The organism is Psychrilyobacter piezotolerans, assembly GCF_003391055.1.
Taxonomy (GTDB): domain Bacteria; phylum Fusobacteriota; class Fusobacteriia; order Fusobacteriales; family Fusobacteriaceae; genus Psychrilyobacter; species Psychrilyobacter piezotolerans.
Genome location: NZ_QUAJ01000016.1, coordinates 1 through 57,671, shown reverse-complemented (window position 1 = coordinate 57,671; position 57,671 = coordinate 1). Strand labels below are relative to the sequence as shown.

Below are 57,671 nucleotides of genomic sequence, written 5' to 3'. Positions count from 1 at the left end.
GAAGACATATTCATTTATCTTATGAAGATATAGAGAACTTATTTGGAAAAGGATATGACTTAAAGCAAAAAAAAGAATTATCTCAGCCAGGTCAATTTGCTTGTGAAGAAAGAGTTAGAATAATTGGTCCAAAAGGTGTGATAGAAAACGTAATAATTTTAGGACCCGCTAGAGCAAAGAGTCAAGTTGAAATTTCTTTGACTGATTGTCGTAAATTGGGGATAAAACCATTTATAAAAAATTCTGGAGATATCCTAGGTACAGCTGGAATAATTGTGACAAATAAAGATAAAACAATAATATTAAACCAAGGAGCCATAATAGCTAAAAATCATATTCATATGAATTCAGAAGAAGCAAGAAGATTAGATGTCAGAGATAAGCAGAAAGTAAAAGTGAAAATTCATTCAGAAAGACCTATCATTTTTGAAGAAGTATTGATAAGGGTAAATGATTCATTTAGATTAAGTATGCATATTGATTATGATGAAGCTAATGCTTGTAGTCTTAACAAAAATTCCTATGGAAAAATAGTATGAATGAAGAAAATATAATAGAGTTAATAAAAAAAGAGGTAATGAGATATATTAAATTTGATAATATCTTAAATAAAAATATAGAAATTATAGGTGAAGATTTACTTCTAAAAGATGAGTTAAGCAAAAAATTTGAAATATCTGATAAAGGCGAATGTTTGGTTGTTACAACAATTGGGATAAAAGAGATGGTCGCTCTTTCTCAGGGGACTTATGATAATGATTATTGTGAAAAGATTTTAAAAGAATTATTAAATGGCAAGAAAATTTTTTTAATAGAAGAAGGAATAGCTTGGAGAAAATATAAAAAAATTCCATTATCTTTAAAAGTGATATATGAAGAGTATGAAAAAAAAATTGAAAAATATGGAATACAAATATCTAAAAGATTGGAAATTCAAGAGAAATTAATAAAAAAAAGTAAATATATTTCAGAAGGAATTTTAGATTTGAAAAAAATAAAAAATGAATTTAACTCTAGTAAGGTAATAGAAATGTCCAAGGATGTAAAGATAACAGAGCTGGCTAAAGAATTTGCAAGAGAAAATGAAATCAAATTATTAAAAAGGTGATGAGATGAAAATAGGTAAAGTAATTGGTAATGTTTGGGCCACTAGAAAATCAAATAATTTAAATGGATATAAGTTTTTAGTGATAGAATTAGAAGATAGTGAAAAAATTGTTGCTTGTGACAATATAGGAGCAGGTGAAGGTGATAGAGTTTTAGTGACTCTAGGAAGTGGAGCAAGAAAAGGAACTTATGATGAAAATGTGCCTATAGATTCATTGGTTATAGGCATTATTGATGAAATAGAAGAAAAAGGAGGAGAAGATGAATAAGAAAATATTGATTACTTTAAGGAATATCGATGAATATATTTGTGGTAGTGACTTTTATGTATCTAAAAATATGATACTATCACCTATAGTAAAGGATTGTTTGAAAGAAAGAGATATAAAATTATCTTACAGCGAAGCCAAAGAAAATAAAGAAATATCTTTAGAGAATAGAATTAAAATAATCTTAGAAAAAGAATTTAACGTGGTAGAAAAAGAAAAAGTAAATAAAATTATAAAAATTATTGAGGAGATGGTAAAAAATGGGAATTAATGACATTATTATTTATATAATGGTTTTTTTTATGGCAGTAGGTGCTATTGATAAATGTATGGGAAATAGATATGGATATGGAGAAAAATTTGAAGAAGGGTTTATGGCTATGGGAGCACTTGCGCTGGCAATGGTAGGAGTTATATCTTTAGCTCCAGTATTAGCTAATGTATTAAGACCAATAGTTTCACCGCTGTATAAAATGTTAGGAGCAGATCCTGCGATGTTTGCAACAACATTACTTGCTAATGATATGGGTGGGTATCCTTTAGCTATGCAATTAGCAGAAACTCCAGAAGCAGGAGTATTTGCAGGGCTTATTTTAGGAGCTATGATGGGACCAACAATAGTATTTACAATACCGGTAGCTTTAGGAATTATAAAAGTTGAGGATAGAGAATTTCTTGCAAAAGGTGTACTAGCAGGGGTTGTAACTATACCATTAGGTTGTTTAGTAGGTGGTTTAGCAGGTGGATTTAATTTAGAATTAATTTTGGTTAACTTAGTTCCTATAATTTTATTTGCTGCAATAATAGCTTTAGGGTTATGGAAAATTCCGGCTAAAATGATAAAAGGATTTACGATTTTTGGTCAAGGAGTAGTAATAGTTATTACATTAGCTCTAGCAGCAATAGTGATAGAAACTTTAACAGGAATAGTAGTTATACCAGGAATGGCCCCGATATCTGAAGGTATTGAAATTATAGGAGCGGTTTCAATCACATTAGCAGGAGCATTTCCATTAGTTCATTTCATTACTAAGGTATTTAATAAACCTTTATTAAAATTTGGAAAACTTTTAGGAATGAATGAAACTTCTGCAACAGGAATGGTAGCTAGTTTAGCGAACAGTATTCCCATGTTTGGATTAATGAAAGACATGGATGAAAAAGGGAAAGTATTAAATGTAGCTTTTGCGGTAAGTGCTGCTTTTGTATTCGGAGATCATTTAGGATTTACTGCCGGTGTTGATAAAAGCATGATATTCCCGATGGTAATAGGAAAATTAGTAGGAGGAATTAGTGCTATGACATTAGCATCATTTATGTATAGTTCATCTAAAAATAAAAAACCAGTTGGAGAAGAGGTATAATGAATATAAATCAAAAAAAATTAGAAATATTAATAAAAAAAGTTATAGAAGCAGAATTAGGTGGTAAAAAGGATTCAAAAATTAAATACTTTGATCCAAGTGGAGTAGGAGTAATAAAAGCAAATAAAATAGAACGAGAAAGATTTGATACTGGAAATCCTAGTGATCAAGTCTATGTTACAGATTTATTTTCATTAACTGAAAGTCCAAGAATAGGGGCAGGAATGATGGAAATGGAAAAATCTACTTTTGACTGGACATTAAACTATGATGAAATAGATTATATAATTGAAGGAACATTAAAAGTTATTATTGATGGAAGAGAAGTAATTGGAGAAAAGGGAGACGTAATGTTAATACCTAAAGGTTCCAAAATTAAATTTAGTGCACCGGATTACGCTAAATTTGTTTATGTTGTTTATCCAGCTAATTGGCAAGAACAAAACTAGGAGGATGAAATGAAAGACTTTAAATTAAAGCCTGAAATTAAATATGGAAGCCAATCTTTAGGATGGATTAAAAATTTGAAATCAAAAAAAATTCTTATAGTGACAGATAAAACTATGGTTAAATTAGGCTTAGTTGATAAAGTAATATCTAATTTGAATGGATCAGAAATAAAAGTGTTTGATAAAGTTCAACCTAATCCAACTATAGAAGTTATAGAGGATGGAATAAAAGAATATTTTATGTTTAGTCCGGAAGTAATAATAGCATTAGGCGGAGGTTCTCCTATCGATGCTTGTAAAGGGATAATTTATTTTAGTTATAAAATTCAAAAAGAACATAATGGATGTATAAAAAGAATTCCATTCATAGCAATTCCTACAACAAGTGGAACAGGTTCAGAGGTAACCTCCTATAGCGTTATTACAAATAAAAATAGTAAAATAGCTTTATCAGATGATGAAATGTTGCCAACTATAGCGATTTTAGACCCAGAGTTTATGAAAACTCTACCAAAAGTTGTAATTGCTGATACTGGAATGGATGTATTAACTCATGCAATTGAAGCATATGTATCTACTTCTAGGAATTCGTTTACGAATGCTTTATCTTTAGAAGCAATTAAAATAGTTTATAAAAATCTGTTAAAGCATTATGAAAATGCTGAGTTAATAAAACCTAGAGAAGAGATACAGCATGCTTCATGTATGGCAGGTCTTGCCTTTAATAACTCTTCTTTAGGTATAAATCATAGTATAGCTCATACTTTGGGTTCTAATTTGCATTTATCTCATGGGAGATCAAATGCAATAATAATGCCTTATATAATAGAAAATAATAAAAATGCTTATGAACATTATTTTGAAATTTCTAAAATGCTCGGCTTGCCTTCAGAAAATATAGTGGAAGGTAAAAATTCCTTGATAGCATTAATTACTATTTTAAAAGAAAAAATGGAAATTCCAAATTCTTTAAAGGATTTAGGTATAGAGTTTGAGGAATATAAAAAATTAATGCCACAATTTTTAAATGATATTGAAAAAGACATTTGTACCACTGGAAATCCTAATCAATTTACAAGTGAAGAATATATTGAATTATTGACTAAATTATATTACGGATTAATGTAGATGGTATAACAACTTTTGTGTTTTCATATAAATTTTGAGGCTGTTGCAAGTTTTGTTTAAACTCTAAAAATTAATATAAAACTTTTATAAAGTGAGAAGTAATAATTCTTTAATTATTGCTTCTCATTTTTAATATATTAGTGGTGCTATACTCCTCTAAAAAAAAGAAGTCAAAGAAGTATATAAAAAAGGAGTCAGGCAATTGCCTAACTCCTTTCTCTATTATTAACTCCCACAACTTTCTAGAAAAGTTATAAGAAAATTATTTTTGGTGGAAGTGACGGGAATTGAACCCGTGTCCAAGAACACCAGTATTATAGGTTTCTACAAGCTTATTTCGTGAATTAGTCTCGTATAAACTCGTCTCACAAACAGAACCAGTTTATACCAGTCAATTAAAGATGTCCCGCAGGTTTAATGACGAAACCATTGGTAAGCCTGATGTTAATTATATTCTACCGACCTGCACAGGCCTTAGGAAGGTAGAACACGCTGCGCTATTAGGCAGCTATTGCGTAATTTTCGTTTCCATTTAAAAAATGGTTTGACCTCTCACAGCGGTCAACCTGACCTGCTTCCTATAACCTAATGCCCCTGTCGAAACCAGTGCACTCCCGTAATGTTGAATTTTTATATTAAAGTCATATATCTTATCTATATGTATCTTTAAGAGCTCTGTCAATCTGTCTTTTTGCATCTTTTTTTGCCAGGGTATCCCTTTTATCATAGTTTGTTTTACCCTTACCCAAAGCTATTTCTATCTTGATCCTTCCAGCCTTTTGGTATACCGAGATAGGTACTATAGCGTATCCTTTTTGAGATACTTTTTCATGAAGTTTTGCAATCTCTTTTTTGTGAATAAGAAGTTTTCTTACCCTTTTTTCATCGGGATTATATACACTCCCAAAGGTCCAGGGAACAACACTCATACCCATAATAAAGATCTCTCCATTTATTATCCTGACAAAGGCTTCCTTGATACTTACCTGACCAGCCTTTATAGATTTTACCTCACTACCAATTAACTCTATTCCTGCTTCAAGTCTATCTTCTATAAAATACTCATGAAACGCTTTTTTGTTTTTAGCCAATGCCATAATATCACCTCATTCTACTACAATATTATACTATAGATACATATATTTTACAACTTCTACTGGAAAATCTTACCGCATAACTGATAACTGAAATTTAGAGTACACTGAAATTTTCGGAGATAAAACCCCTTTATCTCAATAATATCCTACTTTTTTTAATTTTCAAGGCGATCTAGCTTTTACAGTGATTATCCTGCCGAGAGCGACCTACAAATTAAGGTACTCAGTGTAACGAGGACTGGAACACGAAAGCTCGTAGCGGTGTTATCTCGACTTAGAAGCCAACTGGTTCTAGCTTCGGTTTCTCTGATTTGAGAGAAACCATAAGAAGGAGGAGTTTAACCTTCTTTCACTTTTTGGTTACTTTTTTTGCTCGCATTTTTATTTTTTCTAATGTTATTAGAGAAAATAAAATAATCGCGATATCTAAAGTAACTCGTATCAAAGGCGGAAACTTTGGAACTTAATTGATATACAATTATTAAATATATTTTTAACTTTTAAGTAAATATTGAAAAATAAGGTTCTAAGGGTGCCACCCTTAAGTGGCTCTGTTTCTTTTTATCTGAAAAATAAATAGAGGAAAGAAAAGCAGACTTTTTCCAAATGATGTTATAGGAGTAAGTCAGGGGTAATTTCCGTCTTTTTACTGTGACAGTCCTCGCTTCACTGTGGAACTTATTCTGTTTGACGACTAAGTAAGATATTTACTGCGAAGCTAGGTAACATCTAGAAAAAGAAGTGAAATTCAAGAATTAAAAAGCTATCTTTGGACTTTGAATTTCGAAGTTTATAGTCGTTAAGCTTCAGCCGTAGTGTTTCTACAATGACGATCGTGTATTACTCAACGCCAATTATTCTTGCTTCGGTTTCTCTGATTTGAGAGAAACCATAAGAAGGAGGAGTTTAACCTTCTTGAAGTTTATAGTCGTTCTGAATATCTTAACACAGAGATACACCGAGGTCGAGATTAGAGTTCCACAGAGAAAATAGAAGGGAAAATGAGGTCAAAAAAAAAGCAGTACATGCTGCTTTTTAGAAGTTAAATTTATAACCAACTGAAAGGGTGATTCTGTCATAGTCAACTCTTTCTCTGGAACCGCTGACTTTACACTTATTAATTGCATACATTAATTCTATAGTGTAATTTTTGTATTCTATCCCGGCACCTACCCCCCAGTATAAACCACTGTTCACCTTTATGGAAGTTTTTTCTATCCTGTCGTTGAGTGTGTTTTTTGATTTTAAATCTGAAGCATCAAAATTGAATGAGTATCCTAAATTGGCCTTTAAATATGGTTTTACTTGTGAATTCGAAATAAAGTTGTATCTACCGGTTACATATACCGGTATAGAACGATATCGTACACCTGAGGTATCCACCTTACTTTTATAATTAAAATGTTTTCTGCCAGCATGAACCTGATAAGCCAGACCTAAACCTACATCTATATGTTCATTTAAAATTTTATATCCTTCTACCGCTACCTCTCCACCAAACCCTTTTGTTTTACTGTTTAAGAGAGTGTTTCCATTATCATCATAAGTTCTTTCGTATCCAGATATTATATCTACACCAATTTTTGGATTTATATAAAAATCAGATTCAGCAAACGTTACAGTTGATAAGACTACTAATACTAATAAGAATAATTTTTTCATGATTAAATCCCCCATAAATTAAAATTCCCACACATAAGTAACTTATTTGTTATCTTTGTACTTAAATTATAATACCATGTAATCTGAATTTGGTCAAATTTTTGTGTGATTTGTGATTGTGGTTTCATTTTAGTGAAAATAGGTTATTTGTAATTTAAATTTTTTAATGTTAACATATTCAATATAAGACATATGAAGGAAGAGGGTTTAGAATGGATATTTTATTGGGAACTAAACAGGTATTATCCCAGAAAAACATAAAAAAATTAAAAATTTTAGAGATGAATACAGATGAACTGAACAGTTTTTTATGGGAATTTAAGAGTGAAAATTTTATACCTACAACAGAATTAACGAATGAGATATATGAAAAAAAAGAAGATTCTTTAGAAGAATTTTTATGGGACCAGCTTAGATTCTTAAAAATAGGCAGGTTAGAAAAAGAGATCTGCAGGTATTTTGCAGAAAGTTTAGATGACAAAGGATATTTAAATATTTCATTGAATGCAGCGGCAAGAAAATTTAAAACCACAATTTTTAAGGTTAAAGAAGCAAAGGAAACATTAGAAACCTTGGAGCCGGCAGGAATAGGAGCCGGTAATTTAAAAGAAGCTATTATTATTCAGAGCAGAAACCATGAGGAGTTGAAAAAGATATCTCCCAAGATATGGGACGACATTTTAAATATGAGGCTGGATCGGGCAGCTATAAAATTAGGTATTTCAGTGACTGCCTTAAAGGATCTTATAGCTCCTGTAAGAAATTTTATATCCTATCCCAGGAGGGATTTTGCAAGCAAAAAAGCCAGAATTCAAAGTTCAGATATAATGATTTCCAATGAACTGATTTTAACTTTAGACAAAAGGTATGAATATCAGTTTGATGGAGGGGAACTCTCTCAATTTTTATCTAGAAAAAAATTAAAGGAGATAGATTCAATCAATCTGGCACTGGAAGCCAGAAGAAAAACTCTGCTCAATATAGCTCATTTTATCCTGGAAAAGCAAAGGAAATTTTTTTGTGGGGGATATATGGTTCCTTTAAAGTTGTCGGATGTTGCAGGGGAACTGGAGTTACATATATCTACAATAAGCAGAGCCTGTAAGGATAAAATATTGGAATATAACTGCAAACAGTATAAGTTAAATGATTTTTTTGTGGGAGAGGCAGGAAAGGGCTGTTCATCCCAGAGGTTATCTGTTGAAATTCAAAAACTGGTAGATGCAGAGGATAAATTTAATCCATATTCAGATGAGGAGATAAGAAAAAGGCTGGAAGAAAAAGATACAGTGGTTGCCAGGAGAACTGTGACCAAATACAGGGAAAGGCTGGGCATATTGAAAGGGAGGCTGAGAAAGAACTATGAATGATAAAAATGAACTGAAATATTCAGTATTTAAAAATTTAGTAGATAATCTCTATGATGAGGTGATCGTATGGGATGATGACTATAAGATAGTCTATGTGAATAAGGCCAGTTATAGACACTATGGTTTGTCTCCAGAGGAACTTATAGGAAAAACATTCTATGAATTGACAAAAAAAGAGTATTGGTATCCCTCTGTTCTTCCAGATGTATATAAAAATCCAAGAATTGTAAGTATAATTCAAAAAACCCATTTGGGAGCTAAAATAAAAACTACGGCGGTGCCTATTTTTTCAGCTAAGGGAAAATTAGAATATGTGGCTATGAATGTAAAGGATGTAGTTTCAGAGGTCCCTTCTACAGTGAAAGATACTGTAGAATTAAAAAACAAGGATTTTATTACCATGAGTAAAGAGATGACCGTTCTCTTAAGTTTGACTGAAAAGATAGCAAAGATAGATTCAACGGTTTTGATCCAGGGAGAGTCAGGGACAGGAAAAACATTTTTAGCAAAATATCTGCATAAAAAAAGCAAGAGGAGTAAAAAACCGTTTATATCTATAAACTGTGCCTCTATCAATGGGAATTTATTGGAGTCGGAATTATTTGGATATGTAAAGGGAGCATTTACAGGGGCTGTGGGGAGTGGAAAGAAGGGATTTATCCAGATAGCTGACGGGGGGATCTTGTTCTTAGATGAAATAGGTGAGATGCCCCTTGAATTACAGGCAAAATTTCTCCATGTGATTCAAGACAGGGAATTTATCCCGGTAGGAGGAACGAAACCCATTAAGATAGATATTAAAATAGTGGCTGCAACCAATAGAAATCTAAAAGAGATGGTAAATATTGGGAAATTCAGGAGGGATCTATACTATAGGCTGAATATTTTTGAACTTCTGATTCCTCCCTTAAGAAAAAGAGAAAGAGATATAACACCGCTGGCTAATTATTTTTTGAATAAAAATAATGAAAAATATGGAAGAAATTGTTATTTAGATGAAAAAACATTAAAAATAATGCTGGGGTATTCCTGGCCTGGAAATATAAGGGAATTATCTCATATAATTGAAAGATTGGTAGTGACATCTGAAAAGACTAAGATAATGCCTAATATTTTACCTGGTGAATTTTTCACCCTTCAGGATGAAGAGGAAAATATTTTTGAAAACACAGACATAAATTTAGATGAAATTATGAGTGAATACGAGGAGAAGATAATAAAAAAATATTATGAATTATATCCCAGTTCAAGAAAACTGTCAAAGGAGTTAAAAATAAGTCAAAGTAAGGCCAGTCGATTGATAAAAAAATATATCGAACCAAAAAAGACTCGCGAGTCATAAAAGACTCTTCGGTTAATACTTCATATGTTCTATATACAATCTAAAAAAACCAAAAGAAAACGAGTCGTAAAAGACTCGTTTTTTTATTTATTTTGGGATGGTTTTTAATTTCAACTTATCTTAGATAAAAAATCATTGATATCTATGGTTTGGCACGATTTTTGCTAAATACATGAGTAATAAAACATTAGGAGGTTAAAATGAAAATAACAGATATTGAGGTAATTATACTACGGGTTCCAGAAATAGGAAAAACATGTACTTGGGGAGATGATGCAGTTATTGTAAAAGTACATACAGACTGTGGCATTGTAGGAATAGGTGAAAGTGACTCGTCACCACTGGTTATAAAATCAATAATAGAGACTCCCAACTCCAATCTATATTGCTATGGATTAAAGGAATTATTAATAGGTGAAAATCCACTGGAAATTGAAAAACTATGGGATAAGATGTACTGGGCATCTAATTATATGGGGAGAAGGGGAGCAGGGATTCATGCAATCAGTGCGATTGATATAGCACTTTGGGATATCGCCGGGAAACATTACGGTGTACCAGTTCATACACTTTTAGGCGGGAAACATAGAGAGAAAATAATGGCTTATGGAACTTTTATTCCATATAATGATTTAGAAAAAAATAAAGAAGAGGCAAGGCGTCTTGTAGACAAGGGTTTTAAAAGTATTAAGTTTGGAGGAGGAGTTTTTGGAGAAGATCCGGATACAGATTATAACATCGTCAAATCTGTAAGAGATGAAATTGGAGAGGAGGTAGAACTTCAAATAGATCTAGCAACTAAGTGGAGAACTTCGGGACACGCTATCTATATGGCAAACAGATTAAAGGAATTCAACTTAAATTGGATAGAGGAACCGATCTTAGCTGACGATTCAAATGGGTATGCCAAATTTTCTAGCTGTGTAGAAGCTAAATTAGCAGGAGGAGAAGCTCTAACTACCGTGCATGAATTTAAGGAATTTTTAGAGAAATATGATGCTGATATAATTCAGCCGGATATTACCAGATGTGGGGGAATCACGGAAATAAAAAAAATATATGATATGTCTCAAATGCACGGGGTAAGACTGATTCCTCATGGATTTAGTACCGGGATTTTACTTGCGGCTTCTGTACAGTTTTTAGCCTCCAGAGAGTATGGAACATTGATGGAATTTTCTGAAAGTCAGAGTCCTTTGGTAACCGAATTAGTTAAAGGGGCTCCAACGTTTAAAAATGGATATGTCAAAGTAAGTGACAAACCGGGACTTGGAATTGAGTTGGATGAAGAAATAGTGGAAAAATATAGAGTTGATATAGCAGATATATTTAAAAATTAGGAGGGAATCATGAGTAAAAAAACAGGTGTAAATGTTGGAAAATTAAAAATAGAAAAAAATATAGAGGGAGCTAGAATTGATAAAGTGCTGATTTCTATTAGTATCTTTTTCGTTATTCTACTGGTTGGGTTATTGTATACAAACCCTGAAGCTTCTCAGGAAATTGCAAATATTATATTCGGTAAAATGACAAATTGGTTTGGGTCATTTACATTAATCTTTACTTTTTCAGGTTTTGTAATATTAGTGGGAGTAGCATTGTCAAAATACGGAAACATTAAATTAGGTGATCATGCACCTGAACATTCGACCTTTAAATGGGTTGCAATGATGATTAGCTGCGGACTGGGATCAGCTACTATTTATTGGGCATTTATAGAATGGGCTTATTATATAGGAACCCCTGGATTAGGAATAGAAGCAAACTCAATAAGAGCATTTGAAATGGCACTGCCTTACAATATGTTCCACTGGGGATTTAGTGCGTGGACGTTATATGCTTTAGTCGGATTACCAATGTGTTATCATTTTTATGTTAGAAAAAATGAAGGTCTCAGCCTTAGTTCTATAATCAGCAAAATCACTGGAATCAAAAAAGATGGTATTATTGCTACGATCATTAATGTTATGTTTATTTTCATCTGTTTTGGTGGATTAAGCATTACTTTAGGAGTATCAGTACCTCTAGTTTCACAAGTATTATGTGCTGTAGTTGGGATCACACCTACTTTCTCGATGAATGTTGCATTAATTTTATTAATTTCAATAGTTTATTCCCTTAGTTCATATATTGGTATCGAAAAAGGAATGGCCAGAATATCAGATTGGAATGGTAAATTAGCGATTTTCTTTCTGTTAGCAATTATAGTTTTAGGTCCTAGTTTATTTATCATAAATAATACTACTAATTCACTTGGGTTAATGTTACAAAATTTCGTTGGTATGAGTCTATTTACAGATTCAATAGGTCAAACTGGATTTCCTCAGTCATGGACAATATTTTACTGGTTATACTGGATAACTTATGCTCCATTTACAGGAATATTTATCGCAAAAGTTTCAAAAGGAAGAACTATCAGGTCGGTAATTATAAATACTTTAGTCAGTGGAAGTATTGGATGTTTTGCTTTTTTCGGAGTAATTGGAAGTTTATCTATAGACAGGCAAATGAAGGGCTTAGTTGACATGACTGGTTTATTAGGTGCAGGTAAAGATACATTTGCCATAATCGAAGTCATGAAAACTTTACCTTTAGGTAGTATATTCATGATGATGTTCTCAATTATAGCCGTATTATTTTTGGCAACAACTCTAGACGGAGCAGCATTTACAATGGCATCTACAGCTACACCGGGATTAAAATCAAATGAAAATCCACATCCAATTCATAGATTATTCTGGTGTGTATTATTAGCTTTAGTTCCTTTAGTAATGATCTTTATAGGAGCAAATTTAAATACAATCAAAACAGCAGCAATTATTACAGGAGTACCGATAATATTCCTTATGATAATAATGGTTTATGGATGGATTAAATGGATGGTAAAAGACTATCAGGTTCACACAGAAAAAGAAAATAATTATATTTTAATTGATAATGAAAAGGAAGGAAATCATGAATAGATTTAGTAAAAAGGATGAAAAAGACAATGTTGCAACAGCATTAGTTGATTTAGGGAAAAATAAAGCAGCCCATATATATCTATCTAATGGAGAACGTTTGACAAATGTACAGTCCAACGAAATGATACCCCATGGAAATAAAATTGCTCTAAATGATATTAATAATGGAGACAAAATTTATAAATATGGTGAAGTTATAGGGATATGTACAGAGGATATAAAAAAAGGAGACTTAGTACATGTACATAATGTAAAAAGTTTAACAGTAGATATTCCAAAAGAATTTAAAAAAGAAATAATGAGACAAATTAAAATTATGCAAGAAGAAGGTGAAGCAAATGAACTTTAAGGGATACAGAAGAGAGGATGGATCAATAGGGATTAGAAACAAAACTCTGATTATAGCAGTGGATGAATGTTGTGATGGAATTGCCAGAAATATTTCGGAAAAAGTAAAAGACTCAGTAGTTTTGACTAATTCATACACATGTATGCTTGGTGGAAATGAAGAAACTTTTAACCAAATGATAGCAGTTGGAAAAAATCCTAATGTTGGAGGAGTTTTAGTTATTGCAATGGGGTGTGGTAGTATTTTACCTGAGCAAATTGCTGAACCAATTGCAAAAATAGGCAAGCCTGTAGATATACTTACATGTCAAAAAAACGGTGGAACACGTAGAACAATCGAGACAGGAATCCAAAAATTAAAAACAATATCAGAAGAGATCAATAAAACTCCAAGAGAAGATGTTTCTATCGCTGAATTAATAGTAGGTGTGAAGTGTGGTGGATCGGATACAAGCTCTGGAATGGCATCTAATCCTAGTGCAGGAAATGCTATTGATAAATTAATTGATGCAGGTGGTATAGGAATTGGTGGAGAGTTATTTGAACTTCAAGGATGCCAGGAAAACCTAAGAAAACGTGCTGTTTCTGAAGAAGTGTTTAATAAAATTGATTCTTTAATTGAAGCTGAAAAGTCAAGATGGAGTGTAGAAGGAACAAATGTTGAGACAATGAGTATTGGTAACAGTGTAGGCGGGCTTACTACTATTGAGGAAAAATCACTTGGTGCACTTTATAAAATGGGTACGAAACCAATAAAAGATATTTTAGAGATCAATAAAGATTTTATTGATAAACCAAAGGAAAGTGGTTTTTACCTGTCGGAAACAACAATGTTGTGTGGTGGAGCCGGTGTGAACTTTGCATCTTTAGGAGCTCAAATGGTTTTATGGACAAGTGGAGCAGCAGGATTTAACAATCCAATTATTCCCGTAATTCGTATAAGTGGAAATGAAGATCTATTCAATGATGATATGGATATTGATGCTAGAGGTATAATGGATGGATCAGATACTGTTGATAATGTTGGTAATAATATAATTAAAAAAATTGTTGAAATTGCAAATGGTGAAAAAACACAGTTAGAAGATATTGGAAGTGCAACTCTGACGTTGTATCAAAAAGATCAAAGGTTGGAACAGCTATTGGGTAGTTGCAAAAACAAATAAAAATGAGAAAATAAAATCTCCTCCTAAATTTAGGAGGAGATTATTATTATTGTAAGAAGGACCTACAAATATTTTTTTAAAAATTCTCCTACCCCGGATTCATCACTGGATGCAGCCACATGGTCAGCAACTTGTTTTAACTCGTCAAATGCATCACTCATTGCTACTCCTATTCCGGCTATTTCCAGCATCTCCTTGTCATTCAATCCGTCTCCAAAGGCTATTACCTGGGACAGGGGAATATTCTCCTCCTCCATGATATTTTTCATAGCTGTGCCTTTGTTGACATTTCCATCTAAAATTTCCAGGAAAAATGGTCTTGAAAAGGTAGTGTAGACACTGTCACCTAATTTTTCTTTTATATCTTTTTCTATCTCCAATAGATTCTCGTGCTCTCCCACATAGAGAACCTTTGTGGAAAACATCTCATCCAATCGGTCAAAATCCTTTTTTACCGGTTCCAGTCCTGAAATTTCTTTATACAGTTCAGTTTCTTCATTGGTAATATTTTCAGAATACCAGATCTCATGCTGGTATAGGTTTAGGTGGGTTTTATACTCCCTTGCAATCTCTATCAATGTCTTGAGGGGCCTTTCTTTTACCGGGTATTCCTTTTCACTACCATGGGGATATATGATTTTTGCCCCGTTATAGCAGATAGCAGGAGTTGTTAAGTTAAGTTCCTCATGATATGATCTCATAGACTCATAACTTCTGCCGGTGGCTAAAAATATCTTTATTCCCTTATCCTCTAATTTTTTTAGGACTTCTTTATTTGTCTCGCTGATCTTATGGTCGTTACCTAATAATGTCCCGTCCAGATCCAGCATAATCGCTTTTATCATTTTTCCTCCTATCTGTTAATATACTGCATCAGCAATGTATCTATATCTATTGTATTTTCCCCGTAATTGATGATATCCATATAAAAATCAACGATGGTATAGGTGTTTGATTTTCCCCGGATGAAGTGCATAAATCTTTCGGTTTTAAAAAACTTTAATCCCTCTTTATTATGGGTTAATTTTTCCAGATCCACAGCAAATTTACCTTTGACCCAGTCATCGGAAGGATATTGTTCCACAAAATTCCAGATTTGTTTTTTTATATGGAGGATAGTTTTATAGTTTGTGGTTCCCTCGTAAAGATCCATCAATTCAACAAAAGTTTCTACATCCTGCCCCTTTATGAGGAGGAGTTCTTTGACCCCTTTTAGGATATCCCCCTTAAAAGTTTTTTCCTTTTTCAATGTTTTGGAAAGCCAGTCCTGGATGGTGGAACTTTCCGATCCAATATCCAGGTAGAGGTCGTCCAATTCTTCCAGGCTTATATTTTTTCCATTCTTTAAAAATTTAATTTTTCTATGACTGAATTTAAAGTACTGTATAATAAATTCATCTTTATCTATTTTTTTATGGGAAAGGTAGTTAAATGTAGGCATTAAAATTTCCAGGATATAGTCTAAAATTCCTTCCCTTATGGAGATATTTGAATGAATTTTTTTATAATAATTCATATAGTCCGTTAATTCCCTGTATAATTTCAGCTGGTTTGTCTGAATCAATCTGGAACTTTCAAATGATCTGGATTTTTCTTTAAAAATATCTATAGTTGTTCGGACTTTTGTATAATACCATGATCTGATATCTTCCCTGATGACCCTGGAAAAATAGAGTTCATCTGTAAAATCACCCCTGATCAATCCCCGGAGATCTGAAAGTTTATCTTTTTGGACCTTATCCATGGATCTTTCCTTATCTAATTTGTAGAGCCTTCTAATGAGGGAATCTATATAATGATTGATCTTTATCTGGGTCTGGATGGTATATTTCTTCTGAAGGTAGATCATATTGAGATAATCAACCAGGGCATAGGAATAATCATATTTTTTAGTGGTGTTGATCAGATACCCTCTGTGTTCTAAAAACTTTATATAGAGGTCTCCCTCTAGTTTTTCATATGTAGCCATCCCATTAAATTTTAAAATTTTTATAATAGGATGGTATATATATTGATGCCAATATTTGGATTTATCAATAAGGCTCCTGCCACCTTCTAAACCTTCAATATCATCCAGGAGTTTCTTGTAGTCTCCGCTTTCTGTCAGATCAAGGTTCAGCTGGGTTTGTTTGGTAAATTTAAACTTTTCCCTGTAGTTCATCTCCTCCTGACTGTCTTCCCCTGAAAAAAATTCGGTTACTACAGCCTCTATAGATGAAAAATTAAGAAAATGAGCCACAGAAACCCTGTGGTTGCCGTCATAGACATAGTATTCATCCCTTATTTTATAGAGATCAACCGGGGGAAGTTTGAAATCTCCCAGCATCTCAATATAGATGTTGCACCATCTTATCTTGACGATACTGTTTTTAGGAATAAATCCCTTCTTAAAATCTTCGGTTTTCTGAACACTGCCGACAATTTTAGAGAGGGGAACACTTTGAAGTCCCAGGCAGGAGTTGTTATAGGCAGATAGTTCTTTCTGTATATCTGAAAATTTCTTCAATTCCTCTCTGTGACCCAGAGGAATCCCCAAGATCTTACCCTTTCCTACAAATTTATCATAAGCATTTTTAGCTTCCTCCTGGATATATGAATTAATCATAAAGACCTCCTAATTTTTCATATATTCTATAACTTTATACCCGTAGGCATTGACGATCCTGGTATTTCCTACGATGGTTTCCTGGGTATCCATATGGGAAACCAGATGAATATGCCCATGGATCCATAATTTAGGTTTAAAATATTTTAAAATTTTATGAAATACCTCAAATCCCTGGTGGGTAAAATCTTCCCGGTCATTGATCCTTCGAGGGGGAGTATGGGTTACCATGATGTCCAGGTTTCCCCAGAAAAGGTATCCTAAATTTAAGATTATCCTCTGGGTCATCTCAAACTCCGAGTATTGATTTTCCTGGTAGGAGTATTTTTTACTCCCTCCCAGGCCGAATATTTTCAGCCCCTTATATTTTATAATTTTTCCATCTATATTTTTACAAAATGAGATATCGTGCCCCTTCTTATAGACATGATTTCCATTGACATAGATGACATCCTTATTGAGAGTTGTAAAAAGATAATCCAAATAATCATTTCCCAGATCTCCTGCTGAAATTATAAAATCAATATCGGAAAACATATTTTTTAACTTATCCATGGGATATCGTCCCAAAATTTCTGTATCACTGACGATGAGTATCCTGTATTTTTTCCCCATTCCTCCCCCTCTTTTTGGTCACGAATTACATGAATTATCACGAAATAAAAAATAAAAAATCCTGACGCAGACTAAGATCCGATTGTTCTTTTGACACAGAATTAAGACCGTTTTTTACCGCGAATTACGCTAATTCAAAATCCTTGACGTAAATTATTTCTGCCACCAATCTAATCTATAAACTGCTTACTTCAATTATATAAGAGTCTTACTTTTTTGTCACTATTAGTGAATATTGGTGTTAATTCGTGGCTAATTTATAGGTATTAGCAAAAAAGGAGGAAAAATCCCCCTAGTTTTTATAATTCGTCTAAGTTATATCCCATTTCCTTTAAGAATGGCTTTTTCTTTCTCCAGTTATCCTTAACTTTAACCCATAGGTTTAAGTATATTTTTTTCTCCAACAAAGTTTCGATATCTTTTCTGGCATCGGTACCAACAGCTTTTAAAAGAGCTCCCTTTTTACCGATAACTATCCCTTTTTGAGAATCTCTTTCCACATAGATATTGATATCATATTTATCCTTACCGTTTTCCCTTCTTTCTACATTGATGATCTCAACAGCGATAGAATGAGGGATTTCATCTCTGGTTCTAGTTAATATTTTTTCCCTAACAATCTCTATGATCATCCTATACATAGGCATATCGGTATACATATCTTCAGGATAGTACATGATGCCTTCCTCTAAAAATGGATCGATAGCTTCCAATAACTTAGGAATACCGATGGCATATTCAGCTGACATAGTTACGATCTTGTGGAAATTCCCTAATTTTGCTTTGATTTCCCCGATTTTTTCCTCGATCTCCTCGTCTTTCATAAGGTCAATCTTATTGATAATAGCAATTCTAGGAGTATTAGGAGCTTTCATAATCTTATCGAAGACAAATTGATCTCCTGTACTGATCTCCTGAGTCCCGTCCAGTACCATAATAACTGCTTCCACTTCTTTTAGTGCACTGATGGCTGTATTGGTCATATGTTCACCTAAAAGATGTTTAGGTTTATGGATTCCCGGAGTATCAATGAATACATATTGTGTATCCTGGATAGTCAATATTCCCTTGATTGAATCTCTGGTTGTCCCGGCTTTGTTAGAAACTATGGCTACCTTTTCATTTACTATCTTATTCATCAATGTAGATTTTCCTACATTTGGCCTTCCTACTACTGCTATAAATCCTGCTTTCATTAAATCTCCTTTTTTCTTATATTATTAATAGAGGTAGGGGGTAATTCATGAATTACCCCTACTCATCTCCGATTCCTATCTCCATATATTTTTCCTTGATTTTTCCTGTATTTCTGCTGCTGTAAAGACTGGTATTTTGAATGGTTGAATACCCCATCCTTTCCTTTACCACATGGGCACCCTCTGTGTCTAAAATATTTTTTAGGACGGAATTTCTGATCATATGGGTATATATTTCCCTGTCTAAGCCGGCTCTTTTTCCATATTGTATCAGCCTGGCTCTATAATTTTGTCTGGAAACACTGGAAAATATCTTGGTGTTTTTATTTCGGAGTTCATCTCTTTTCTCTTCTATAAATATCTGTAATCGTTCACTTAAAGAGTCGTCCAAAGGGATCTTGTTTATTTTGGTCCCCTTAATCTGAGTGATAGCTTTATAATCTTCTGAGATCAGATCTTCACACCTGAGATCTAAAACCTCTGAGATTAAAATACCGGTATCATAGAGGATATCTAAGATGATCTTATCCCTATATTCTTTTGGGGAGTCATCCATAACCTCCCTCAGTTTATCTATCTCCTTTAAACTCAATATTTCTAAAGTTCTTTTTTCAGGAGGTAGATTTTTTATCTTTTCCATGGGCAGACTATCAATTATACCATTTTTGTAAAAATATTTTAAATATCCCCGGATAGATATTATTTTTCTGTTGATACTGTTGTTGGAATAGACTTTTTTCAGATCTCTTATGAAGTTTAAGATGTCCTCCTTTATTATTTCATTTAGAGGTTTATACCTGATAAAGATAAAGAAATCATCGATATCTTTTTTGTAGGCTTCGCAGCTGTTGTAACTAAAGCTGCTGTCTTTCATGTGTTTTTCGAATTCTTTGTACCCTGGAACTTTCTCAAGCATCTAATCCTCCAATCGCATTCTGCGAAACTAATAACCAAACCTTTTTTGTCACCAATTAACACCGATTTTCTCTGATTATCTCTACGCAGAAAACTGTAGTCGTCAATAGTCGTTTTTCTAGTCTGTTAAAGTCAGCGTCAAAAGCTTTATTTAATTATCAATTGCCTTTTAATAGATCTTTTGCATGATTTTTCACACTGATACTGACCTGATCTCCTGCTAACATTCGTGCTATCTCATCTATTCTCTCTTCTGGATTTAGGTTTTTTACTGTGGCTATGGTTTTTCCCTGAATATTTTTTTTCTCAATATAAAATTGCTGGCTTGCCTTGGCTGCGATGGCAGGGGAATGGGTTATACATATGATCTGGGCATTCTCCCCGATGTCATATAGTTTATCGGCTATCTTTCTCACGGTTTCTCCCCCTACCCCGGTATCGATCTCGTCAAATACCAGTATAGGGACATTATCCACAGCTGAAAATATCACTTTTAGAGCCAGCATGATCCTGCTCATCTCTCCGCCGGAAACCACCTTAGCCAGAGGCTTCATCTCCTGGCCCAGGTTGGGAGCTATCATAAATTCTACTATATCCATCCCTGATCTGGAGATCTTTTCATCCACTTTAAAATCCACTTTAAACCTGGCATCCTTCATATTTAAATAGATCAGCTCAGAAGTCAGACTTTCCTCTATCAGCTTAGCTTTGACCTTACGGGCAGCAGATAAATCGGCAGCTACGGTTTTATATTTTTTTAGGAGATCTTCCATCTTTTTATTTAATTTTTTTTCCTCAAAATCACTTTCATCCAGAAGATCCAATTCCTTTTTAATCTTATCCTGGTATCCTAAAATTTCCGGGATATCTTCCCCATATTTTTTCTTGAGGTTGTTTACCTTATCCAGTCTGTCCACTACAGCATTTAGCCGGTACTCATCCACATCCATGCTATCCTGAATATTTTCTATATTGTATGTGAGGTCTTCAACTTCATAGTAGATTTTTTCTACTTTTTCAAAGATAGCCTCATAATCTTTACCATACCCGGAGAGGGATTCCATATTTTTTTTTACATTATGGAGTAGAGATGTGACATTTATCTCTCCCTCACTGATACTATAATAGGAATTTTTTAGTTTTTCAGTGATTTTACCGGCATTAAAAAGGATCTTATACTCATCCTCTAATTCTTCATCTTCATTTTCAGATAAGTTGACTTCTTCAATCTCGGCCAGCTGATATTCGTAGAGATCCTTTTTCTCTTTGATATTATTTCTTGTTTCAGAAAGCTGGATCAGGAGTCTGTGAATCTCCTCATAGCTGGAGACAATACTTCCCAGCTGGTCTTTGATAAGATGTTCATCTTTATTTAAAAATCTGTCGATTAATTTTATATGATTTCCTCTATGAAGGAGCATCTGGTGGGAGTGCTGGCCTACGATATCAACCAGGGTACCCATGATTTCTCTCAGGTTGCTCATGGGTACTCTTCTGCCATTTACAAAGGCTTTTCCCCGGCCATTGGATTCCATCCTTCTTTGGACAATTATCTCGTTGTTTTCTACATCTATTCCCATCTCATGGAGTTCACGGACCTGGTTTTCATCGGCATCGAATACACCTTCAGCCAGAAGATAGTCTGCCCCGTCCCGGAGCATCTCCATATTGGTTTTTTCGCCGATAAGAAGGTTGATACCTGTAAGGATAATAGACTTTCCTGCTCCTGTTTCCCCTGTGAGAGCTATTAATTTATCTTGAAATTCTAATTCTAATTTATCTATAATTGCTAAATTTTCAATTCGAAGTTCCCTTAACATATCTTATCTCCCCACTTTAATTTTTCCCTTAAAACAGAATAATAGTTTCTTGATTTTGGCAGCACCAACTTTAATTTTTTATCTGAATATTTTATTTTAACGGTGTCATCTTTAGTAATCTCGATAATATCATCTCCATCCACAGCTACATAAGCTGAACCTTCTCTTTCCTCTAATTTTAATGTGATCTCCTCTTTGCCATCTACTATTATAGGTCTGGTACTTAAGTTGTGCGGGGCAATGGGAGTAATTAAAAGAACATCTAAATTCGGTCTGATGATGGGTCCTCCTGCTGAAAGGGAATAGCCTGTTGACCCTGTGGGAGTAGCAACAATTAATCCATCTGCCCTGTAGGTATTGATATAGTGTTCCCCTGAAGCTCTGATCCTGATTAACTTTTGCAGGATACCTCCCTTTGCCATAACCACCTCATTGAGTCCGGTATATGTTTTTCCGCCGACCTCTACCTCCAGCATATGCCTTTCCTCTAACTTATAGTTTCCCATCAAAACATCTTCAAAAACTTGAAGAGCTTCGATCCTCCTTATATCTGTAAGAAATCCAAGACTTCCCATATTTACAGCAACGGCAAATTTATTGTGGGCAGCTATTTCCTTGCTGGCCTTTAGGAGGGTTCCGTCACCACCAATTACCACAACAAAGGCTGATCCTTCTATCTCTGGCTGGACCTCTATACCGCAATTTTCAAAGAATTCCTTGGATACTTCATAAAATTTTATTGCATCTTTTTTAGAGGTATTATATATGATACATACCTTTTTTTTCATCTTTCTCCCCCTGTATGACCTATGGTCAAATGTGTATATTTAAATGTATAAACAGAAAATCTGGATCTAAAAATTATCTGGATTAGAGGATTTCAGGTTAAACCTGGTCTCGTAATAAAGATATGATCTCCCGTCTAAGTTAAGTCCTAAAATCCCGATTTCACTGCCTTTTCCTACCGTTTGTCCTAACTTTACATAGTTAGAAATCAGGTTTCCGTAAATAGTGATCAGGTTATATCCATGATCTATCATGACAACTTTTCCCATATTCATAAATTTACCTGCATAGATAACCTTCCCTTTATTTGCAGAAACAACCCGGTCTCCTAGATTTCCCTGGATCTCCTGCCCGGAACTACGGATTCCTCCTACCTTGGCTTCATTAAATCCAACTACGACCCTTCCAGAGATGGGGCTTTTAAAACTTCCTAAATATTTAGCAACAGTTGAATAATTTACATTTCCCAGTTGTTTGGTTCTGGTTCTGATTATATTATCGATCTCTTTTTCAATGGCAGCTTTTTGTTTTTGAAGGTTAGTTATTGTATTTTCAGCTTGTTTTGTTTTGGCTGTTGTTAGCTTCTTATCTTTATTATATTGTGCTATTAGATTGTTGTGCTGTCTTTTCTTGCTCTCCTGCTGACGTTCTTTATAAGCCAGCTGGGATTGAAGTTTTTTAAGATTTCGCTGCTCATTCTCGATATCTTCTTTGACTTTTTTTATATTGTGCTGGACACTTTTTATCTCCTCCTGCCTCTCCTGATTGGCCTTGAGGATTTCCTTAAAATTATAGGTGTCGACTTCATCGGTTATCTCTTTTTTCTGCCATGACTGGAGCATAGCCACATAATCATTTTCCATATTAGCGAGTTCTTTGGAACTGAATTTCAGATTCCGTTTCCCATAATCGACCTTCCTGCTGACCACATCAATTTTTGCCTTGAGGAGTTCTTTCTCGCTTTCAATAATTTTTAATTCTTTTTCTACACGGGTTATCTGTTCTTTCAGTGTTTCGGTTTTTTTATCTATGGTTTTGATCTTTTGAGTGTTTTTTTTTATCTCTTCACCCTTTCTTTTGATCTCATTTTCAATCTGATTGATCTGATTTTTTTTTTCATCTAAGCTGTTGGAAAATGTGGTTGTGGTAATAATTATTGTGATCAGGCAAAATATTAGTTTCTTCATTGACCTACCTCTTAACCTTTATCAGGTTAAAGGATAGAAATGGAAAACTTAAGCTCACAAGGATAATGATGATTCCCACAACGATTCCAGCCTGGATGGTAGAGGCCAGGTAATTTAATCCTGCTATTTCAGTGCGGATAAATTCATAGAGGTTTAAAAAAATTAAACTGCCTATAACAGCTGCCGAGATAAATTTTATATTATTTATAAAATAATAGGGCCTTAAGATCTCTTTTTTTTCCATGCCGAGATATAGTTTAGCTTCTATATCATGATTTTGGCTGACGACACTGCTATGCATTATATTAAATATCATTATTTTTATAGGCAGAAGTGTGATGATAAGTAATCCGATTATAAGCTTATTATTTCTTTTTATTTTTTCATCCAGTGCAGCGACCCTTTTTTTATTGATTACGACTTCTTTTACACCATCGATCTCATCGATAATCACTTTTGCTTCATTTAGGTTTTTTTCTCCTTCAGTTTTTACTATAAAGGAGTTTAAGAGGGGATTATTTATCCCGCGATTACTGAGTCCCAGTTGGGCAGCTAAATTTTGAAACGCTAATTCTTTATTTATATAGCTGATTTTTTCAATACCCTGGAGGTTCAAAATACTTTTTTCAATCTTCTCAATACTGTTTTGAGAGACGTTGTTATTCATATACACACTGAGAGCATAACTTTTATTTAAAGTTTTATTACTCTGATGGATATTATAGATGGAGATAAGGCTTATATTGAAAAATAAAAATGCACAGATCAAAGTAGTGAAGCTGAGGGTGTAATAGGTTATATTTTTTTGGATCAATTCATTTATCTCGGTATTCATTTGACGTATTTTTTTAAACATTGGATATTGCTCCCTTCTCTAAGATATATTTGTCACAATTTATCATATTTTCAATTTTTTTATTGTTGGTAAAGATTACGATAGTTTTACCTTTGTTATTAAGATCTTGGAGGTATTTCATCAAACTCTCAATTTTTTCGGTCTTTAAATGCATTTGCGGGTTATCCAGGATGATCAATTCTGGATCTAACACCACAGATCTGGCGATGTTAAGTCTTTGTTTTTCCTCTAAATTCAGAGTAGTTAAAGAATTATTTTTTTTCTCTAAAAGGCCGAAATTTTTTAAATGTTCCTCACCTGCTGCAATGAGTTTCTCAGGAGACAATTTTGTATGGATCTCCAAGGGAAGGGTGATATTTGCCAGAACATCCTTAGTTTGTATAAGTTTAAAATCTTCAAAACAAATACCTATTCTTTTGTGGATTATTTTTGAACGGCAATTGAACTTAGCAAGGTTTTTACCTCCTATTGTTATCTTCCCGGATTTAGGAGTATCCAATTGACAGATCAAGTCGATCATCTTGTTTTTTTCCAGCTTAGATCTATAATTTAAAAGGACAAATCTTCCATTTGAAACATTTAAATTTAAATTATTGAGACATGGTTTCTTTTCGTAAGTGGTTATATTCTTAAATTTTAACATTTTAAATTCTCCTATGAAACAAGAGTTGATTACTGAAAGTCTATAGATGGAAAATCACTGCCCATTTATCCTTAAATTATATCAATATTAGGAGGAGAAGGTCAATTTTCTTTTTTTCTTGATTTAAACCTTACAATACTCTAAAATTAAAAGAGAAAACTTAGAAAAAACCTTTGTCATGAAGAACAGAGAGTAAAAAAATAAAATTTTTATAGGGTGGATTTTAAGCCAGAGAGAAACCCTTAGTCAGCCGGATAAGAGGAGTAAAAAAAATGAAAAAATTAATTATAGCAGAAAAACCAAGTTTAGGAAGAAATATAGCCAATGCACTGGGCCTGAAAAAAAGAGGAAATGGATATATAGAAGGTGAAAAATATATTGTTTCCTGGGCATTCGGGCACCTGTTCGAACTGTCAGATGTAGATGATTATTTTGGCCAGAAGATGAAGTGGAAGGAGGTAGAACTCCCCTTTACGCCCAGGAAGTTTAAATTTAAATTGAAGGAAAGCAAGGGAATAGCCGAACAATTTAAAATCCTTAAAAATCTTATGGAGAGGGAAGATGTAGAAGGAATTATCAATTGCGGGGACGCAGACAGAGAGGGACAGATAATAATAGATAGGATTATAAAGGAATCCAAGATCAAAAAAGAGGTATACAGACTATGGCTGCCGGAGCAGACCAAGGAAACCATCATAAAGGAAGTTGAAAATATAAAACCTGACAGGGAGTATATAAGGTTAGCTTTTGAGGGGTATTCCCGAACTGTAATGGACTGGCTCTTCGGGATAAATTTAACCAGGTATATCACCCTGAAAAGCGGCCAGTTGATGCCGGTAGGGAGGGTACTGATACCTGTATTAAAATTTATCTATGACAGGGATATAGCCATAGAAAAATTCGTCAAAGAAAAATATATCCAGCTTGAGAGTGAATGTGAAAAAGATGAGATTAAATTTAAATTGTCTAAAAGTACCAAATACCCCATGAAAGCTGAGAAAAAAGCTGACTCAAAGTGTGAAGAACTGAACTCTTATGAGGGGATAGTTTTATCTAAAGAAAATAAGGAGATAAAAAAACAGCCGGGCAGGTTATTTTCATTGTCAAAATTACAATCCCAGCTTTCGAAAAAAAATAAGATAGATTTTAAGGGGTCATTGGAAATAATACAAAAATTATATGAGAATGGATATATCACATACCCCAGGACAAATACAGAATATTTGGCGGTAAATGAAAAGGGGAAGGTTAAACAGCTCCTAAAGGTGCTTTCAAAGGATCATAATGTAAAATTTAAGGATTCCAAGAAGATATTTGATGATGACAAGGTGGAGAGTCATAGTGCCATAATTCCGACGATGAAATTTCCCAAAAACAATTTGAATGGCCGGGAAAAAATAATCTATGAAACTATTCTAAATCGTTTTATTTCAAACTTTGTAGCTGAGGAAACTATTACAGCCAAGGTTGTGGTAACGATAGGTGTGGGAGAGGAAAAGTTTAAACTTTCGGGGGAGAGTGTCGTACAGGAGGGATTTTACAGGTATGAACCTGCAAATCTTGAGAATAAGTTACCAAATTTTATTGTAGGAGATATCTTTAAAGTCCAGTTTAAAAAAATATTAAAGGAAACTAATCCCCCCAGAAAAGTATCGGAAAGGGAACTGTCAGCCCATTTAAAAAATCCATTTAGGAAGGACAGTGATACTGAAGAGGATGAATATAGAGCTATGTTGAAGGGGATAGAGATAGGAACCGAGGCTACGAGAACAGGGATAATAGAAAATGCCAAAAAATATGAATATATATCACAGAAAGGTTCTAATTTTTCTCTGGAACCATTGGGTCAAAAAGTGGTGGAGACCCTGGATAAATTAAATGTGGATCTATATAAAACAAAAACTGTGGAATTTTCCAAACTCCTGAAAAAAGTGTATAAGGGAAACAGCACTATCCAGGAAACCATAGATCTGGTTACAGGGGAACTGCAGAAAATTATAGGCCAGAATATAGAGATACCCAGGGTATATGATGATTCAGAAAGAGAGATAATAGGAATCTGCCCCAGATGCGGCAAGAATATCTATGAGAACAGCAGGGGATTTTCATGTGTAGGTTATAGAGATACCCCGCCGTGCAATTTTACCCTATGGAAAGAAAGTAAATATAAATCTATCGAAGTGAAGATATCCAAAACAAGGGCTAAAAAATTAATAAAAGGAGAACCTATCCTTGTAAAGAAGATAAAGGGTAAAAATGAGAAGATGTATTCAGCTGAATTTAAATTAGAGGATACAGGGAAATATGTGAACCTAAAATTAGAAAAATATTTTCCGGAAAAAGAATAAAAAAGCAACGTGACGCTGCATCCAATTAGTCATAATCAAAAATAAAAAAAATCCCTCCTTGTCTAGAAGATAAAGGAGGGAAACTCTATAAAGTGAAAGAGCCAGTAAACCTTTTGAGAAAGTTTACTGGCTCAGCATTAGAAACACCATAATGTCGCTAACACATTTCAAAGACAGTATAACTTATTTTTGAAAGAATGTAAAGTTTTATTTTTGCCATAGGAGGACAGAGATGTTAAAGGGAAAAAAATTAAAAGAAGGAGATACCATAGGAGTTGTAGCTCCTGCTAATTCCGGTTCCAAAGAGAAGGTGCTGAGATCGAAAGAAAGGTTGGAAAGTCTGGGATATAAGGTGAAACTGGGAAAACATATCTTTGATACCTGGCATTCATTTGCAGGAACGGATAAAAGGAGAGTATCGGATATAAATAATTTTTTTAAAGATCCAGAGGTAGATGCCATCATGTGTCTTCGTGGGGGATATGGAAGTATCAGGATTGTAGAGGACCTGGATATCGAGATGATAAGGAAAAATCCCAAGGTATTTATAGGATATAGTGATATTACAACACTTCATAGTGCATTGAACCAAAAGGCTGGTTTAGTTACCTTCCATGGTCCCATGGCAGCGTCTAATTTTTTTGATATAGATAAATTTACCACAGATTCATTTAGAAAAAGTGTGGAAGGAATCCAGCCAGGAGAAATAATAAATCCGATAGAATTAAAATCTCTGGCAGGAGGAAAGGCTGTTGGGGTAGTGGCAGGGGGGAATTTGACAACCCTTATGGCAGATATGGGGACTACAAATGAACTTGATTTTAAAGGAAAAATATTATTTGTAGAGGAGATCAGGGAGCCCACATATAAGATTGACCGTGCTCTGACTCAGCTTTTAAATTCAGGAAAACTATATCAGTTAAATGGAATCATCCTGGGAGATTTTAATAACTGCATTCCTGCATCGGAATACGATATGAACCTCATGGATCTATTGGAAGACAGGCTGGAAAATTTAGGTATTCCCATAATCTATAATTTTCAATCGGGTCATTGTAAACCCATGGTAACTCTCCCTCTGGGGATAGAGATAGAGATAGATTGTGATGAATTAACGATTAGGAGTTTAGAGGGAGCAGTCAGATGAAAAATATATTAAAAAAATTAGTTTTATTGATAATCCTGGTATCTATAATTTCGTGCAGGAGTACAGAAACTCCAGTTGTTCCAATAAAATCTGCCACAGAGAAAGCAGTGGATGACTTTACGCATATGCCTCAGACAGAAAATGCCAGCCTGGGGATGAAAGTTGTGAACTTAGAAAGTGGTAAAACTTTATTTAAATTAAACCCTGATAAATCCCTGGTGCCTGCTTCCAATATGAAGTTATTGACAACAGGAGCAGCTTTGGAAATTTTGGGGAAAGATTATAGATTTAAAACTATCTTAGCCTATGACGGGAAGATAGGATCGGACGGGACTTTAGACGGGAATATCTATATTATTGGCGGGGGAGATCCCACCCTGGGGTCTAAATATCTGGCTGCAGAAGATCCTGAAAGGGTAACAACAGGGGAAAAAAAGAAACAGCTGGAATTTTTAAATATCTGGGCAGAAAAAATTAAAAGCATGGGGATAAAAAAAATTAATGGCCAGATAGTAGCCGACCCATCTTATTATCCTGAAACAACTCTGTCTCAAACGTGGGAATGGGGGGATCTGAGGTACACCTTTGCTTCCCGACCCAGCGGGCTTACTTTTTTGGATAACAGTATCAGGCTGATACTGCAAAGGGAAGATGGAAATATCAGGGCAAGTGTGTCCCCGTCGTGGGTTAATACTGTGGTAACCAACAGAGTTGCAGCAGATGAAATCCGGCCGTCTAAAATAACCCTGGTAGTGTCTCCTTACACCAATGAAATAGTTGCACTGGGAACTATGAATAAACCAATAATTTCATACAATACAGTGATGCAGGATCCTGCTTCTGCCCTGGCTGTAATATTTTCTAAAACTTTAAAAGAGGAAGGCATAAAAAATAATGGCGGCAGGTTAATGGGGAAAAACGATAAAGCTATAAATAAAAATAACCTTATTTATACCCAGTATTCTCCTAAACTGGAGGAGATCATAGGTTATACAAATAAATATAGTGTAAACCTATTTTCAGAACATCTAAAGATAGAGGCTGAGAAGAAATTAAGGGGAAAAAGTAAAGAGAGTGTTGAAACAATGAAGGGGTATTGGAGTAATCGTTTATCTGCAAGGGGACTGTATATCTATGATGGAAGCGGGTTATCCCGTTACAATGGGGTGACCCCTGACACTCTTGTAGAACTCTTGAAATATATGAAAAAATCCGAGAATTTTTCTAGTTTCTATGATTCTTTGGCTGAACCCGGAAAGAATGGAACCTTTAAAAAGTTTCAAGAACAGACGGTCTTAGTGGATAATCTTCACGGGAAGAGCGGCACTCTTACAGGGGTAAAATCCTACGGGGGATATATGTATAATGTTGACGGAGATCTGCTGGCCTTCTCCATAATAATAAATCATCATGGGATGAGCGGAACCAAAATATCTGAAAAATTGGAGAAGGTAATGGAGAGTATCTATTATTTGAAATAAATAGTAAGGCAGAAAACTGAATTTCAAACTCTTCCTTTTTATGGAGATTTCATGAATATCAAAATTAATTCTAACTTTAGAATAAATTTTAAATATGAATCTCAAATCAGAGAAACCGAAGCAAAGATAGTTGCTGATAAGCAAATGCTATGGGTTATCTTTCTCAATATAGTTCTTTCTCCCTATTTGGGATTTGCATTTAAAATTAACGATTGTTTATAGTAAATTTTAATAATCGCAAAACTCGTGCTCGAAGGGCGAGAGAGGGTAAACAGATTCTAAAGATTCCATCTTTAATACGGGTTACTTTTTCTCTTGAAAGAAAAATTAACGAAAAAGTTCAAGAAGTTTATAAGTTATCTTTGTGAGTAAGTCACGATCGTCATTGTAGAAACAGTACAGCTGAAGTGTAACGACTATAAACTTCACAGTTTAAAGTCAAAAGAAAGTTCAAACCAAGAATAAAAGATAAAAAACTTGAACACGGAGATACACTGAGGGAAAAAAGAAAGTACACGGAGAAAGCTCAGTGAAACTCCAATCTAACCTCGGTGAGTCTCTGCGTTGATAGGTTTTCTTAATCTATAAAAATTAGATTATGGATTCGTGCAATTCGCGGTAAGAAAAAAAGAACCTCTTAGTGAGCTCTCTAGCTTTTCATTCGTGTAATCTGTGACAGAAAAAGAAAAAATTAAATTTTTAGGAGGTTATTTTTTATGGATAGCAATAAAATTTTAGAATTGGCAAAAGAAATATCTCCCTGGTTATCCGAAGTCAGAAGAGATTTTCATATGTATCCGGAGCTGGGGATGGAGGAATTACGTACCCAGAGGAAAATTTGTGAATATTTGGATGAATTTGGGATCTTATATAAAAAGATGGCAAAAACAGGGGTGGTAGGAGAGATAAAGGGAAAAGGTGCAGTTAAAACTATAGCTCTCAGGGCTGATATGGATGCCCTGCCTATTTTGGAGAAAAATCATGTTTCTTACAGGTCTAAAAATAATGGAGTTATGCATGCCTGCGGTCACGATGCACATACTGCCATCCTTTTGGGTGCAGCTAAAATACTCAGTGAAAAACAGGATGAATTAGGTGTAAATGTCAGGTTTATATTTCAGCCTGCAGAAGAAACTGTAGGAGGAGCTGAGCCCATGATTAAAGAGGGGGCCTTAGAAGGTGTCGATGCTATATTTGGATTGCATGTGAGTTCCGAGATAGAAAAAGGAAGTGTGGAATACAGGTATAAGCAGATGAATGCTTCTTCGGACAGTATAGAGATAGAGATCCGGGGGGTGTCCGCCCATGGGGCATATCCCGGAGAAGGGGTAGACGCAATTGTGATAACAGCTCAACTGATAACAGCTATGCAGTCCATAGTGAGTCGGATAGATGCCAGAGACAGTGCGGTGCTGACCATGGGGATGATAGCTGGAGGGACAGCTCCTAATATCATAGCAGATTCTGTCAAACTCATGGGGACTTTAAGAACTTTGGATCCTCAAGTCAGGAAGTTAGTCAAAGAAAAATTAAGGGTTTTAGTGGAAACTCTGCCTGTTTCCATGGGTGGAAAGGGTATATTAAAGATCGAGAAAGGGTATTCTTCCCTTATTAATGACGATAAGATGGTGGATTTAGTAAAAAGAAATGCAGTGGATATTTTAGGGGTGGGAAATGTGCTGGAAAAAGAAAAGGCTAATATGGGTGTGGAAGATTTTGGATATTATCTGGAAAAAATACCGGGAGTATTTTTCTATCTGGGAGTAAAAAATGAAAAAAAAGGAATAGCAGCGTCAGCTCACAATGGATTTTTTGATATAGATGAGGATGCACTGCATTTAGGAGTTGCTATTCAGATTTTGAATGTCCTGTCGGTATAAACTAAAAAGGTATCAAAAGTAATATTACTTTTGATACCTTTTTTAAAATGATGGCGGATTGGACACCCATAAAACTTTAACTATGTTTTTTCCTGCATTGGAAATATAGTGGTTTTTTCTGGACTTATAATAAAATGATTCCCCCTTACGGGCTTTATATATTTTTTCTCCTAAATGAATTAAGACGGTACCGCTGAGGACATATCCGAACTCCTCTCCCTCGTGGGGCAGTTCCTCCTTATACCTTCCTCCCTCCTCTATGGTTATGAGGATAGGTTCCATTTGATTTTTCTGTGCGTTGGGAACGATCCACTCGATCTTATACTTTAATTCCTCATCGATACTCTCGAAGACATCTTCCTTTTTAAAGACAATTTTTTCATCTTCATCCTCATTGAAAAAATCCCGAAGGTTGGTACCTAATCCTTCTAAGATGTCTATTAGGGTAGTGATAGATGGAGATGTAAGATCTCTTTCTAATTGGGATATAAAACCTTTGGATAGTTCGCACCTCATAGCTAACTCATCTTGAGTGAGGAATTTCTCCTGTCTCAGTCTTTTAATTTTTTTGCCTATATCCATTATTCACTCCCTTTTATTTATTCAAAATTATCTTTTTTTATTACAAGTCTATTTAATATTATAGCTTGATATATAAAATAAATCAATTGACAAAGTATGTTTTTTTTTATAAAATGAAACGCTATAAGTTTAGTAATACTGTTTTTATAAACGTATTATATAAAACATAAAGTGACAATAAATGTAATTTATTAAAGTAAGTTTATTTTAGATGAAACTGATACGGTTAAAATTTATATAGCAGGGAGAGATTTTATGAAACAGGGAAATATAAAAATTGATTCTATATCTAAGTCTTTTGACGGGGTAGAAGTATTGAAAAATATTAGTTTTGAGATTAAGGGCGGAGAGTTTTTTTCTATCTTAGGAGGATCTGGATGCGGAAAAACCACCCTTCTTAGGATGATAGCAGGGTTTATAGAAGCTGATGGAGGAACAATCTATCTGGGGGAAGAGGATATAACCCGTCTAAGCCCGGATAAGAGAGATGTTAATACAATATTTCAAACCTACGCATTATTTCCTCATCTGACAATCTATGAAAATATAGCATTCCCATTGCGGTTAAAAAAAATAAAGGATGCAGAGATAGACAGAGAGGTAAAAAAATATTTAGAGATGGTGAAATTATCTGAACATGCAAATAAATATTCATCCCAGCTTTCAGGGGGACAAAAACAAAGGGTTGCCATAGCCCGTGCACTGATAAATAAACCAAAGGTTCTTCTCTTGGACGAACCATTATCTGCACTCGATGCGAAACTCAGACAGCATATGCTGATAGAATTGGATAATATCCATGAAGAGGTAGGGATTACCTTTGTATTTGTTACCCACGATCAGCAGGAAGCCCTCAGTGTATCTGACAGGATTGCAGTGATGAAGGATGGAGAGGTACTCCAGATAGGAACACCCAATGAGATCTATGAAAGTCCGGCTAATGCATATATAGCTGACTTTATCGGTGAAACCAATTTCATCGAAGGTGAGGTTGTAGAGTTAGAAGGGGAGTTCGGATACCTGGAATCATCTAATTATGGAAGGGTAAAATTTGAGCTGGATAAGGAAGTGGCAGTAGGAAATTCTGTGAAATTAACTATCAGGCCTGAAAAAGTAAAGGTATCTAAATCAAAACCCAGATATTTAGATGGCAATGACAATATATTCAAAGGTAAGATTGAAGAGGTGATCTACTCAGGATTCCAAAGTAAGTTCTTTGTAAATGTAGGAGATAAACTGTTCAGTGCATTCAAACAGCATGTGGATTTCTTTGAGGAAGATGCAGAAACTATCCATTGGAAAGATGAAGTTTATGTTATTTGGGATTCAGCTGACAGTTTCCTCTTAGAGGTGATATAGATGAAAAATCAGAGAAGCGGTTTAGTCTATTCTGCTCCTATAACCCTTTGGCTGACTTTATTATTTGTGGCTCCGACATTAATAGTTATAGTCTACAGCTTCTTAAAAAAGGGAATCTACGGAGGAGTGGAGTGGATATTTTCTGTAGAGGGATATAACTTTTTCAGCAGTTCGTATTTTTTAAAAGTAGTCTGGAATACAGTGGAAATATCTGTGGTCGCCACTGTAATTACGGTCTTAACAGCTGTACCGGTGGCTCTTTATATAGCCACCTCCAAGTATAAAAACTTTTTATTATTTTTAATAATAATTCCATTCTGGACAAATTTTTTGATAAGGATCTATTCCTGGATAGCTCTTCTTGGAAACAACGGCCTGTTAAATAATATTTTGATAAAACTTGGGTTGGAGCCTCACCAGTTTATCTATAATAAGTTTGCAGTAATACTGGTAAGTGTTTATGCATATCTGCCCTATGCTATTTTACCCCTTTACTCTGCCATAGAAAAATTTGATTTTGCAATAATTGATGCAGCAAGAGATTTAGGAGCCAGTAAGATAAAGGCTTATATCAAAATATTTTTACCCAATATAAAACCAGGGATTATAACTGCTACATTGTTTACATTTATACCGGCACTGGGATCTTATGCTATCCCAAAATTAGTCGGGGGAAATGATTCTCAAATGCTGGGAAATATCATAGCCAGAGAACTTACAATTACCAGGAATTGGCCCAAAGCTGCTGCTATTTCAACAATTTTAACAATAATAACAGTTATTTTTATTCTTGTTTTATCAAAATATGATAAGGGTCATAAGGGAGGAGAAATATAAAGATGAATAAGAAGAAGTTTTCACTGAATATGTTTATATTAACCCTGGTGTTTCTATACCTACCCTTGGTAGTTCTTATCGTTCAATCTTTTAATTCCGGTAAGGGTGTAGGATGGGATGGATTTTCCCTCAAATGGTACGATGAATTATTTAATCACTCTGCAAGGTTATGGAAATCCTTCAGGTACAGTATCTTAATTGCATTGACTTCGTCTCTAATATCTACAGCAATAGGAACTTTAGGAGCAATATCGCTTCAGTGGTATAGTTTTAAACATAAAAAATATCTCCAGGTAATATCTTATCTGCCCTTGGTTCTTCCGGATATAATAATGGGGGTATCGTTATTAATTTTATTTACCAGTATAAAGTTTAAACTGGGGCTGGTCACTATATTTTTGGCTCATACAACATTTAATATCCCTTTTGTGCTGTTTATTGTGCTGTCTAGGTTACATGATTTCGATTATTCCATAGTGGAAGCGGCGTATGATCTTGGGGCAACCCAAAAACAAGCCCTTACCAAGGTAATATTGCCGAACCTCATGCCGGGGATAATATCCGGACTTTTAATGTCTATCACACTGTCATTGGATGATTTTGTAATAACGTTTTTTGTAGCAGGACCGGGATCTTCTACCTTACCTCTGCATATCTATTCAATGATTAAGTTCGGGGTTTCACCGATTATAAATGCACTTTCAGTGATATTGATTGCAGGAACAATAGCACTGGCTATGTCTACAAAAAAGATACAAAAATATATGGTAAGTTAAAAAAAGGAGGAAAAAGATGAAAAAAAGTGTTATATTTATTTTGATGTTATTGGCTTTAGCAGGCTGCGGAAAAGAGGAACAAAAAAACGAGCTTTATTTATTCAACTGGTCGGATTATATTCCAGATGAGGTAATTACTGATTTTGAAAATGAAACAGGAATAAAAGTTATAACTGATTATTATTCTTCCAATGAGGAGATGTACGCAAAGATAAAGGCCGGGGGAGATGGCTACGATATAACTGTTCCATCTACTGACTATGCTGAAATTATGATGAAGCAAGGGATGCTGGAAAAAATAGATAAATCTAAAATTTCAAATTTGAAGGAACTGAATGAAGATATTGCATCTAAGATCAGTTTTGATAAAAATCATGACTATATCATCCCGTATTCTGTAGGAGCAACCGGAATAGCTGTGAATACAGAATATGTGAAAGATTTTGAAAGATCATTTGATATATATAACAGGAAAGACCTGAAGGGGAAGATGACTCTTTTAGATGATATGAGAGAGGTTATGTCCAGTGCACTAATCATTGCAGGGCATTCGCCGGAATCTTCTGATCCGCAAGACTTGGAAGATGCTCAGAATATAATCTTAGGATGGAAGGAAAATATCTTAAAATTTGACAGTGAGAGTTTTGGAAAAGGATTTACAAATGGGGAGTATTTAGTGGTACATGGTTATTATGAAAATATAGCAGCTCATATGACCGATGAACAGGCTGAAAATATGGTGTTTTTCATACCGGAAAAGGGAGCTCAGATGTATATAGACAGCATGGTTATACTAAAGGGAGCTAAAAATATCGAAAATGCTTATAAATTTATAGATTATATCTACAGACCGGAAGTATATGTAAAAATTGTAGATTATTTAGAAACTCCTTCTATAAATATAGGAGCAGGTAAACTCAGAGAAACTACACCAGTTTATGATGTAGAGGATCTGAAGGAAGCTTATCTTATGAAAGATTTAGGAGAGGCATTAGCCCCTCAAAGTGAAGTTTGGAATGAAATTTTAACTCAATAAATAAAATGAAAAAGATCGTAGATGACCAGAATTATCAATGATCTTTTTTTTTGATTTATAAAAAAAAATAGATTGACAAAGTTTTATTTTTTTTATACAATATCATGTAAAAAGTTTAGTAATACTGTTTTTTAAAACGCGTTATATAAAACATAATAACTTAAAAAAATAAGGTTTCTAAATTCTAATTTATTGAGAAAAGTAAATAACAAAATATTGCTCTTTCAAGATTTTGAAGGGACAATATTTTTTTTAAAAAAAGGTTTAGTATTGGTAAACTTTGAATATAGGAGGGATCATGCAAAACAAGACACCACTCTTCGATGCATTAAAAAACTATCATAAAACAGATATAGTATCTTTTGATGTTCCGGGACATAAAAAAAGGTTTCAAAATGAATTTTCGGACTATGTAGGTCATAAAATAATAGAATTAGACACCAATTCCATGAAGGAGCTGGATATATTAAATAACCCAACTGGGGTAATAAGGGAAGCCCATCAATTAATGGCTGATGCTTATAGTGCAGATGAAGCTTTTTTTCTTGTAAACGGAACAACTTCTGGTATACAGACCATGGTTATGAGTGCCTGCAATCCAGGTGACAAAATAATCCTGCCTAGAAATGTTCATAAAAGTGCTATCAATGCACTTATTCTAAGTGGAGCTACACCAGTCTATATTGATCCCGAAGTAGATGAAACTTTGGGTATAAGTTTAGGAATAAGTGTAGAAAAAATAAAAGAAGCCCTGATCAAAGACCCGGATATAAAGGCAGTATTTATTATCAATCCGACATATTACGGGGCTGTATCTGATCTGGAAGAAATTATAAAAATTTGTCATGAAAAAAATATGGTTGTCCTGGTAGATGAAGCTCATGGAGCCCATTTCCCGTTTCATGAGAAATTCCCTAAAAATGCCATGGCTTTGGGAGCAGATATGTCTGCTGTAAGTATCCATAAAACAGGAGGCTCCCTTACTCAAAGTTCAGTACTTTTTTTAAATCACAGACGTATAAAACAAGAGAGAGTAAAAAACATGTTAAATTTAACTCAGACTACAAGTGCGTCTTATCTTTTGATGACGAGCTTAGATGTGGCCAGGAAAACTTTGGTTACACAAGGGGACGAGATTTTTAATGATCTTTTAGAGATGATCTCTAAATTTAGAGAGGAGTTAAATTCTATCCCGGGAATAAGATGTTTTAAATCAATATTATCGGATAAACTCTATGATTTTGACGATACCAAGATAGGGATAAATCTTCACGGTTTGGGACTCACAGGATTTGAAGGGTATGATATCTTGAGGGAAAAATATAATATCCAAATGGAGTTAGCAGATACCCACAATATATTGGGAATAGCCAGTATAGGAGATACCTGGGAAGATTATCAAAAACTCATAGATGCCCTCAAAGAGATGGCAGAAAATTACGAAGGAAATAATCAATTAATAGATTTTAATGAACTTGAAAGTCTGGAATTAGTGGTATCTCCCAGGGATGCTTTTTATTCAGAGACCGAGAGTATACCCCTATCGGAAGCTATCGGAAAGGTAAGCGGGGAATCTATTATGGTATATCCTCCAGGAATTCCACTGCTGATCCAGGGAGAGAGAATTACAAAGGATTTGATAGACCATATATATTTTTTAAAGGAACAAAAGGCTGTTATAACTGGAATGAACGATAAAACATTAAATAATATAAGTATTTTAAAAGGAGAACACAGATGAAATTAGAAACTTTAGGAAGACATATTTTGATAGAATTTTATAATTGTAATGAGGAGACTTTAGCTAGTCCTGAACTTATTGAAAAATATATGAATAAGGCTGCAAAGATAGCAAACGCGACTATAGTTAATTCGGTATTTCACCACTTTAATCCATATGGAGTATCTGGAGCTGTTATTATCTCTGAATCTCACCTGGCTATTCATACTTGGCCGGAATATGGGTATGCTGCAGTAGATGTATTTACATGCGGAGACAAGATAAACCCATGGACAGCTTTTGATTTTTTAGAGGGTGTATTTGGAGCAGATAGAAGTGAATCTATGGAAATTCCTAGGGGAATGGTAGAAAAAATCAGAAAATTCCACCCTGAAGAATTAGGAAAGGTAACTTTCAAGCCGGAAGAGGACCAGGAAACAATTAATTATTAGAGGAAAATTGGAGGGAATTATGTTAGATTTATGGTATACAGAAAACTGGACTGAAAACACAAGATTTTCAATTAAGGTAAAAAATCATCTTCACAGTGAGATGAGTGAGTTTCAAAAAATAGATTTTTTTGAATCGGAAGAATATGGTAAATTTTTTACTTTAGACGGTCTTATGATGGTGACGGAAAAAGATGAATTTATCTATCATGATATGATTACCCATGTAGCCATGGCAACTAATCCAAAGGTAAAAAAAGTATTGGTTATTGGTGCCGGTGACGGTGGAACTGTCAGGGAATTAACTAGATATAAAAATATAGAAAAAATAGATATGGTAGAAATAGATGAAAGAGTAGTAAGATTATCCCAGCAATTTTTACCTGTTACAGCAGATAAATTAACTGATCCCAGAGTAACGATGTATTTTGAAGACGGGTTAAAATTTGTAGAAGAGGCAGAATCCGGGGAATATGACCTTATTTTAGTAGATTCTACCGATCCAATATCTGTAGGAGAGGGATTATTTACAACAGAATTTTACAATAACTGCTTCAGAGTATTGGGAGAAGAAGGAATCCTGATAAACCAGCATGAATCTCCATATTTTGAAAAGTTTTCTAAAGAGATGCAGAAAGCTCATAGAAAAATATTGGATACTTTTCCAATAGCTAAGGTATATCAATTTCATCAGCCTACTTACCCTTCTGGACACTGGTTATTTGGATTTGCATCTAAAAAATTTGATCCTATAAAAGATCATAAGCCGGAAGAATGGGAAAAATTAAATATAAAAACTAGGTACTATAATTCGGAACTGCACAGAGGGTGCTTTGCATTACCGAACTATGTTAAGGAGATGTTAGAGGGTGAAAAATAAGAATATTTCTACTTTTATTGGATTTGATAATGAATATGATGAATCCAAAATAGTAGTCTTTGGTGCTCCCTTTGACGGGACAACATCTTTTCGACCTGGTACCAGGTTTGCTCCAGAAGTAATGAGGAGAGAATCTTACGGATTGGAAACTTACAGCCCTTATTTAGAAAAAGATTTAGAAAATTATAAAGTTTTTGATGGGGGAGATCTGGAATTTTCATTTGGAAATCCAGGGGCTGTTTTAGATAGTATATATAAATATACTGAAGAAATATTAAAAGATGATAAAGTTCCATTTATGGTAGGAGGGGAACACCTGGTTTCCTATGGGTCAATAAAAGCTGTCTATGAAAAATATCCTAATCTTCATGTTATTCATCTGGATGCACATGCAGACTTGAGGGCAGACTATATGGGAGAACAATTTTCTCATGCTTCGGTGATTAGACGTTGTTGGGATTTTTTAGGAGACGGAAAGATCTATCAATTTGGTATTAGATCTGGATGCAAGGAAGAGTTCCTATGGGCAAAGGATCATACCTATATGGAAAAATATTCTATGAATACATTAAGTGAAATTGTAGACAAACTAAAAGATGTTCCTGTGTATATTACTATTGATTTGGATATTTTAGATCCCTCTATATTTCCAGGGACCGGGACACCGGAGCCGGGAGGAATTACATTCAAAGAGATGATGGATGGGATAAAAGAGTTTGAAAAATTAAATGTAGTAGGGGGAGATATAGTAGAACTTTCTCCCAGCTATGATACCAGTGGAGCTTCTACAGCTACAGCCTGCAAGGTTTTACGGGAAGTAGTTTTGACCATGGTATAAAAAAAGTCGTGAATTTCACGACTTTTTTTTGTATCACTTGTTTAATCTCTAAAAATATCTAATCCATAGATAGATATTTGCTGTAACTAAGGTCAGAACAGTTATGATGAAGCTGAATTTCAGAAACTTACCAAAAGTTATCCTACATCCTGCCTTCGCGGCTGAACTTACAGCCACCACATTGGTTGCCGATGCCAGGAGGGTGATATTTCCTCCCAGGAGTGATCCCATGGAAAGTGCCCACCAAAATGTTGTAGTGTTCATACCTTTAAAACTGGGAATCATAAAATGAATTATCTTGGATACCGTGGCTGCATTGGCTACATTTCCAATTACCGAGCTGAATAATGCCGATACCCACAATATCATACTCACAGCCAATGGGAAATTTCCCTTGGTGTGTTTTATAATACTGTGTCCGACAATATCCACGAGACCTGTGGCTTCCATCCCCTGTACTAACATGAATAGTCCCATGAAGAAAAACAAGGTATCCCATCCCACATCTTTGAATACTTCTACAGGATCTCTTTTAGTTATTAGTATCAATATAACTGCACCACTGAGAGCTATTATTGCCAGTCCCCTATCGATGAAGTTATTCATCAAAAATCCAAAGATTACTGTGGCAAAGATAGTAGCAGATTCCTGCAGCAATTTCATGTTTTTTAAGGATCTGGACGCATCCATTTCCATGACTCTGGCTTTTAAGTCTCTGGAGACAACCATCTTTCTACCGTACATAAAATAGACTGTAATTATCAGCACAATCATGGAAATGATAGCAATTGGAGCTGTGTTTGCCATGAAATTATTGAATCCGATTTTACCCTCTGATCCTATAATAAGCTGGGTAGGATCACCTATAAGGGTAGCTAATCCACCAATATTGGCAGACATTATGAGGGTCATAATGTATGGGAATGGATCCAACTTAAGCTGGTTAGCCAGTAAGATAGATACCGGTGCCATGAGTAAGAGGGTGGTTACATTGTCCAAAAATGCTGAACAGAATGCAGTTATTACTGCCAGAAGTACCAGCAATGGAAATGGTTCTCCCTTAACCAATTGTGCTACCTTTAATGCCAAATATTGAAATACTCCTGTTTCAGAGACAAAACTAACGATGATCATCATCCCTACCAGCAGGAGGATTATTTCCAGTCTGGAGCCGATGGCATTGAGTGCTTCGTGTTCATTTATAATCCCGAGTAATGCCATGGATAATCCTCCTAAAAGAGTGGCTATGGGCCCCGGGACTTTTTCTGTTATTATCAAATAAAATGTCGTTATAAATATGATTAAACCTATTGCTAACTGCATCTTTCTTTCCTCCTAAACTTATATATTTTGGTGGGTCGTTTTGTCAAACAGCCCGCCTATTTTTATAAATTTGGTGCTCGTATGTTGGTAATTTTAAATTTATCAGCCCACTTATATGTGTAAAACTTTTTTGATTATATGTGATCTCAAAATTGTACCGTAATATTTACCATTTTCAACCACATATATTCTGGTAAAGCCTTTGTTTACCATGAGCAGGCATATTTCCATTATAGGAGTTTTTCTGTCTACAACTGGTGTTTTTTTTCTGTAAATATCTTCAATTCTGGCTGTTTTTTCATTTTTTAGATATTCCTCAAAGGGCTCACCTATGGTGAAGAAATTTAAGTCGTCCATTACCGAGGTGTAGTCGGGCATACCGAAGGAGATGAGCTCTCTTTCGGTCATCTCTCCCAGGAAATATCCATTATCATCCACTACTGGGAATCCAGGTTTCTCCTCTGTGATAAGCCTTCTGGCTATATCGTCCAGGGTATCGTACGGACTCACCGGTTTTATTGTGGGGTCCATAACATCTTCAGCTGTGATCTTATTTTCGATCTTTACATTGATATGACTTAAAAGATCATAGACTTCGTCCGGACTCTTGGCATTTTTTATTTTTTCCAACAAGAGCTTATCTTTGACAGCTATCTTAGTGATAGAAGACATGATCTTTAAGATAACCTTATTCTTTAAAGTTTCAGCAGTGATCAGAAAGAATATTTTTACCAGATCTTTATTTCTCATATCAGCCATATCGCATTCAATAGGTTCCTTCATGATACCGATAGATATCAGGATATCGTCATATCCATCCACCCTGGCATGAGGGATAGCAATTCCGCTCCCCATGGCTGTAGAAACCTCGGCTTCCCTGGTAAAAACTGATTTCCTTATTAGATCCACAGATTCATTGAATGTTTTGTCGTATTTAGCCGTATTGTCGATCATCTGACCGATGATATCTTCCTTGGTATCTCCCTCTAAATTTAAGTAGATACACTTAGGATTTAGATAACTTGATAATTTCATATATAACCCCCAAATTTTTATTTGAAATAGAGAAAAAGTATTTTTTCTCTATCTCTATTTTCTATTCTATTATACAATTTATTTTGATTTTTTTTACTCTATTTTAATATTAATTTTATCAAAATTATCAATAGGGCAATTTGGGAGAACATAGCTATTATTCCAAACAATAAAGCTTTGGGTCCTTCACTGAGTAATTCCTTAAATTTCACCCTCATTCCTATTCCTGCCATGGCAACTAATAACAGGTTATTGCTGAGGAATCCTAAAATATTCCTCATTTGATTGTTAAGAAACCCCAGGGTAGCTAAGATACTGAGGAGAATGAATCCGATTATAAATGGTGGAACAGGTAATTTATTTTTTTTAGGATTGATATTGTTTAAATTTTTATTGTTCATAAGGGAGAAGATCAAAACTACTCCTCCTAACATGCTGATTCTGATCATTTTAAATAAAATGGAAAACTTACCTGTTTCTTCTCCTAAAAAATTGCCTCCAGCAACAACCTGGCCTACTGATTGAAGGCCTCCTCCGATAAGTCCGCCACTTTCCATAGGAGTATACCCCAGGATATTAAATGCAACTGCAGGTAATATAAACATAAATATAGTTCCAATGAGATTGATTACAGCTACAGGAATTCCAATTTCATCTTCTTTTGCACCTAAGACAGGCGCTGTGGCAGCAATAGCAGAAGAACCGCAGACAGCATTTCCAGCTCCCATCAAGAGGGAAAAATTTTTACTGAACCCCAAAGATCTTCCAATAACTAAGTTTATTCCGATAACTAAAGAAATTTCTAAAAGAATAAAAAATATTCCTTTTATACCCAAACTTGTTATAGCACTGAGGTGAAGGGTAGCTCCTAAAAGCATAATTGCTCCAGGCAGTATAGTTTTTTCTGCAAACTTCACCCCAGGAATGTATTTTTTATCTTTAGCCAGGGTATTCCCTGCAATAATCCCTATTATTATAGCCAAACTTGTACTTCCTACCAGGGGAAGAATTACAGATGCAAGCTTAGCCAGCATACCTATAATTACACAGGCTGTTAATCCGCTAATCATATCTTTTTTCATTTTTTTACCTCCATTTAACCTATAGCAAGCTGATGATGGAAAGTTGAGAATTAAAAATCTTAATTCTCAATTCTGCTCTTTCAACTGCTTTAAGGTATTATATAACTTTTGTGAATAATTTAATAATACTAATTTTCTTTAGTATATATAAGTAAATTCTTATGAAAAAACTAAAAATGATAAGTTATATAGAGGTGTGGTTTATCTAATTTTCTTTATCTATCTCTGCCTTGGCAGCAGCCAATCTTGCTACAGGAACCCTGTATGGGGAACAGCTGACATAGTCAAAACCCAGGCTATTTACAAATTTGATAGAGTGGGGCTCTCCTCCGTGTTCTCCGCATATTCCAATCTCTAAATCTTTATTGACACTTCGCCCCTTGGTGCTGGCAATATCCATGAGTTGTCCCACACCTTCAGTATCTATTACTTTGAATGGGTCAACCTCCAATACTTGCTGCTTCAGATAGGTAGGTAAAAATGTTCCTGTATCATCTCTAGAATATCCAAAGGTCATCTGTGTGAGGTCATTTGTACCAAAGGAGAAAAATTCTGTTTCCAGAGCAATCTTATCTGCTGTAAGAGCAGCCCGAGGAACTTCAATCATAGTCCCTATCTTATATCTGACACTATTTTTTTTCTCTTCAAAGACCTTTGTAATAGTATCTAAGATCAGTTGTTTTTGCAATCTGTATTCCTCTACTTTTCCAACCAGGGGAACCATTATCTCGGGATAGACATCTATTCCTTTAGAATGAACCTCCAGTGCAGCCTCTATAATAGCCCGAGTCTGCATAACAGTGATCTCAGGATAGGTAATTCCCAGACGGCACCCACGGTGTCCTAACATTGGATTGGATTCCTTTAGATGTTCCACAGCTTCTCTAATTTTACCAGCTGGAACATGAATTTCATGAGCTAACTCCTCCTGTTTTTCCACAGTATGCGGTAGAAATTCATGGAGGGGCGGGTCCAGTAACCTGATGGTTACAGGTTTTTCTTTCATAACTTCAAAGATGCCTATAAAATCGTCCCTTTGGAGGGGGAGCATCTTAGCCAGAGCTTTTTCCCGTCCGCCTGTGTCAGGAGCTAAGATCATCTCCCTCATGGCCTTGATTTTGTCATCTTCAAAGAACATATGCTCTGTTCTGCAGAGACCTATCCCTTTAGCTCCAAATTCAATTGCTTTTTTAGCATCTTTTGGGGTATCGGCATTTGCCCTGACCTCCATCCTGGCTAGTTTGTCTGCAATCTCTAAAATTTGATGAAAATTCTCATCTAATTTAGGAGCTTTGGTGATAAGTTTACCTTCATAAACCATCCCGGTACTACCGTCGAGAGACAGAAAATCTCCCTCTTTGAATACCTTATCCTTTACTCTAAATATTCTTTTTTTATAGTCTATTACTATTTCTCCGGCTCCGGCAATGCAGCATTTTCCCATTCCACGAGCTACCACGGCTGCATGGGAGGTCATTCCGCCGCGAACAGTTAGAAATCCTTGAGCTAAATTCATACCATTTATATCTTCGGGGGAAGTTTCGAGTCTGACCAAGATGGCTTTTTCATATTTTTCCACCTCATCAGCAAAGAATACAACCTGGCCTACAGCAGCTCCTGGTGCAGCAGGCAGTCCACGAGTAAGGACATCTACATTTATTTTTTCGGTATCAAATACCGGATGCAGGAGTTCATCGATCTTACTGAGTTTTATCCTCTTGATGACTTCCTCTGAATTTATCATATTCTCATTATAGAGATCCATGGCTATCTTTATCATGGCCATACCAGTCCTCTTTCCAGTTCTAGTCTGGAGGAGCCAAAGTTTTCTATTTTCCACTGTGAACTCCATATCCTGCATATCCTTATAATGATCTTCCAATATTGTCTGAATTTTATACAGCTCTTTATATACTTCAGGCATGAGTTCTTCCAGAGAAGGCTGAGACCTTTCCCTTTCTTCCATGGAGATGTTATTTCTTATTGCCCATTCAATAGATTCTTTTTTAGTTATCTGCCATGGAGTCCTGACTCCAGCCACCACATCTTCCCCCTGGGCATTTATCAAAAATTCTCCATTAAAATAATTTTCACCGGTAGCGGCATTTCTTGTAAAGGCTACCCCGGTGGCAGAGTCAGAGCCTGTATTTCCATAGACCATAGACTGTATATTTACTGCGGTTCCCCAATTAGATGGAATCCCCTCGATAGCTCTGTATGAAATGGCTCTGTCATTCATCCAGCTCCTGAAGACGGCCAATATAGCCAGCCATAACTGTTCATAGGGGTCTTGCGGGAACTCGATCCCCATCCTTTCAGATATAATATTTTTAAATCGATCTACCAATATTCTTAGATTTTGCACATCAAAGTCTAGATCAGTTTTTATCTTTAGCTCCTTTTTATAGTTATCAATTATATTTTCAAAGGGGTTAAGATCCTCTTTGGATTCAGGTGTCATCCCAAGAACCACATCTCCATACATTTGAATAAATCTTCTATAGGAGTCCCAGGCAAACCTTGGATTATTAGTGATAGCAGCTAATCCTTCCACTATTTCATCGTTCAGCCCCAGATTTAAAACTGTATCCATCATCCCAGGCATAGACTGTCTGGCTCCGGATCGGACTGAAAATAATAATGGATTTTTAGAATCCCCGAATTTTTTCCCCAAGATATCTTCAACCTCGGAAATTCCATCTTTTATTTCATTCCAAATGGAATCTTTCAATGCTTCTTCTCCAAATTCAGTGTAAAAATTACACATTTCGGTAGTCAGTGTAAATCCAGGAGGTACTGGAACACCAATTTTGGCCATCTCAGCTAGGTTAGCCCCCTTTCCTCCCAATAAATTTTTAAGCTCTGCTCCACCATCGGCTTTCCCATTACCGAACCGATAAATCTTGCCCATATCAATTACCTCCCTCTTAGCCATCTCAGCTAGATCTGCCCCCTTTCCTCCCAATAAATTTTTAAGCTCTGCTTCACTCTGGGCTTTCTCATTAGCGAACCTACAAACCTTCTCCATACCAGATACCTCCCTCATTTTTAAGCTGATTTTTTTCATCCTTGTTATTCTTTTGTCCTTATTATCTTCAGGTCTACATGGGTATTTTTCACTTTCAGCTGCTTTTTAGTTTTAGCAGCCGCGTGTTAATTATCTACCGCTTTATTTGCTATTTACCTACAAAATAAAAAAAGAGCAGAAAAAAATCTGCTCTTTTATAAGTTCGTGTTAAAATGCTTCCATAGTATCTCCATAGATAGTCCTGTCACCGGCTATAATTGTACTGACATCGGAAAGGTCGGTGGTTTTATCTCCTACCTGGATAGTACCGCTTTTACTGTCTAAATAAAATTCTTTTTGTCCGATATATATATCACCATTTTTATAAATTACGACTAACATAAAATCACCTCTTAAAAAATATTTTGTTATTATAAGGATACTGTGCTTTGTGTATGTTTCCTCCTAATATTTAAAATATAAATTTTAATTTAGGAGAAAACACTAATCCACAGCGTTTATATCAATTATATACTGAACTTTCGCGATGGTGCACGCATTAAAAACCTTATTCTAGATGTACAGGAAATAAAAAAAAAGAGAGTATATTCCGTTGAGATATATTTTTTATTGTGATGGGGAGGGATTGTGGAGAATAAAAATCGTGTGGATACACGGGAAGCTGTAAATGTTTTTATACGGATAAGTTTTATAGGGATACTTTTTATATGGAGTTTTACAATAATAAAGCCACTTTTTATGATTACTCTATGGGGGATAATAATCGCGGTGTCGAGTTTTCCGCTTCATAAGAGATTCACAAAAATATTAAAGGGGAGAGATAAACTGTCGGCGATATTATTGGTGGTTATAGGTTTAATATTTGTAATTTCACCTGTGATATTATTCATGGATTCCACAATAGAAAGTTTGGGGAAGATAACAGAAAGTTTGGAAGCTGGAACACTGACAATACCCCAAGTAAGTGAAGAGATAAAAGGAATACCTGTATTGGGTGAAAAGATAGCTAAGCTGTGGATACTATTTACAGGAGATTTTAGAAATATGATAGAAAAAATAGCTCCCCAGCTTCAAATATATGCTTCTAAAATATTAGGAATAATTTCAACTTTAGGGATAGCGATAGTTCAGTTTATATTATCTATATTTATAGGAGGGATACTTCTTATAAATGCAGAGGTTTGCAGTAGGGGCACTGGTAAAATTTTTAAAATTTTGATAGGAGAATTTGTAGAAGGTTTCCATGAGATAGCAGCAGGAACTATAAGAAGTGTTGTTCAGGGAGTTGTGGGAATAGCAATAATTCAGGCTGTTTTTGCAGGGATTGGGATGTTGGCAGTGGGAGTGCCAGGTGCAGGAATATGGAGTATATTGGTTATGATCTTGGCAATAATTCAGCTGCCACCAATGGTAATATTAGTTCCGGTAGCTGTCTATGTATATTCTAAACAAACAATAACCATAGCTGTACTATATATAATATGGAGTATATTTGTAGGAATTTTAGATAATGTATTGAAACCATTTATTCTGGGGAGGGGTGTGGATATTCCCATGCTTGTGATCCTCCTGGGATCTTTAGGAGGGATGGTTACTTATGGCATAATCGGACTTTTTGTGGGACCTGTAATTTTAGCTTTGGGATATAAATTTATGATAGCATTGGTAGAAAGAGATGATATGAAAAATAGAAAATAGATGAGGAGGACAGGATGAAGTTTTTTACATTTGAATACCAGGGGTTAGAGGAGATAGGAATATTAACAAAGGATGGGAAGAAGATAATACCTATAGATGAGGTCCGGTTAAGTCAGGAATTTTTTGATATGAATGATTTTATAGAGACCCATGAAAAAAGTGATATAGAAAAATTAGATAAACTATGGAAGGGAGAGGAAAAATCAGATGTATACTATGATTTCGATAAAATTTTAGTATTAGCTCCCATTCCTCTGCCCCTCCATGACATTATATCTATAGGATTGAACTATAAGGCACATATACCAGAGACAGTAGTTGAGTTAAATATAAAAAATGAGGTGCCAGCCAGCCCTGTAATATTCAGTAAGAGAGCAAGACATGCAGGTGGTGCAGAGGCTGTAATACCGCTGCATGAGGACATTACAAAAAAATTAGATTATGAGGTGGAATTAGGGGTAGTGATAGGAAAGGAAATATCAAAAATAGCAAAATCAGAGGTAAAAGAGAGTATCTTTGGATATACAATTATGAATGATATCTCTGCCAGGGATCTTATGGTTGAACATCAGCAGTGGACTATTGGTAAGGGCTTAGATGGAGCAGTAGTTATGGGACCGTGTATCGTCCACAAAGATTATATAGATTATCCGGTAAAATTGAATATATCCGCTAAGATAAATGGAGAGCTGAGGCAGAATTCTAATACGGAAAATTTTATATTTGACATAGATACCTTAATTTCAGACATATCAAGGGGGATGACTTTAGAAGCAGGAGATATAATTTCTACAGGAACACCGGCAGGGGTAGGGATGTCTTTTGATCCGCCAAAGTATTTGAAAGATGGAGATATCATAGAGTGTGAAATAGAGAAAATAGGAGTTCTGAAAAATACGGTAAAGAGATAAGGTCACATACCTCATCCTTTTTATGGTTTCTCCTATAATTAGGAGAGACCAAAGTAAAAGAGAAAAGCGGTTGAATCTATAAAATGGATTTAGTCGTTTTTTTCTTTAGATGTGGTATAATATAGAAAAAATATTAAATTAGTAAAGGACATTTGCTAATTATTAAAGCTGGAGGTAAAGATGAAAAAATTTAACTATATGGAGATGACAAATGACGGGTATAAGATTACTTGCGGGATAGAAAACGAAGCAATCTGTAATATATATGTCTGTGTAAAAGAGGGAGTAGCTGAAAAATTAGCTAAGGAATTATCTGAAAAAAGAATGAATATAGGAATGGAATGGGAACTGTATGATTTTGAGGAAGAGAATGGGAATAAGGGGATAGGGTATATGTTTACTGCAGAGGAAGAAGAAGTAAATTTTGAAGCTATGGTAGAGTTATGCCATATCAATGACTTCAACTGCGTATATGAGATGGAAGCTCCCAATGGAGATTTAGACATATATGAAGAGAAGATCGAGGAAGAGTTCGGAGAGTTCTTTGATGAAAAATTTGAAGAGATTGAAGAATTGGAGGAGCAAATAGCCAAGGAAAGTAAATAAATATAGAACTTTAATGAATTAGCCACCTGGATAACAGGTGGCTAATTTTGTGCAAAAAAGTGTTGACAAAGTTGAAAAATGGGTATATACTCATCCTAAGTTAGCAATCTAATCCGGTGAGTGCTAACAACTGGCTGATTGGAGTGGTGAAGATGATTACAGATAGGGAAAAACTGGTGTTAGGAGCAATAATCGATTATTACCTGACTTCAGGTGGGACGATAGGCTCCAGGACATTAGTGAAAAAATACAATATAGAGTATTCATCGGCAACCATTAGAAATGTAATGGCTGATCTGGAAGATTTGGGTTATCTGTCCAAGACCCACACGTCATCAGGAAGGATACCTACAGATCTAGGGTATAAATTTTATCTTTCAGAACTGCTCAAGATAGAAAAACTATCCAGGCAAGAGATGGAAAAAATACATAAAATATATGAGGAGAAAATCGGGGAATTTGACGGTATATTGAAAAGAACTTCTAATCTCCTGTCCAAATTAACATCTTATGCAGGGATAGTATTAGAGCCCAGTATAAGTCGTGAGACAATAAAGAAGGTTGAATTAGTTCATGTAAATAACTATATGGCTATGGCTGTAATAGTTATGGATGACTCTACAGTAAGAACCAGAAAGATACATTTTGAAAACCCGATAGATGAGGTAGAATTAAAAAAAATATGCTTAAAATTAAATGAAAAATCATCCAGAGGTGAAGTTAAGACCTTTGAAATAGAAAATTTTGTAAAGGAAAAAGGAAACCCGGTACTAGAATCTATATCGGATAAAGTATATCAGGATATGGAGGGGGAGTTTTTTATAAATGGTGCTTCTACTATATTTGAAAACAAAACAGTGGAGGAAGCCAAGGAAGCCCTGGAAATTTTTAACAGACGCAAGGGGCTGGATGAGATATTTAAAGAGTTGATCAGCACAAGGGAACATAAACAGGGAGAAGTGTATGTGGTATTCGGGGATGAACTGAATATAAAGGCACTAAAAGATTTCAGTTTTGTATATTCCTTCTATAAGAACGGTAGTTCCCAGGGGATTATAGGAGTAGTAGGTCCTAAAAGGATGGCTTACTCTAAAACTGTAGGCCTGGTAGAATATGTGACTAAAGAAGTTAATAATATGATTAATACAGCACTAAAAAAAGGAGAAAATAATGAGTAAGAAAAAAAAGGTTGAAGAAGAAAAAGTAGAAGAAGTGGCAGCAGAAGAAAAAATAGAAGAGGTTCAGGAGGAAATAACAGAGGATGAGGAAACATTAGAAGATAAAATGGCTAAGATAGAAGCTGATCTTGAAGATTGGAAGAGTGCATATGCTAGAAAAAATGCAGAATTTCAAAATTTTACTAAGAGAAAGCAAAATGAATTAGAAGAATTTAGAAAATATGCATCAGAAAAAGTAATCTTAAAAGTGTTAGAGGCAGTGGATAACCTTGAAAGGGGAGTTGCGGCATCTGTTGAAACAAAAGATTTTGATGCATTGGTGAAAGGTGTAGAAATGACGCTGACTCAAATGCATGGAATCATGAATGCAGAAGGGGTGGAACCAATTGAAGCAGTAGGAAAAGAGTATGATCCTCACGTTCACCAGGCTGTAATGACTGAAAACTGTGAAACGATGGATAATGATCATATTACAATGGAACTGCAAAAAGGATATAAGATGAAGGGTAAAGTAATCAGACCTTCAATGGTAAAAGTTTGTAAAAAATAGAAGAACTCCCGATTGATGAGTACGAAATTCTCTTATAATTATAAGAGAATTACGATATTTAAGGGAAACTGAGGTTGAATTTGAAAGTATAAAAAAAATAATATAAGGGTAGTGTCTTGTACTTACCCATGATAATAGGAGGCAGAATAAAATGGGAAAAATAATCGGAATTGACTTAGGAACAACTAACTCATGTGTATCAGTAATGGAAGGTGGAAGTTTTACAATAATAACAAATGCAGAGGGAGTAAGAACTACACCTTCAGTTGTAAATGTGAAAGACAGCGGTGAGATCGTAGTAGGAGAGATAGCTAAAAGACAAGCTGTTACTAACCCGGACTCTACAGTAGCATCTATAAAAACTCATATGGGAGAAGCTCATAAGGTAAAGATGCATGGAAAGGACTACAGCCCGCAGGAAATATCAGCAATGATCTTAAAAAAATTAAAAAAAGATGCTGAAGCATATTTAGGAGAACCTGTAACAGAAGCAGTAATCACTGTACCGGCATATTTCCAAGATGACCAAAGACAAGCTACTAAGGATGCAGGAGTAATTGCAGGATTAGAAGTAAAAAGAATAATAAATGAACCTACAGCGGCAGCATTAGCTTATGGATTAGATAAGAAAGAAGAGGAAAAAGTATTGGTATTTGACCTGGGAGGAGGTACATTTGACGTATCTATCCTAGAGATCGGAGACGGTGTAGTAGAAGTATTATCAACTAGCGGAAACAACCATTTAGGCGGAGACAACTTCGACAACAAGGTAATCCAGTGGTTAGTAACTGAATTTAAAAAAGAAACGGGAATCGATCTATCTTTAGATAAGATGGCTGAGCAAAGACTAAAAGATGCTGCAGAAAAAGCTAAGAAAGAATTATCTACAATGATGGAAACTCCTATCTCGTTACCATTTATCACAATGGACGCTACAGGACCAAAGCATTTAGAAATGAAACTTACTCGTGCTAAATTCAATGAATTAACAGCTGATTTAGTAGAAGCTACAAAAGGGCCTACAAGAACAGCTATGGACGATGCAAAATTAAAGCCGGCAGATATAGATGAGATCTTATTAGTTGGTGGATCTACAAGAATACCGGCTGTGCAAGAATGGGTAGAAGCATTTTTCGGAAAATCTCCTAATAAGGGAATCAACCCGGATGAAGTAGTAGCAGCAGGAGCAGCAATTCAAGGTGGAGTATTAATGGGAGACGTTAAAGACGTATTATTATTAGACGTAACTCCATTATCATTAGGAATCGAAACTTTAGGTGGAGTATTCACAAAGATGATTGAAAAGAATACTACAATTCCTGTAAAGAAATCTCAAGTTTACTCTACAGCTGTAGATAACCAGCCGGCAGTGTCTATAAATGTATTCCAAGGGGAAAGAACAAAGGCTACAGACAACCATAAATTAGGAGACTTCAACTTAGAAGGAATCCCTGCAGCACCAAGAGGAGTTCCTCAAATCGAAGTAACATTTGATATCGATGCAAATGGTATCGTACACGTAGCTGCAAAAGATTTAGGAACTGGAAAAGAGAACAAGGTAACTATCACAGGATCAACTAACCTTACAGAGGAAGAGATCGAAAGAATGAAAAAAGATGCTGAAGCTCATGAAGCTGACGACAAGAAATTCAAAGATTTAGTAGAAGCTAGAAATAAAGCTGATATGATTATCTCATCTACTGAAAAATCTATAGAAGAGCATGGAGATAAAGTAACTGAAGAAGAAAAAACTGCTATTAAAGAAGCGGTAGAAGGATTAAAAGCTGTTAAAGACGGGGAAGATAAAGAAGCTATCGACGCAGCAATGAAAACTTTAGAAGAGAAAGCTCATAAATTAGCTGAAGAGATCTACAAGGAAGCTCAGGCAAAGGCTCAAGGCGGAGACGGTGGAGCTCAAGGCGGGACTGAAAACAAAGCCGATGATGATGTAGCAGAGGCAGAAGTAGTAGACTAAGAACCCTCTTCCTTCTGATAGTTTCTCGATTCGCGAGTATTAAAATTAGTTCTAGTTAGAATGAATTTTAAATGTGATAGGGAGAAACTGAAGTAGAATAAAGGGTTAAATATAGAAGGGGCTAAGCTTATAGGGTTTAGCCTCTCTTCTTGTATGGTGAGGGAATCTTTAAGGACTGATGAGGGTAAAAAAACATGAAAGAGGGGGATACATAGATGTTAAAATTAGAGAGAATGTCAGAAGCAGACTTTAACATGGTAAAAGGAAAGATGATAGCTGATTATGCTAAAGACAAGATAAAGGTGGGTCACTGGTCGGAAAGAGAAGCCCTGGAACTATCCAAGGAAGCCTTGGATAAGATTTTAAATGAAGGGATATCTACTCCTAACCATTACTTGTTAAATGCCTATGAAGATGAAGTTAAGGTAGGATTTGTTTGGATGAATAAATTTAACAATGAAATGTTTGTAAATAATACCTGTATCTTTGAAGAATTCCAGGAAAATGAATATGAGTTAAAATTCATCGAGTTGATCGAAGAGAAAGCCGATGAATTAGATATAAAAAAAATTAATATCCATTCATATGGATATAATGAAAAAAACATAGCAGTATATAAGAAAATGGGATATGATATAACCGATATATATTTAAACAAAGTAATATAACTATGAAAGTTAGACTTTGAATGAGGAGAATAACTATGGGATATAAAATAACCGATGGAATTGCAGAGGCTGTTATAGATAGTCATGGTGCAGAGTTAAAAAGCTTAAAATTTCTAAAAAATAACGAGGAATTTATGTGGAATGCTGATCCTGAATTTTGGGGACGGACTTCACCTGTGTTGTTTCCCATTGTAGGAGGGTTAAAAGATGGGAAATACAGCTATCACGGGATAACTTATGAGATGGGACAGCATGGATTTGCAAGGGACAATAAATTTGAAGTTATTTCCAAGGAGGAAAACAGGGTAGTTTTTTTACTGGAGTCAAATGAAGAAACTTTAAAAAAATATCCATTTGAGTTTAAGCTTTATCTGGAATACAGTCTAAAAAATGGATGTCTATCCATTGAATACAGGGTAGAAAATTTATCCCATGAGGAGATCTATTTTTCAGTTGGAGCCCATCCTGCATTTAGTATTCCTACAGATAGAGATACTAAGATTTCGGATTATTATTTGGAATTTGAAAAAAATGAAACTGCCTCAATACTTCCTTTAGAGGGGAGAAATATATCCAGAAATACCATAAAATTTTTAGAGAACAGTAAAAAAATAGAGTTGAGTGAAGATCTCTTTAAAGATGATGCCTTTATATTTAAAGGTTTAAACTCTAAAAAAGTATCGTTAAAGTGTAAAAAAAATACCAGGGTTGTAACTATGGATTACAGCAACTTTGAATATATCGCATTCTGGAATAAGGTAGGAGCAGAATTTGTGTGTCTGGAGCCTTGGAATGGAATAGCGGATTTTGTAGATGCAAGCGGCAGGTTAGAGGAAAAAGACGGAATTATTAAATTAGAGGGCCATGGGGAATATAGGGCTAGCCTGAAAATCAGGGTCAAAGGTTAGAAACAACCACTAATTAAAATTTATATTCAAAAAAATAGAAACTGAATCACAAAATAAATGTAAAGGTCATAAAAAAGTATCTAAAAATTTACTACGTAAATTGGCGGCAAAATGAAGAAGAAAAAAGGAGAGAAAAATGTCTAAAAAAGATTATTATGAAACGCTGGGAATACCTAAGGGAGCCAGTGAGAGCGAGATAAAAAAAGCCTATAGAAAAAAAGCTATGAAATACCATCCAGATAAGTATAGTAGTGCTACTGAAAAGGAAAAAGCTGATGCAGAACATAAATTTAAAGAGGTAAATGATGCTTATCAGGTTCTTTCAGATGGAGAAAAAAGATCTAAATATGACAGATTTGGTCATGATGCATTCTCCCAAGGTGGAGGAGGAGCAGGAGGCTTTGGCGGATTCGGAGGATTCGGAGGAGCAGGAGGCTTTGAAGATATTTTCGGTTCGTTCTTCGGCGGAGGAACTTCTCGTGGTCCCCGAGTAGAACCTGGGGCAGATCTTAGATATACTGTGGAAATCACACTGGAAGAGGCTGCCAAGGGTACAGAAAAAGAGGTTAAATATTTCAGAAACGGTGAATGCCATACCTGCCACGGAACTGGAGCTAAACCAGGAACAGATACGAAAACTTGTTCTAAATGTCATGGTAATGGAAGAATAAAAGAGATCCAGAGAACTATGTTTGGAAATTTTGAAAATGTAGTAGAATGTGACAGATGTAATGGTAAGGGAGAGGTTCCTACTGAAAAATGTCCTACCTGCCATGGAACAGGTGTAGAGAAGGAAAAAGTAGAAAAACATGTGAAAATCCCAGCTGGAATAGATGATGGTCAAAAACTCAGATTAGGTGGGATGGGGGAAGCCAGTGAAAGTGGCGGACCAAATGGAGACTTATATTTATTTATAAGGGTAAAGGAACATGCTATCTTTGAAAGACACGGATCGGACATTGTTTGCGAGGTACCAATCTCCTATACCAAGGCTGTTTTAGGAGGAGAGATACAGATCCCTACTCTGGATGAGGCAATAAAGATAAAAATTCCAGAAGGAACCCAGACTGGAAAGGTATTCAGACTTCGTGGTAAGGGAATACCTAGCACAAGAGGGGGAAGAGTAGGGGATGAATTGGTCAAAGTTATAGTTGAGACTCCTACAAAGCTGAATTCAGAGCAAAAAAACTTATTGAAAGCCTTTGAAGATAGTTTGAAGGAGAAAAATACAGGTATGAAAGAAGGATTTTTTGATAAATTGAAGGATCTATTTAAGTAAAAATAAAAATTATGAAAAAAGAGAAGGAAATTTTCTCTTTTTTTCATATATTTAATAAAAGTATGAAAAAATTAATAACAATAGTTAGAAGCTTAAATATGCAGAAGTTTAATGAGTGGTTATTTATGGATTAACCTAAAAAAAGATTTTAAAAATGTGAAAGATAGTGCTATACTTTAGATAATAAAACTTAATAAAAAGGAGTAAGATATGTTTAGTAATTTTTTAGCTTTTGGAGCGGAACAAACAAGTCAAAGTTCTGGTTACACAGGGATGGCAATAACACTTATTATATGGGGTGCAATTTTTTATTTATTTTTAATCAGACCGAATAAAAAGAAGCAGCAAAAGCACGCTGAGATGATAGATGCCTTACAACCTGGAAAAGATGTTATAAGTGCTGGTGGAATCAAAGGAGAAGTTGTATCTGTAAGCGATCAATACATTGTTATCAGAGTAGATAAAGGAGTTAGACTCACTTTAACAAAGGACTCTATAAGAAAAGTATTATAGTGATTGGGAATAATTCTAATAATAGGAGGTTGGTCATGAAGAAGATAATGTTAATTTTGGCTGTAACAGGAGTGCTGATAAGCTGTTCTGGCAAGGATGAGACTGTAAAAAAAGAAACTGTAGCTGAAGTGGTAGCAGTTAAGGATGAAAGTGCAGTACCTAAAGAAGAAGCTGCAGCAGAAACTGCTGAAGTAGTTACGGTAGAGGTTGAAAAGCCAGTTTTGACCGATGAGGATTATGAGTCGGTGTCGGAACCTGCAAAAAAGACGGTAAAGAAAACTAAACCAGCTCCTAAACCTATGAAGAAAGAAGTGGTTGTAGAGGAAAAGGTGGCAGCAGTAGAAACATCTGTGGATAAGGCTGTAGATAAAGTGGATGAGGTTGTAGATAAAGACGCAGACAAGCTCATAGCAAAGACAGAAACCGAGGCTAAAGCTGTAGAGGCAAAAACTCCGGTGGAAGAGAGTAAGAGTAATAAAACTCTTTTTGGAATTTTAGGAGCTGTATTAGTAGCGGCAGCAGCAATATTTTTATTTAAAAAGAAATAAAAAAACCACCATTTAGGTGGTTTTTTTTATTATCTAGGAAATTATAAATTTGAATATTTGTAAAAAAGAAGAAGTTTAGTTGGGTGGTAAAGAATTTTTAGAGGAAAAATTACTTTTAGGAAATAAATGAATAAAAAAATGTATATAA

General features: G+C 35.0%; 55 protein-coding genes and 1 other RNA gene (1 of these 56 running past the window's edge). 37 read left to right on the top strand and 19 right to left on the bottom strand.

The window, feature by feature from the left end; translation table 11 throughout:
* The 7 genes in view from pduL to DYH56_RS09815 are tightly spaced (at most 9 nt apart) and all read left to right on the top strand, a layout consistent with a single transcriptional unit that may run on beyond the window.
* On the top strand, positions 1-539 hold the 3' portion of the coding sequence (pduL, locus tag DYH56_RS09845; RefSeq protein WP_114642695.1) for a phosphate propanoyltransferase. The gene continues 109 nt to the left of window position 1, outside the view; 539 of the gene's 648 nt are visible here — the last part of the coding sequence; its start codon lies beyond the left edge, outside the window; its stop codon occupies positions 537-539.
* Positions 536-1,108 (top strand): hypothetical protein, encoded by a 573-nt coding sequence (locus DYH56_RS09840; RefSeq protein WP_114642694.1) that lies wholly within the window; start codon positions 536-538, stop codon positions 1,106-1,108. Before pduL ends, DYH56_RS09840 begins: the two co-directional genes overlap by 4 nt.
* A gap of 4 nt (positions 1,109-1,112) precedes the next feature.
* Complete coding sequence (locus DYH56_RS09835) at positions 1,113-1,376, top strand: EutN/CcmL family microcompartment protein (RefSeq protein ID WP_114642693.1); 264 nt, start codon at positions 1,113-1,115, stop codon at positions 1,374-1,376.
* Complete coding sequence (locus tag DYH56_RS09830) at positions 1,369-1,647, top strand: hypothetical protein (RefSeq protein ID WP_114642692.1); 279 nt, start codon at positions 1,369-1,371, stop codon at positions 1,645-1,647. Before DYH56_RS09835 ends, DYH56_RS09830 begins: the two co-directional genes overlap by 8 nt.
* Entirely contained in the window at positions 1,637-2,740 is a 1,104-nt protein-coding gene (eutH, locus tag DYH56_RS09825; protein ID WP_114642691.1) for an ethanolamine utilization protein EutH, read from the top strand. The genes DYH56_RS09830 and eutH overlap by 11 nt, the downstream gene beginning before the upstream one ends.
* 5 nt (positions 2,741-2,745) lie before the next feature.
* Positions 2,746-3,189, top strand: coding sequence for a EutQ-related cupin domain-containing protein (locus DYH56_RS09820; protein ID WP_114642720.1), 444 nt, complete (start codon positions 2,746-2,748; stop codon positions 3,187-3,189).
* Positions 3,190-3,198: 9 nt separating this feature from the next.
* Positions 3,199-4,317 carry a 1-propanol dehydrogenase PduQ gene (locus DYH56_RS09815; RefSeq protein WP_114642690.1) on the top strand — a complete coding sequence of 373 codons (1,119 nt, stop codon included), beginning with the start codon at positions 3,199-3,201 and terminating at the stop codon, positions 4,315-4,317.
* A 269-nt stretch (positions 4,318-4,586) separates the two neighbouring features.
* Here the strand turns inward: DYH56_RS09815 and ssrA are convergent.
* The 3 genes from ssrA to DYH56_RS09800 form a co-directional block, all read right to left on the bottom strand.
* Positions 4,587-4,933, bottom strand: a transfer-messenger RNA (tmRNA) gene (gene ssrA / locus DYH56_RS09810).
* Between the two features lie 34 nt (positions 4,934-4,967).
* Complete coding sequence (gene smpB, locus DYH56_RS09805; protein WP_114642689.1) at positions 4,968-5,414, bottom strand: SsrA-binding protein SmpB; 447 nt, start codon at positions 5,412-5,414, stop codon at positions 4,968-4,970.
* Positions 5,415-6,449: 1,035 nt separating this feature from the next.
* Positions 6,450-7,076, bottom strand: a complete 627-nt coding sequence (locus DYH56_RS09800) for an outer membrane beta-barrel protein (RefSeq protein ID WP_158539116.1) — start codon at positions 7,074-7,076, stop codon at positions 6,450-6,452.
* Between the two features lie 212 nt (positions 7,077-7,288).
* Here DYH56_RS09800 and DYH56_RS09795 point away from each other — a divergent pair, with 212 nt between their 5' ends.
* The 6 genes from DYH56_RS09795 to DYH56_RS09770 all read left to right on the top strand — a co-directional run bounded on the left by DYH56_RS09795 (position 7,289) and on the right by DYH56_RS09770 (position 14,265).
* The gene (locus DYH56_RS09795) at positions 7,289-8,446 is read left to right on the top strand and encodes an RNA polymerase factor sigma-54 (RefSeq protein WP_114642687.1); all 1,158 of its coding nucleotides are present in this window, start codon (positions 7,289-7,291) and stop codon (positions 8,444-8,446) included.
* Positions 8,439-9,788, top strand: coding sequence for a sigma-54 interaction domain-containing protein (locus tag DYH56_RS09790; RefSeq protein WP_114642686.1), 1,350 nt, complete (start codon positions 8,439-8,441; stop codon positions 9,786-9,788). Before DYH56_RS09795 ends, DYH56_RS09790 begins: the two co-directional genes overlap by 8 nt.
* 200 nt (positions 9,789-9,988) lie before the next feature.
* Positions 9,989-11,128 (top strand): mandelate racemase/muconate lactonizing enzyme family protein, encoded by a 1,140-nt coding sequence (locus tag DYH56_RS09785; RefSeq protein WP_114642685.1) that lies wholly within the window; start codon positions 9,989-9,991, stop codon positions 11,126-11,128.
* Between the two features lie 9 nt (positions 11,129-11,137).
* Positions 11,138-12,751: a BCCT family transporter gene (locus DYH56_RS09780; protein WP_114642684.1), complete on the top strand. Its 1,614-nt coding sequence runs from the start codon at positions 11,138-11,140 to the stop codon at positions 12,749-12,751.
* On the top strand, positions 12,744-13,100 hold the full coding sequence (locus DYH56_RS09775; RefSeq protein WP_114642683.1) for a UxaA family hydrolase: 357 nt from the start codon (positions 12,744-12,746) through the stop codon (positions 13,098-13,100). Before DYH56_RS09780 ends, DYH56_RS09775 begins: the two co-directional genes overlap by 8 nt.
* Entirely contained in the window at positions 13,090-14,265 is a 1,176-nt protein-coding gene (locus DYH56_RS09770) for a UxaA family hydrolase (RefSeq protein ID WP_114642682.1), read from the top strand. The genes DYH56_RS09775 and DYH56_RS09770 overlap by 11 nt, the downstream gene beginning before the upstream one ends.
* A gap of 62 nt (positions 14,266-14,327) precedes the next feature.
* Here DYH56_RS09770 and DYH56_RS09765 read toward each other — a convergent pair whose 3' ends face one another.
* The 10 genes from DYH56_RS09765 to DYH56_RS09720 form a co-directional block, all read right to left on the bottom strand.
* A complete protein-coding gene (locus DYH56_RS09765; protein WP_114642681.1) occupies positions 14,328-15,110 on the bottom strand; it encodes a Cof-type HAD-IIB family hydrolase in 783 nt (260 codons plus the stop codon).
* Positions 15,111-15,118: 8 nt separating this feature from the next.
* Entirely contained in the window at positions 15,119-16,870 is a 1,752-nt protein-coding gene (locus DYH56_RS09760; RefSeq protein ID WP_114642680.1) for a hypothetical protein, read from the bottom strand.
* A gap of 9 nt (positions 16,871-16,879) precedes the next feature.
* Positions 16,880-17,485, bottom strand: a complete 606-nt coding sequence (locus DYH56_RS09755) for a metallophosphoesterase family protein (RefSeq protein ID WP_114642679.1) — start codon at positions 17,483-17,485, stop codon at positions 16,880-16,882.
* Between the two features lie 299 nt (positions 17,486-17,784).
* Positions 17,785-18,681: a GTPase Era gene (era, locus tag DYH56_RS09750; RefSeq protein ID WP_114642678.1), complete on the bottom strand. Its 897-nt coding sequence runs from the start codon at positions 18,679-18,681 to the stop codon at positions 17,785-17,787.
* A gap of 58 nt (positions 18,682-18,739) precedes the next feature.
* Entirely contained in the window at positions 18,740-19,597 is an 858-nt protein-coding gene (locus DYH56_RS09745) for a tyrosine-type recombinase/integrase (protein WP_114642677.1), read from the bottom strand.
* Between the two features lie 157 nt (positions 19,598-19,754).
* On the bottom strand, positions 19,755-21,416 hold the full coding sequence (gene recN, locus DYH56_RS09740; RefSeq protein WP_114642676.1) for a DNA repair protein RecN: 1,662 nt from the start codon (positions 21,414-21,416) through the stop codon (positions 19,755-19,757).
* Entirely contained in the window at positions 21,410-22,204 is a 795-nt protein-coding gene (locus tag DYH56_RS09735) for an NAD(+)/NADH kinase (protein ID WP_114642675.1), read from the bottom strand. Before DYH56_RS09735 ends, recN begins: the two co-directional genes overlap by 7 nt.
* Positions 22,205-22,270: 66 nt before the next feature.
* Entirely contained in the window at positions 22,271-23,389 is a 1,119-nt protein-coding gene (locus DYH56_RS09730) for a murein hydrolase activator EnvC family protein (protein ID WP_114642674.1), read from the bottom strand.
* A gap of 4 nt (positions 23,390-23,393) precedes the next feature.
* Complete coding sequence (locus tag DYH56_RS09725; protein WP_114642673.1) at positions 23,394-24,245, bottom strand: cell division protein FtsX; 852 nt, start codon at positions 24,243-24,245, stop codon at positions 23,394-23,396.
* Entirely contained in the window at positions 24,238-24,888 is a 651-nt protein-coding gene (locus DYH56_RS09720; RefSeq protein WP_114642672.1) for an ATP-binding cassette domain-containing protein, read from the bottom strand. The genes DYH56_RS09725 and DYH56_RS09720 overlap by 8 nt, the downstream gene beginning before the upstream one ends.
* A 272-nt stretch (positions 24,889-25,160) precedes the next feature.
* Here DYH56_RS09720 and DYH56_RS09715 point away from each other — a divergent pair, with 272 nt between their 5' ends.
* The 5 genes from DYH56_RS09715 to DYH56_RS09700 all read left to right on the top strand — a co-directional run bounded on the left by DYH56_RS09715 (position 25,161) and on the right by DYH56_RS09700 (position 31,744).
* On the top strand, positions 25,161-27,236 hold the full coding sequence (locus tag DYH56_RS09715) for a DNA topoisomerase (protein ID WP_114642671.1): 2,076 nt from the start codon (positions 25,161-25,163) through the stop codon (positions 27,234-27,236).
* A 232-nt stretch (positions 27,237-27,468) separates the two neighbouring features.
* On the top strand, positions 27,469-28,383 hold the full coding sequence (locus DYH56_RS09710; RefSeq protein WP_114642670.1) for a S66 peptidase family protein: 915 nt from the start codon (positions 27,469-27,471) through the stop codon (positions 28,381-28,383).
* Positions 28,380-29,864 carry a D-alanyl-D-alanine carboxypeptidase/D-alanyl-D-alanine endopeptidase gene (gene dacB, locus DYH56_RS09705; RefSeq protein WP_114642669.1) on the top strand — a complete coding sequence of 495 codons (1,485 nt, stop codon included), beginning with the start codon at positions 28,380-28,382 and terminating at the stop codon, positions 29,862-29,864. The genes DYH56_RS09710 and dacB overlap by 4 nt, the downstream gene beginning before the upstream one ends.
* Positions 29,865-29,915: 51 nt before the next feature.
* Entirely contained in the window at positions 29,916-30,086 is a 171-nt protein-coding gene (locus DYH56_RS15980; protein ID WP_158539115.1) for a hypothetical protein, read from the top strand.
* A gap of 494 nt (positions 30,087-30,580) precedes the next feature.
* Positions 30,581-31,744, top strand: coding sequence for a M20 metallopeptidase family protein (locus tag DYH56_RS09700; RefSeq protein WP_114642668.1), 1,164 nt, complete (start codon positions 30,581-30,583; stop codon positions 31,742-31,744).
* 42 nt (positions 31,745-31,786) lie between these two features.
* Here DYH56_RS09700 and DYH56_RS09695 read toward each other — a convergent pair whose 3' ends face one another.
* Positions 31,787-32,326, bottom strand: coding sequence for a helix-turn-helix domain-containing protein (locus tag DYH56_RS09695; RefSeq protein ID WP_114642667.1), 540 nt, complete (start codon positions 32,324-32,326; stop codon positions 31,787-31,789).
* A 255-nt stretch (positions 32,327-32,581) separates the two neighbouring features.
* Here DYH56_RS09695 and DYH56_RS09690 point away from each other — a divergent pair, with 255 nt between their 5' ends.
* From DYH56_RS09690 to speB, 8 genes are all read left to right on the top strand, one after another.
* On the top strand, positions 32,582-33,685 hold the full coding sequence (locus DYH56_RS09690) for an ABC transporter ATP-binding protein (protein ID WP_114642666.1): 1,104 nt from the start codon (positions 32,582-32,584) through the stop codon (positions 33,683-33,685).
* Positions 33,686-34,522, top strand: coding sequence for an ABC transporter permease (locus DYH56_RS09685; protein WP_114642665.1), 837 nt, complete (start codon positions 33,686-33,688; stop codon positions 34,520-34,522).
* 2 nt (positions 34,523-34,524) lie between these two features.
* The gene (locus DYH56_RS09680) at positions 34,525-35,298 is read left to right on the top strand and encodes an ABC transporter permease (protein WP_114642664.1); all 774 of its coding nucleotides are present in this window, start codon (positions 34,525-34,527) and stop codon (positions 35,296-35,298) included.
* A gap of 16 nt (positions 35,299-35,314) precedes the next feature.
* Entirely contained in the window at positions 35,315-36,334 is a 1,020-nt protein-coding gene (locus tag DYH56_RS09675) for an extracellular solute-binding protein (protein WP_114642663.1), read from the top strand.
* Positions 36,335-36,632: 298 nt separating this feature from the next.
* Positions 36,633-38,075 carry an aminotransferase class I/II-fold pyridoxal phosphate-dependent enzyme gene (locus DYH56_RS09670; protein ID WP_114642662.1) on the top strand — a complete coding sequence of 481 codons (1,443 nt, stop codon included), beginning with the start codon at positions 36,633-36,635 and terminating at the stop codon, positions 38,073-38,075.
* Complete coding sequence (gene speD, locus DYH56_RS09665) at positions 38,072-38,506, top strand: adenosylmethionine decarboxylase (RefSeq protein WP_114642661.1); 435 nt, start codon at positions 38,072-38,074, stop codon at positions 38,504-38,506. Before DYH56_RS09670 ends, speD begins: the two co-directional genes overlap by 4 nt.
* Positions 38,507-38,525: 19 nt before the next feature.
* Positions 38,526-39,383 (top strand): polyamine aminopropyltransferase, encoded by an 858-nt coding sequence (gene speE / locus DYH56_RS09660; RefSeq protein ID WP_114642660.1) that lies wholly within the window; start codon positions 38,526-38,528, stop codon positions 39,381-39,383.
* On the top strand, positions 39,373-40,221 hold the full coding sequence (speB, locus tag DYH56_RS09655; protein ID WP_114642659.1) for an agmatinase: 849 nt from the start codon (positions 39,373-39,375) through the stop codon (positions 40,219-40,221). Before speE ends, speB begins: the two co-directional genes overlap by 11 nt.
* A 48-nt stretch (positions 40,222-40,269) precedes the next feature.
* Here the strand turns inward: speB and DYH56_RS09650 are convergent, their stop codons facing one another.
* The 5 genes from DYH56_RS09650 to DYH56_RS15975 form a co-directional block, all read right to left on the bottom strand.
* Complete coding sequence (locus DYH56_RS09650; protein ID WP_114642658.1) at positions 40,270-41,544, bottom strand: ArsB/NhaD family transporter; 1,275 nt, start codon at positions 41,542-41,544, stop codon at positions 40,270-40,272.
* Positions 41,545-41,655: 111 nt separating this feature from the next.
* Positions 41,656-42,579 (bottom strand): PTS sugar transporter subunit IIA, encoded by a 924-nt coding sequence (locus tag DYH56_RS09645; protein ID WP_114642657.1) that lies wholly within the window; start codon positions 42,577-42,579, stop codon positions 41,656-41,658.
* A 98-nt stretch (positions 42,580-42,677) separates the two neighbouring features.
* Positions 42,678-43,661 carry a YeiH family protein gene (locus DYH56_RS09640; protein WP_114642656.1) on the bottom strand — a complete coding sequence of 328 codons (984 nt, stop codon included), beginning with the start codon at positions 43,659-43,661 and terminating at the stop codon, positions 42,678-42,680.
* A gap of 205 nt (positions 43,662-43,866) precedes the next feature.
* Positions 43,867-46,689 carry a pyruvate, phosphate dikinase gene (gene ppdK / locus DYH56_RS09635; RefSeq protein WP_233500025.1) on the bottom strand — a complete coding sequence of 941 codons (2,823 nt, stop codon included), beginning with the start codon at positions 46,687-46,689 and terminating at the stop codon, positions 43,867-43,869.
* A gap of 207 nt (positions 46,690-46,896) precedes the next feature.
* Complete coding sequence (locus DYH56_RS15975) at positions 46,897-47,070, bottom strand: hypothetical protein (RefSeq protein ID WP_158539114.1); 174 nt, start codon at positions 47,068-47,070, stop codon at positions 46,897-46,899.
* Between the two features lie 246 nt (positions 47,071-47,316).
* Between DYH56_RS15975 and DYH56_RS09630 the strand changes: the two genes are divergently transcribed.
* The 11 genes from DYH56_RS09630 to DYH56_RS09580 all read left to right on the top strand — a co-directional run bounded on the left by DYH56_RS09630 (position 47,317) and on the right by DYH56_RS09580 (position 57,523).
* Complete coding sequence (locus tag DYH56_RS09630; protein WP_158539113.1) at positions 47,317-48,387, top strand: AI-2E family transporter; 1,071 nt, start codon at positions 47,317-47,319, stop codon at positions 48,385-48,387.
* 14 nt (positions 48,388-48,401) lie between these two features.
* Positions 48,402-49,298 carry a fumarylacetoacetate hydrolase family protein gene (locus DYH56_RS09625; protein WP_114642654.1) on the top strand — a complete coding sequence of 299 codons (897 nt, stop codon included), beginning with the start codon at positions 48,402-48,404 and terminating at the stop codon, positions 49,296-49,298.
* A 180-nt stretch (positions 49,299-49,478) separates the two neighbouring features.
* On the top strand, positions 49,479-49,904 hold the full coding sequence (locus DYH56_RS09620) for a hypothetical protein (RefSeq protein WP_114642653.1): 426 nt from the start codon (positions 49,479-49,481) through the stop codon (positions 49,902-49,904).
* A gap of 152 nt (positions 49,905-50,056) precedes the next feature.
* Positions 50,057-51,082, top strand: coding sequence for a heat-inducible transcriptional repressor HrcA (gene hrcA / locus DYH56_RS09615; protein ID WP_114642652.1), 1,026 nt, complete (start codon positions 50,057-50,059; stop codon positions 51,080-51,082).
* Complete coding sequence (grpE, locus tag DYH56_RS09610; RefSeq protein ID WP_114642651.1) at positions 51,075-51,632, top strand: nucleotide exchange factor GrpE; 558 nt, start codon at positions 51,075-51,077, stop codon at positions 51,630-51,632. Before hrcA ends, grpE begins: the two co-directional genes overlap by 8 nt.
* Positions 51,633-51,783: 151 nt before the next feature.
* On the top strand, positions 51,784-53,607 hold the full coding sequence (gene dnaK / locus DYH56_RS09605; protein ID WP_114642650.1) for a molecular chaperone DnaK: 1,824 nt from the start codon (positions 51,784-51,786) through the stop codon (positions 53,605-53,607).
* Between the two features lie 215 nt (positions 53,608-53,822).
* Complete coding sequence (locus tag DYH56_RS09600) at positions 53,823-54,275, top strand: GNAT family N-acetyltransferase (protein ID WP_114642649.1); 453 nt, start codon at positions 53,823-53,825, stop codon at positions 54,273-54,275.
* Between the two features lie 35 nt (positions 54,276-54,310).
* Positions 54,311-55,183: an aldose 1-epimerase family protein gene (locus DYH56_RS09595; RefSeq protein WP_114642648.1), complete on the top strand. Its 873-nt coding sequence runs from the start codon at positions 54,311-54,313 to the stop codon at positions 55,181-55,183.
* Between the two features lie 136 nt (positions 55,184-55,319).
* Positions 55,320-56,462, top strand: a complete 1,143-nt coding sequence (gene dnaJ / locus DYH56_RS09590; RefSeq protein WP_114642647.1) for a molecular chaperone DnaJ — start codon at positions 55,320-55,322, stop codon at positions 56,460-56,462.
* A gap of 210 nt (positions 56,463-56,672) precedes the next feature.
* A complete protein-coding gene (gene yajC, locus DYH56_RS09585) occupies positions 56,673-56,975 on the top strand; it encodes a preprotein translocase subunit YajC (protein ID WP_114642646.1) in 303 nt (100 codons plus the stop codon).
* 35 nt (positions 56,976-57,010) lie between these two features.
* On the top strand, positions 57,011-57,523 hold the full coding sequence (locus tag DYH56_RS09580) for a hypothetical protein (RefSeq protein ID WP_114642645.1): 513 nt from the start codon (positions 57,011-57,013) through the stop codon (positions 57,521-57,523).
* The last annotated feature ends 148 nt before the right edge of the window (positions 57,524-57,671 follow it).

Excerpts from the sequence above, each read along its gene's own strand:
- DYH56_RS09685 (WP_114642665.1), top strand. The coding sequence starts at position 33,686 with ATGAAAAATCAGAGAAGCGGTTTAGTCTATTCTGCTCCTATAACCCTT.
- DYH56_RS15975 (WP_158539114.1), bottom strand. The coding sequence starts at position 47,070 with ATGTTAGTCGTAATTTATAAAAATGGTGATATATATATCGGACAAAAA.
- DYH56_RS09735 (WP_114642675.1), bottom strand. The coding sequence starts at position 22,204 with ATGAAAAAAAAGGTATGTATCATATATAATACCTCTAAAAAAGATGCA.
- DYH56_RS09690 (WP_114642666.1), top strand. The coding sequence starts at position 32,582 with ATGAAACAGGGAAATATAAAAATTGATTCTATATCTAAGTCTTTTGAC.
- eutH (WP_114642691.1), top strand. The coding sequence starts at position 1,637 with ATGGGAATTAATGACATTATTATTTATATAATGGTTTTTTTTATGGCA.
- DYH56_RS09680 (WP_114642664.1), top strand. The coding sequence starts at position 34,525 with ATGAATAAGAAGAAGTTTTCACTGAATATGTTTATATTAACCCTGGTG.
- DYH56_RS09795 (WP_114642687.1), top strand. The coding sequence starts at position 7,289 with ATGGATATTTTATTGGGAACTAAACAGGTATTATCCCAGAAAAACATA.
- DYH56_RS09765 (WP_114642681.1), bottom strand. The coding sequence starts at position 15,110 with ATGATAAAAGCGATTATGCTGGATCTGGACGGGACATTATTAGGTAAC.
- DYH56_RS09840 (WP_114642694.1), top strand. The coding sequence starts at position 536 with ATGAATGAAGAAAATATAATAGAGTTAATAAAAAAAGAGGTAATGAGA.
- DYH56_RS09830 (WP_114642692.1), top strand. The coding sequence starts at position 1,369 with ATGAATAAGAAAATATTGATTACTTTAAGGAATATCGATGAATATATT.
- smpB (WP_114642689.1), bottom strand. The coding sequence starts at position 5,414 with ATGGCATTGGCTAAAAACAAAAAAGCGTTTCATGAGTATTTTATAGAA.
- recN (WP_114642676.1), bottom strand. The coding sequence starts at position 21,416 with ATGTTAAGGGAACTTCGAATTGAAAATTTAGCAATTATAGATAAATTA.
- DYH56_RS09670 (WP_114642662.1), top strand. The coding sequence starts at position 36,633 with ATGCAAAACAAGACACCACTCTTCGATGCATTAAAAAACTATCATAAA.
- DYH56_RS09800 (WP_158539116.1), bottom strand. The coding sequence starts at position 7,076 with ATGAAAAAATTATTCTTATTAGTATTAGTAGTCTTATCAACTGTAACG.
- DYH56_RS09760 (WP_114642680.1), bottom strand. The coding sequence starts at position 16,870 with ATGATTAATTCATATATCCAGGAGGAAGCTAAAAATGCTTATGATAAA.
- DYH56_RS09640 (WP_114642656.1), bottom strand. The coding sequence starts at position 43,661 with ATGAAAAAAGATATGATTAGCGGATTAACAGCCTGTGTAATTATAGGT.
- ppdK (WP_233500025.1), bottom strand. The coding sequence starts at position 46,689 with ATGGAGAAGGTTTGTAGGTTCGCTAATGAGAAAGCCCAGAGTGAAGCA.
- DYH56_RS09710 (WP_114642670.1), top strand. The coding sequence starts at position 27,469 with ATGTTAAAGGGAAAAAAATTAAAAGAAGGAGATACCATAGGAGTTGTA.
- hrcA (WP_114642652.1), top strand. The coding sequence starts at position 50,057 with ATGATTACAGATAGGGAAAAACTGGTGTTAGGAGCAATAATCGATTAT.
- DYH56_RS09595 (WP_114642648.1), top strand. The coding sequence starts at position 54,311 with ATGGGATATAAAATAACCGATGGAATTGCAGAGGCTGTTATAGATAGT.
- DYH56_RS09625 (WP_114642654.1), top strand. The coding sequence starts at position 48,402 with ATGAAGTTTTTTACATTTGAATACCAGGGGTTAGAGGAGATAGGAATA.
- DYH56_RS09715 (WP_114642671.1), top strand. The coding sequence starts at position 25,161 with ATGAAAAAATTAATTATAGCAGAAAAACCAAGTTTAGGAAGAAATATA.
- DYH56_RS09775 (WP_114642683.1), top strand. The coding sequence starts at position 12,744 with ATGAATAGATTTAGTAAAAAGGATGAAAAAGACAATGTTGCAACAGCA.
- DYH56_RS09815 (WP_114642690.1), top strand. The coding sequence starts at position 3,199 with ATGAAAGACTTTAAATTAAAGCCTGAAATTAAATATGGAAGCCAATCT.
- speE (WP_114642660.1), top strand. The coding sequence starts at position 38,526 with ATGTTAGATTTATGGTATACAGAAAACTGGACTGAAAACACAAGATTT.
- DYH56_RS09730 (WP_114642674.1), bottom strand. The coding sequence starts at position 23,389 with ATGAAGAAACTAATATTTTGCCTGATCACAATAATTATTACCACAACC.
- DYH56_RS09700 (WP_114642668.1), top strand. The coding sequence starts at position 30,581 with ATGGATAGCAATAAAATTTTAGAATTGGCAAAAGAAATATCTCCCTGG.
- era (WP_114642678.1), bottom strand. The coding sequence starts at position 18,681 with ATGAAAGCAGGATTTATAGCAGTAGTAGGAAGGCCAAATGTAGGAAAA.
- DYH56_RS09580 (WP_114642645.1), top strand. The coding sequence starts at position 57,011 with ATGAAGAAGATAATGTTAATTTTGGCTGTAACAGGAGTGCTGATAAGC.
- DYH56_RS09790 (WP_114642686.1), top strand. The coding sequence starts at position 8,439 with ATGAATGATAAAAATGAACTGAAATATTCAGTATTTAAAAATTTAGTA.
- DYH56_RS09675 (WP_114642663.1), top strand. The coding sequence starts at position 35,315 with ATGAAAAAAAGTGTTATATTTATTTTGATGTTATTGGCTTTAGCAGGC.
- DYH56_RS09835 (WP_114642693.1), top strand. The coding sequence starts at position 1,113 with ATGAAAATAGGTAAAGTAATTGGTAATGTTTGGGCCACTAGAAAATCA.
- DYH56_RS09600 (WP_114642649.1), top strand. The coding sequence starts at position 53,823 with ATGTTAAAATTAGAGAGAATGTCAGAAGCAGACTTTAACATGGTAAAA.
- DYH56_RS09720 (WP_114642672.1), bottom strand. The coding sequence starts at position 24,888 with ATGTTAAAATTTAAGAATATAACCACTTACGAAAAGAAACCATGTCTC.
- dacB (WP_114642669.1), top strand. The coding sequence starts at position 28,380 with ATGAAAAATATATTAAAAAAATTAGTTTTATTGATAATCCTGGTATCT.
- dnaJ (WP_114642647.1), top strand. The coding sequence starts at position 55,320 with ATGTCTAAAAAAGATTATTATGAAACGCTGGGAATACCTAAGGGAGCC.
- DYH56_RS09645 (WP_114642657.1), bottom strand. The coding sequence starts at position 42,579 with ATGAAATTATCAAGTTATCTAAATCCTAAGTGTATCTACTTAAATTTA.
- DYH56_RS09650 (WP_114642658.1), bottom strand. The coding sequence starts at position 41,544 with ATGCAGTTAGCAATAGGTTTAATCATATTTATAACGACATTTTATTTG.
- speD (WP_114642661.1), top strand. The coding sequence starts at position 38,072 with ATGAAATTAGAAACTTTAGGAAGACATATTTTGATAGAATTTTATAAT.
- yajC (WP_114642646.1), top strand. The coding sequence starts at position 56,673 with ATGTTTAGTAATTTTTTAGCTTTTGGAGCGGAACAAACAAGTCAAAGT.
- DYH56_RS09780 (WP_114642684.1), top strand. The coding sequence starts at position 11,138 with ATGAGTAAAAAAACAGGTGTAAATGTTGGAAAATTAAAAATAGAAAAA.
- DYH56_RS09770 (WP_114642682.1), top strand. The coding sequence starts at position 13,090 with ATGAACTTTAAGGGATACAGAAGAGAGGATGGATCAATAGGGATTAGA.
- grpE (WP_114642651.1), top strand. The coding sequence starts at position 51,075 with ATGAGTAAGAAAAAAAAGGTTGAAGAAGAAAAAGTAGAAGAAGTGGCA.
- DYH56_RS09755 (WP_114642679.1), bottom strand. The coding sequence starts at position 17,485 with ATGGGGAAAAAATACAGGATACTCATCGTCAGTGATACAGAAATTTTG.
- DYH56_RS09695 (WP_114642667.1), bottom strand. The coding sequence starts at position 32,326 with ATGGATATAGGCAAAAAAATTAAAAGACTGAGACAGGAGAAATTCCTC.
- DYH56_RS09745 (WP_114642677.1), bottom strand. The coding sequence starts at position 19,597 with ATGCTTGAGAAAGTTCCAGGGTACAAAGAATTCGAAAAACACATGAAA.
- DYH56_RS09785 (WP_114642685.1), top strand. The coding sequence starts at position 9,989 with ATGAAAATAACAGATATTGAGGTAATTATACTACGGGTTCCAGAAATA.
- DYH56_RS09620 (WP_114642653.1), top strand. The coding sequence starts at position 49,479 with ATGAAAAAATTTAACTATATGGAGATGACAAATGACGGGTATAAGATT.
- DYH56_RS09725 (WP_114642673.1), bottom strand. The coding sequence starts at position 24,245 with ATGTTTAAAAAAATACGTCAAATGAATACCGAGATAAATGAATTGATC.
- DYH56_RS15980 (WP_158539115.1), top strand. The coding sequence starts at position 29,916 with ATGAATATCAAAATTAATTCTAACTTTAGAATAAATTTTAAATATGAA.
- dnaK (WP_114642650.1), top strand. The coding sequence starts at position 51,784 with ATGGGAAAAATAATCGGAATTGACTTAGGAACAACTAACTCATGTGTA.